The 57,671-nt window shown below is 62.1% G+C and carries 37 protein-coding genes and 1 pseudogene (2 of these 38 only partly in view); 22 read left to right on the forward strand and 16 right to left on the reverse strand.

Going from position 1 to position 57,671, the window contains the following annotated elements; genetic code table 11:
* The 3 genes in view from RBB42_RS00795 to RBB42_RS00805 are tightly spaced (at most 20 nt apart) and all read left to right on the forward strand, a layout consistent with a single transcriptional unit that may run on beyond the window.
* On the forward strand, positions 1-40 hold the end of the coding sequence (locus RBB42_RS00795) for a hypothetical protein (protein WP_305968686.1). 206 nt of this gene lie to the left of the window's left edge; only the last 40 of its 246 coding nucleotides appear in the window; its start codon lies off the left edge, out of view; it ends in the stop codon at positions 38-40.
* A gap of 20 nt (positions 41-60) precedes the next feature.
* A complete protein-coding gene (locus RBB42_RS00800; RefSeq protein ID WP_305968687.1) occupies positions 61-600 on the forward strand; it encodes an NADPH-dependent FMN reductase in 540 nt (179 codons plus the stop codon).
* Between the two features lies 1 nt (position 601).
* Entirely contained in the window at positions 602-847 is a 246-nt protein-coding gene (locus RBB42_RS00805; RefSeq protein WP_305968688.1) for a DUF2798 domain-containing protein, read from the forward strand.
* A gap of 103 nt (positions 848-950) precedes the next feature.
* Here RBB42_RS00805 and RBB42_RS00810 read toward each other — a convergent pair whose 3' ends face one another.
* Together RBB42_RS00810 and RBB42_RS00815 are read right to left on the reverse strand one after the other, a co-directional pair.
* Entirely contained in the window at positions 951-1,511 is a 561-nt protein-coding gene (locus RBB42_RS00810) for a HutD/Ves family protein (protein ID WP_305968689.1), read from the reverse strand.
* Positions 1,508-2,494: a membrane dipeptidase gene (locus RBB42_RS00815; RefSeq protein WP_305968690.1), complete on the reverse strand. Its 987-nt coding sequence runs from the start codon at positions 2,492-2,494 to the stop codon at positions 1,508-1,510. The genes RBB42_RS00810 and RBB42_RS00815 overlap by 4 nt, the downstream gene beginning before the upstream one ends.
* Before the next feature lie 100 nt (positions 2,495-2,594).
* On the opposite strand from RBB42_RS00815, the gene RBB42_RS00820 reads away from it, so the two are divergent.
* The 4 genes from RBB42_RS00820 (at position 2,595) to RBB42_RS00835 (ending at position 7,000) form a co-directional block, all read left to right on the forward strand.
* Positions 2,595-3,497, forward strand: a complete 903-nt coding sequence (locus RBB42_RS00820; protein ID WP_305968691.1) for a LysR family transcriptional regulator — start codon at positions 2,595-2,597, stop codon at positions 3,495-3,497.
* Between the two features lie 123 nt (positions 3,498-3,620).
* On the forward strand, positions 3,621-4,634 hold the full coding sequence (locus tag RBB42_RS00825; protein ID WP_305968692.1) for a TAXI family TRAP transporter solute-binding subunit: 1,014 nt from the start codon (positions 3,621-3,623) through the stop codon (positions 4,632-4,634).
* Between the two features lie 3 nt (positions 4,635-4,637).
* Positions 4,638-6,545 (forward strand): TRAP transporter permease, encoded by a 1,908-nt coding sequence (locus RBB42_RS00830; protein ID WP_305968693.1) that lies wholly within the window; start codon positions 4,638-4,640, stop codon positions 6,543-6,545.
* Complete coding sequence (locus RBB42_RS00835) at positions 6,542-7,000, forward strand: RidA family protein (RefSeq protein ID WP_305968694.1); 459 nt, start codon at positions 6,542-6,544, stop codon at positions 6,998-7,000. The genes RBB42_RS00830 and RBB42_RS00835 overlap by 4 nt, the downstream gene beginning before the upstream one ends.
* Positions 7,001-7,208: 208 nt before the next feature.
* Here RBB42_RS00835 and RBB42_RS00840 read toward each other — a convergent pair whose 3' ends face one another.
* Together RBB42_RS00840 and RBB42_RS00845 are read right to left on the reverse strand one after the other, a co-directional pair.
* Entirely contained in the window at positions 7,209-17,234 is a 10,026-nt protein-coding gene (locus RBB42_RS00840) for a Tc toxin subunit A-related protein (RefSeq protein ID WP_306043582.1), read from the reverse strand.
* Between the two features lie 42 nt (positions 17,235-17,276).
* Entirely contained in the window at positions 17,277-25,058 is a 7,782-nt protein-coding gene (locus RBB42_RS00845) for a SpvB/TcaC N-terminal domain-containing protein (protein ID WP_305968696.1), read from the reverse strand.
* A gap of 554 nt (positions 25,059-25,612) precedes the next feature.
* On the opposite strand from RBB42_RS00845, the gene RBB42_RS00850 reads away from it, so the two are divergent.
* Positions 25,613-25,759, forward strand: a complete 147-nt coding sequence (locus RBB42_RS00850; RefSeq protein ID WP_306043583.1) for a hypothetical protein — start codon at positions 25,613-25,615, stop codon at positions 25,757-25,759.
* Positions 25,760-26,349: 590 nt separating this feature from the next.
* On the opposite strand, the gene RBB42_RS00855 is transcribed toward RBB42_RS00850, so the two are convergent.
* From RBB42_RS00855 to RBB42_RS00885, 7 genes are read right to left on the reverse strand one after another with little or no spacing between them, the layout of a single operon-like run.
* Positions 26,350-27,726 carry a DUF3131 domain-containing protein gene (locus tag RBB42_RS00855; protein WP_305968697.1) on the reverse strand — a complete coding sequence of 459 codons (1,377 nt, stop codon included), beginning with the start codon at positions 27,724-27,726 and terminating at the stop codon, positions 26,350-26,352.
* Positions 27,723-29,555 carry a glycosyltransferase family 2 protein gene (locus RBB42_RS00860; RefSeq protein WP_305968698.1) on the reverse strand — a complete coding sequence of 611 codons (1,833 nt, stop codon included), beginning with the start codon at positions 29,553-29,555 and terminating at the stop codon, positions 27,723-27,725. Before RBB42_RS00860 ends, RBB42_RS00855 begins: the two co-directional genes overlap by 4 nt.
* A complete protein-coding gene (locus RBB42_RS00865; protein WP_305968699.1) occupies positions 29,552-30,691 on the reverse strand; it encodes an acyltransferase in 1,140 nt (379 codons plus the stop codon). The genes RBB42_RS00860 and RBB42_RS00865 overlap by 4 nt, the downstream gene beginning before the upstream one ends.
* Complete coding sequence (locus RBB42_RS00870; protein WP_305968700.1) at positions 30,688-32,427, reverse strand: DUF3131 domain-containing protein; 1,740 nt, start codon at positions 32,425-32,427, stop codon at positions 30,688-30,690. Before RBB42_RS00870 ends, RBB42_RS00865 begins: the two co-directional genes overlap by 4 nt.
* Positions 32,428-32,474: 47 nt before the next feature.
* Positions 32,475-32,888: an ATP-binding protein gene (locus RBB42_RS00875; protein ID WP_305968701.1), complete on the reverse strand. Its 414-nt coding sequence runs from the start codon at positions 32,886-32,888 to the stop codon at positions 32,475-32,477.
* On the reverse strand, positions 32,885-33,229 hold the full coding sequence (locus RBB42_RS00880) for an STAS domain-containing protein (protein ID WP_305968702.1): 345 nt from the start codon (positions 33,227-33,229) through the stop codon (positions 32,885-32,887). The genes RBB42_RS00875 and RBB42_RS00880 overlap by 4 nt, the downstream gene beginning before the upstream one ends.
* Before the next feature lie 4 nt (positions 33,230-33,233).
* Entirely contained in the window at positions 33,234-34,409 is a 1,176-nt protein-coding gene (locus tag RBB42_RS00885; protein ID WP_305968703.1) for a PP2C family protein-serine/threonine phosphatase, read from the reverse strand.
* 493 nt (positions 34,410-34,902) lie between these two features.
* On the opposite strand from RBB42_RS00885, the gene RBB42_RS00890 reads away from it, so the two are divergent.
* Both RBB42_RS00890 and RBB42_RS00895 read left to right on the forward strand, forming a co-directional pair.
* Positions 34,903-35,445: a heme NO-binding domain-containing protein gene (locus RBB42_RS00890; RefSeq protein ID WP_305968704.1), complete on the forward strand. Its 543-nt coding sequence runs from the start codon at positions 34,903-34,905 to the stop codon at positions 35,443-35,445.
* A gap of 4 nt (positions 35,446-35,449) precedes the next feature.
* Positions 35,450-37,204, forward strand: a complete 1,755-nt coding sequence (locus RBB42_RS00895; RefSeq protein WP_305968705.1) for an ATP-binding protein — start codon at positions 35,450-35,452, stop codon at positions 37,202-37,204.
* 56 nt (positions 37,205-37,260) lie between these two features.
* Here the strand turns inward: RBB42_RS00895 and RBB42_RS00900 are convergent, their stop codons facing one another.
* Positions 37,261-39,024 (reverse strand): hypothetical protein, encoded by a 1,764-nt coding sequence (locus RBB42_RS00900; RefSeq protein WP_305968706.1) that lies wholly within the window; start codon positions 39,022-39,024, stop codon positions 37,261-37,263.
* A gap of 352 nt (positions 39,025-39,376) precedes the next feature.
* Between RBB42_RS00900 and RBB42_RS00905 the strand changes: the two genes are divergently transcribed.
* Entirely contained in the window at positions 39,377-41,803 is a 2,427-nt protein-coding gene (locus tag RBB42_RS00905) for a calcium-binding protein (protein WP_305968707.1), read from the forward strand.
* 575 nt (positions 41,804-42,378) lie between these two features.
* The gene (locus RBB42_RS00910; protein WP_305968708.1) at positions 42,379-42,528 is read left to right on the forward strand and encodes a hypothetical protein; all 150 of its coding nucleotides are present in this window, start codon (positions 42,379-42,381) and stop codon (positions 42,526-42,528) included.
* Here RBB42_RS00910 and qhpG read toward each other — a convergent pair.
* Positions 42,474-43,760 carry a flavin-dependent monooxygenase QhpG gene (qhpG, locus tag RBB42_RS00915; protein ID WP_305968709.1) on the reverse strand — a complete coding sequence of 429 codons (1,287 nt, stop codon included), beginning with the start codon at positions 43,758-43,760 and terminating at the stop codon, positions 42,474-42,476. The genes RBB42_RS00910 and qhpG overlap by 55 nt on opposite strands.
* 165 nt (positions 43,761-43,925) lie before the next feature.
* On the opposite strand from qhpG, the gene peaA reads away from it, so the two are divergent.
* From peaA to qhpR, 7 genes are all read left to right on the forward strand, one after another.
* Complete coding sequence (gene peaA / locus RBB42_RS00920) at positions 43,926-45,494, forward strand: quinohemoprotein amine dehydrogenase subunit alpha (protein ID WP_305971783.1); 1,569 nt, start codon at positions 43,926-43,928, stop codon at positions 45,492-45,494.
* Positions 45,495-45,503: 9 nt separating this feature from the next.
* Complete coding sequence (peaB, locus tag RBB42_RS00925) at positions 45,504-46,985, forward strand: quinohemoprotein amine dehydrogenase maturation protein (RefSeq protein ID WP_305971784.1); 1,482 nt, start codon at positions 45,504-45,506, stop codon at positions 46,983-46,985.
* On the forward strand, positions 46,982-47,308 hold the full coding sequence (gene qhpC, locus RBB42_RS00930) for a quinohemoprotein amine dehydrogenase subunit gamma (protein ID WP_305971785.1): 327 nt from the start codon (positions 46,982-46,984) through the stop codon (positions 47,306-47,308). The genes peaB and qhpC overlap by 4 nt, the downstream gene beginning before the upstream one ends.
* A gap of 5 nt (positions 47,309-47,313) precedes the next feature.
* Positions 47,314-48,396: a quinohemoprotein amine dehydrogenase subunit beta gene (peaD, locus tag RBB42_RS00935; RefSeq protein ID WP_305971786.1), complete on the forward strand. Its 1,083-nt coding sequence runs from the start codon at positions 47,314-47,316 to the stop codon at positions 48,394-48,396.
* Positions 48,396-49,049, forward strand: a complete 654-nt coding sequence (gene qhpE / locus RBB42_RS00940) for a subtilisin-like serine protease QhpE (RefSeq protein ID WP_305971787.1) — start codon at positions 48,396-48,398, stop codon at positions 49,047-49,049. The genes peaD and qhpE overlap by 1 nt, the downstream gene beginning before the upstream one ends.
* On the forward strand, positions 49,046-50,755 hold the full coding sequence (locus RBB42_RS00945) for an ABC transporter transmembrane domain-containing protein (protein WP_305971788.1): 1,710 nt from the start codon (positions 49,046-49,048) through the stop codon (positions 50,753-50,755). Before qhpE ends, RBB42_RS00945 begins: the two co-directional genes overlap by 4 nt.
* A gap of 167 nt (positions 50,756-50,922) precedes the next feature.
* Entirely contained in the window at positions 50,923-51,852 is a 930-nt protein-coding gene (gene qhpR, locus RBB42_RS00950; protein ID WP_305971789.1) for an AraC-like transcriptional regulator QhpR, read from the forward strand.
* A gap of 336 nt (positions 51,853-52,188) precedes the next feature.
* On the opposite strand, the gene RBB42_RS00955 is transcribed toward qhpR, so the two are convergent.
* A complete protein-coding gene (locus RBB42_RS00955; RefSeq protein ID WP_305971790.1) occupies positions 52,189-52,524 on the reverse strand; it encodes a hypothetical protein in 336 nt (111 codons plus the stop codon).
* Positions 52,525-52,574: 50 nt separating this feature from the next.
* Between RBB42_RS00955 and RBB42_RS00960 the strand changes: the two are divergent.
* Positions 52,575-53,411: pseudogene (locus RBB42_RS00960) on the forward strand (IS5 family transposase).
* Between the two features lie 181 nt (positions 53,412-53,592).
* On the opposite strand, the gene RBB42_RS00965 reads toward RBB42_RS00960, so the two are convergent.
* Positions 53,593-54,462, reverse strand: coding sequence for a LysR substrate-binding domain-containing protein (locus RBB42_RS00965; protein WP_305971791.1), 870 nt, complete (start codon positions 54,460-54,462; stop codon positions 53,593-53,595).
* Positions 54,463-54,829: 367 nt separating this feature from the next.
* Here RBB42_RS00965 and asnB point away from each other — a divergent pair, with 367 nt between their 5' ends.
* Positions 54,830-56,350, forward strand: a complete 1,521-nt coding sequence (asnB, locus tag RBB42_RS00970) for an asparagine synthase (glutamine-hydrolyzing) (protein ID WP_305971793.1) — start codon at positions 54,830-54,832, stop codon at positions 56,348-56,350.
* A gap of 411 nt (positions 56,351-56,761) precedes the next feature.
* On the opposite strand, the gene hisI is transcribed toward asnB, so the two are convergent.
* Entirely contained in the window at positions 56,762-57,235 is a 474-nt protein-coding gene (gene hisI, locus RBB42_RS00975; RefSeq protein WP_306043584.1) for a phosphoribosyl-AMP cyclohydrolase, read from the reverse strand.
* An 80-nt stretch (positions 57,236-57,315) separates the two neighbouring features.
* Between hisI and RBB42_RS00980 the strand changes: the two genes are divergently transcribed.
* A protein-coding gene (locus RBB42_RS00980; RefSeq protein WP_306043368.1) for a CobW family GTP-binding protein crosses the window boundary here: on the forward strand, positions 57,316-57,671 show its start. It continues 778 nt past the right edge of the window; only the first 356 of its 1,134 coding nucleotides appear in the window; its start codon is at positions 57,316-57,318; the stop codon falls past the right edge of the window.

Below are 57,671 nucleotides of genomic sequence, written 5' to 3' on the forward strand. Positions count from 1 at the left end.
CGGATGCCGCCTCGACCGGGCCAAACAGTGGAACCTTTGAATACAGACGGGAGACCACCCATGAAAATCATCGCATTCGGTGCCAGCAACTCCAGAGAGTCCATCAACAAGGCGCTGGCGCATTTCACCGCAACACTTGTCCCGGGGGCCGAGGTCGAAGTCCTGGATCTGAGAGAGTACGAGCTGCCGATCTTCAGCGAAGATCTGGAGAAAGAGATCGGCCATCCCCCGGCGGCCAAGGCGTTCTTCGACAAGATCGGGACCGCTGACGGCGTGATTGTTTCCTTTGCCGAACACAATGGATCCTATTCCGCCGCCTACAAGAACCTCTTCGACTGGGCCAGTCGGATCGATCAGAAAGTATTCCAGGACAAGCCCACCGTCTTCCTTTCGACCTCTCCGGGTCCCGGTGGCGCGGCCAGCGTGCTGGCTTCGGCCAAAGGCTCTGCCCGGTTCTTTGGTGTGGACCTGAAGGCGGCCGTTTCCGTGCCCAGTTTCCATGAGGTGTTTGATACCGCGACAGGGCGCGTCACGGAGCGGAACGCCCTGAACGAGCTGACCGCCGCGGCAAAGGCCCTCGCCGTGCTGGAGGCTGCCTGACATGCGAAATCCTGAGCGCCTTCACCGGATCGTCGGATCGCTGGTCATGTCGTTGTTCATGTCCGCGGCGCTATCGGGGGTCTTCAGTTGGCTGGAGTTCGGCCTCTCCTGGAAATGGCTGCATGTCTGGGGATCGAGCATCCTGATTGCCCTGCCGATCGCCTTTTCGCTGGACATGCTGTTCGGAGGCGGACTGCGCGTGCTGGCGAGCACACTGGCAGACAAAGCCGCAGGTACATGGCCATGACAATGAAGGTCGGAAGGGGCGGGGATCCCTTCCGACCTTGTGTTCCGGCCCCATTCGGGCTGCGAACATCCTGCACGGGGCTGATTGGCCCTGTGGTCAAGGTTCAGGTGGGGTGCAGAACCACAGACAGCAGGGTTGCGGCTCCGGTGAGGAGCGTTCTCGCCGGGATGTCCATGGCCAGGGTCTTGGCATTGATCGAGAACCTTGGTGATGTGGCGATTGCACATCTTCCTACGACACAGAAAATCGCACTGGGCGCATTCTCTGACCTCACGCTGCCATTCAGCCGAATGACCGAGACCCGTCCCGCAAGACGCACAGGGTCAAAGAACAGGTTCAGGTAACGGACCGGGCCGTTCACCAGGCGCCCTTCGATTGGCCGGGTTCCGTCGATGCTGGTCGGGACGAGGGGGGCAATCTCGTGCCAGTCATCCGTGCCAGCTTTCGCGATCCTTGTGCCTCGGCCTTCGATTACTGTGCTGATCCGCGTCAGTCCGGGAAAGACCGAATACGGTCCATCCCGATCGACGATGGCCGTACTCAGTCGCCAGAACAGGGTGCCATCGCGCATCTCCGCGCAGATGTCGGAGGTGGTGCCGCCTCCGTTGCGCCATGCCATGTCCGTCCAATCCTCGGGACCGATGAACCGACATGCGTGGTTCATGTGTGAGGTCCGAAACTCTCGTCGTAGAACTGGAGCCAGTTTCCGCCGATAATACCGGACACGTCTTTGTCCGAGAAACCGACGCGGCGCAGGCCCGATTCAAGGTTGGAAAAGTCCCGGTTGTCCCGGAACCAGTCCGGTTGCGGCGGGAAGCCGGCGGCAGAGGCCGATCCTTCGCCATAGTCCATTTCGCGGGTCCAGCGACCCACGCGCATCCATTCCACCACGCTGTCCGGTTGATCCTGGCAGAGGTCGCTGCCGAATCCGATACGGTCAGGGCCCATCAGGTCTGCTGTGCGCGCCACCATCTCGCAGAAGTCCTCCAGTGTGCAGTCGCTGCCGTCCTTCAGGTGATGGGGATAGAGCGAAAAGCCCAGCATGCCGCCGCTTTGCGCCAACGCGCGCAGCACATCGTCGGACTTGTTGCGCTTGGCGGGGTGCCAGGCCGAGGGGTTGGCATGGGTGATCGCAATGGGCCGGTCCGAGATCTCGATCGCCTCCAGTGTCGAGCGGTCGGCGGAATGCGACATGTCCACCACCAGCCCGGTCCTGTTCATTTCCTTGATGACCTGCCGCCCCATCCGCGTGATGCCGGGGTCGTCGGCTTCGTAGCAACCCGTCGCAAGCAGTGACTGGTTGTTGTAGCTGAGCTGCATGAACCGCACGCCCAGGTCATGGAGGACCTCGACAAGTCCGATGTCGGCCTCGATGGGGGCAGGGGTCTGAAGGCCAAGGAAGATCGCGGTGCGTCCGGTTTCCCGGGCCCGTCGCACATCATCCCCGGTCCGTCCCTTGAAAATCATGTCCTTGTGCCGTTGAAAACGCAGGTTCCAGTCCGCGACATTCGCGGCCGTGGCGCGGAAATCCTCGTGGTAGGCAATTGTGACATGCACCGCGTCCAGACCGCCTTTGCGCATCTGGTCGAAGATTTTCGGAGACCAATTGGCGTATTGGAGGCAGTCGATCCGGTAAGTCTGGGGCATGGAACTCTCTAGTCTGCAAAGGTCATGCAACTATGGCGCGCCAGGGTGGCTTCAGTCACACTCAAATATTTGAACCCAACTTAAGAATCGTTGAAACACTATGGCCATCAAGATCGAAATGCTCCGCTGTTTTGTCGCCGTCGCGGAGCATGGCAACCTGAACGACGCGGCAAACCGGTTGGGGCGCACGCCATCGGCAGTGTCCATGTCGCTCAAGCAACTGACGGATCATCTGGGTGCGCCGCTGTTCGAAAGCGACCGCAAGAACCGCCTCACGACGCTGGGACAATTGGTCCTGACAGAGGCGCGCGCCGGGACAGCGCAATTCGACCGATGCATCGAGTCCATCGTGCAGATGACGCAGGCCCGCAGTGGAATTGTCAGGGTTGGAGCGGTTCCTTCGGTGACGACGGCGATCCTGCCGGACGTGGTGCAAAGTTTCGTGCACGATCGGCCGGACGTGGTGATCCAGGTGCGCGACATGGATTCCGGCACCGTTCAGCGAGAGGTCGAACTTGGCCGCATCGACATCGGCATCGGATCCGGCCGGGGCCCGACCGGTGCGCTGAGACGTGTCGTCCTGTTTTCGGAACCGTTCGGCGTGATCTGCGCGGTCGATCATCCTCTGGCCGCCTCCACGGCGCCTTTGTCCTGGGAGGATCTGGCCAGGGTCCCCGTCATCTCGAACGCTTCCGGGGACGTGATCGAAAATGCCGCCTTCCGGGCCATAGACGAGGCGGCAAACCTGCGAATCCGCAACACGGCTTCTGTTCTGGGCATGGTCCGGGCAGGTGTCGGTGTGACGGTTCTGCCGCGTCTCGCGATCGAAGGGCTGGGTCCCGGATTGGTCTTTGTCCCCTTGGCCGATCCGACAGCACGCCGACACGTCGAAATCATGACCCGTGCCCAGTCTGAAATGGTCCCGGTCGCAAGCGCCTTTGAAAAGGCGGTGATCGAAGGTATCGACCGCGCGAAGCGCGAAGAGAGGATCATTCCGAACTGACTTCAATGAATCTGAAGTTCGGGACATAAGTTTTTAATTGATTGAAGCTGCGCCTCCGCGTCTCCTGTGGCCAATACCTACGGCCGCACGGACGATGCCGTGCTTGTGATGATGGAGACCAAAATGACCGACACACTCACCCGCCGCAGATTGCTTGCCACGGCTGCCGCCGCGCTGCCTGTTGCCGCGATGCCGCGACTGTCTGTTGCCCAGGCGCCGGACTTCCTGACCATCGGGGGCGGTCCTTCGGGCGGTGTGTTTGGCATCGTCGGCACAGGTGTGGCCGACATCCTGTCCCGGGTCTTCCCCTCGTCGATCATCGATGTGCAGCCCGGCGGCTCTGGCCCGAACCTCCTGCGGGTGCGGGATGGCAAGGCGGATCTTGGCATCACCTCGGCAAACAATGCCCTGGACGCCTGGGAAGGCCGCGATCCGGCCACTCCGGACCGTCCGGTGCAAAACGCACGCGGGCTGATGAACATCATGCAGAGTGCCATCCAGATCTGGGTGGATGCCGACAGCGACATCCGCTCGCTCGACGATCTGCGTGGCAAGCAGGTCAGCGCCGGCCAGCCGGGACAGACCTCGTGGCTGGCCTTCGAAAACCTGCTGGCTGCCGCCGGCATGACCACGGACGATATCGAGGCAGATGGTGGCAAGCTGCACCCGCTCAGCTGGAGCGAGTCGCACGAGGCGCTGCGCAATGGCCAGCTGGACGCGGTGATGTGGCTTTCGCTCTGGCCGCATCCGACGGTCATGCAGAACGAAACCGTGCGCAAGATGCGTGCGCTGTCCTTCGACTCGGCGGTTCTGGACAAGTTCATGGCGGACAGCGGCGCCGGGTTCGAGCGCGTAACCTTGCCCGCAGGACTGTTCGAAGGGCAGGATGTTCCGGCCGATACGGTGGGGACCAACACCATCCTCTTCGCGTCTGCGGACATGCCGGACGACACGGCCTATGCCATCGTCAAGCAGCTTTGGGAAAACCTCGACGACTTCAAGGCAGTGCATTCGCTGCTTGGCAATATCTCCGAGGAGACGGTGGGCCGCGGCATGATCATCCCGCTGCATCCCGGCGCCAAGGCCTATTTCGAAGAGATGGGTATCCCTTACTCTGAATCGTCGCTGGGAGCCTGACACATGACGGAGGTCGCGGCAGAGCAGATTCAGGGGAAAGGCTACAGGAACGGTGCAGTCACCGCCCTGGCCCTGATCATGATTGCATTTCACCTTGCCGCGGCCTCGCCGTTCTGGCTGGCGCCGAACCTGGTATTGCGGGCCGCCCATGCCTTGATGGCGGTCATCGTGATACTGCTGCTGATGCCCGCTGCCCGACACAGGGCAGGGGTCATTGTCGATGTGATCCTCGGTGTGTTGGCAGTGGTTTCGCTTGGCTACGCGGTCCTGTTCGAACCGTCGATCGTGGTCCGGCCACCCTGGACACAAGAGGCCACGCCAGTCGAGTTGTTCGTCGCGCTCGGCGCCCTGGTTGTTGTCGTCGAAGCGACGCGGCGCGCCCTTGGCATGGCCATTGTCTGGCTCTGCCTGATCTTCATTGCCTACGCCTTTGTCGGGCCAGAGTTGAGGTTCGTGAGTTGGCTGCGTCCGCTGGCGCATGGCGGCGTCGGGCTGAGCGAATTCGTCGACCAGATGTACTTCAGCTTCGAGGGCATCTTCGGCACGGCCCTTGGCGTGTCGGCGGAATACATCTTTCTTTTCGTGATGTTCGGTGCCGTTCTTCAAGTCGCGGGGGGCGGTGACTTTTTCATCACCATCACCCGGGCCATGACCGGACAGACCCGGGGCGGCCCGGCCAAGATCGCCGTGGTGGCCAGTGGCCTCATGGGAATGATGTCCGGCAGTTCCGTGGCCAATGTCGCCACGACGGGATCTCTGACGATCCCCATGATGCTCAAGCTGGGGTATCCACGTCGCTTTGCAGGCGCGGTCGAGGCCATCGCCTCGACTGGGGGCCAGATAACGCCGCCGATCATGGGGGCCGCGGCCTTCCTCATGGCTGCGATCCTGGGAATTCCCTATCTCGAAGTGGTTGCCGCCGCTCTCTTGCCTGCCGTGCTGTTCTACGTCGCCTTGTTGCTGGCCGTGCACCTGGCGTCTCTCAAGCTGGACCTGCAGCCGCTGGCCAAGGCCGAGGCAGGCTCGACCCGTCGCGTGCTGGCCTCTGGCTGGACCTTCCTGATCCCGGTCGTCCTGCTGGTCACCCTGATGCTGCAGGGGTACTCGCCGGGATACAGCGCCTTTTTCGGGGTCTTGGCAGCGATTGCCGTTCCCTATTTGCGACCCTCAACCTTTATCGGCTGGCGGCAGTTGGTCGCCGGTGTGCGACTGGGTGTCGAAGGTGCGGCCGTGGTCGCCGTCGCCTGCGCCTCGGCGGGGATCATTGTCGGGATCGTCCAGATCTCGGGACTTGGGTTCAAGTTCAGCTCGGTGGTCACCGGCTTTGCCGGCGGGTCGCTGGATGTGGCGCTGGTCCTGGCGATGATCGCGGCCTTCATCTTTGGCATGGGGATGCCGACGACCGCGGCCTACATCGTGCAGGCCACGCTGGTCGCGCCCGCCCTGACGAAACTGGGGGCCGATCCTCTGGCCGCGCATATGTTCGTCTTCTATTACGCCGTTCTTGGCCAGATCACGCCACCGCTGGCCGTGGCCGCCTATGCGGCGGCGCCGATTGCCGGCGAAAAGGCCAGCCGGGTGGGTTGGACCGCCTTCCTGATCGGCCTGCCGATCTACATCGTGCCGTTCATGTTCGTCTCGAACACCGTCCTCCTGACGCCTGAGGGGTCGCTGGACCTGCTCTACACTCTGGGCCGCTCGGTCCTGGCTGTCGGCGCCCTGTCGGCGGTCGTGATCGGCTGGCTGTTCGGCGCGCGGCTGTCGCTGGTGGGACGGGCGGGGCTGGTCGGCACGGCGATCCTGATGGTGCACCCGGGCGGATGGACCTCGCTCACGGGGCTTGTTCTGCTGGCCGGTGTCTATGGCCTCCAGCGTCGCAGCCTGCATATGAAAGAAAGCGTTGCCCAATGAGTCAAGACCTCGTCCTGCCCGACCCAATCGGGACCGAGTACCAATATGTCATGGCGGCACGACACGGTCGTGTCATCCTGCTGGCCAGTCAGATCCCCAAGACCGACCCTCGGACAATCCATGCGGCAGGCCGGTGTGGAGAAGCGATCGACATGGAGACCGCCTGCGAAAGTGCGCGTCTTGCGGCAGGACAGGTTCTTGCCTGGCTGGCGCAGGAGCGTCTTCCCGACGAGGAGGTCGACCGCGTCCTACGCTTGCAGGTTTATGTTGCTGTCGGGGATGACGGTTTCGACATCTCCACCGTGGCCGATGCCGCATCCGAGAGGATCATTGCATCGCTGGGCCCGGCGGGGCGGCACCCGAGGACCGTGCTCGGCGTGAGTCGCCTGCCGCGAAACGCGCCGGTGATGCTGGAGGCGACGGTTGCTCTCAAATCCGCCGAGCCAAGCGCCTAATAGTCGGCTTTCCAGTGGCAGCCGCCTGCACTTGATGGATTGGCAGGATCACGCGCCGAAAGCGCGCCTGCGAACTTCGACGACAGCCGCAATGGTACTGACGCTGGCGTTTCGACCCTTCGTGCATGGGCGGGCGTGATTTCGGGATGTCTGGCAGCAGACCGGTTTCCAGAGCCGGGCTACCTCCAGGGCCAACCGCGCCACTTGGTCAAACCCGGCACCCGTTTTCCGGCACAGCTGTCGTCCAGTCGCAGGACGCCATGGCCTCGGTCGCGCTATAGGAAAACAGGAGCCATACGTTGCACAATCGGCGGATTTCCGGATGGAAGGAAAGCACACCCAGCGACGTGCCGTCACGGCCTGCGATCTCGACCGCATCAATGTCCAGCACGCCATGGAAGAAGCCGGGCCATGCTGCGTCGGCCACGCAATCGATCGTGAAAACGCCTTCCCGGCAGGTGTCCGGCTTGATCGTCTCGACAGCTTCGCCAGCAAAGAAAATCACGTCGTGATGCCGGCTTGGGTCGGCGCCCGGCGCTTCGAACAGGACCTGGATGCGGTTGACGAGGGGGCGGCGATTGCCGGTCAGGAACGGGAACATGCCGCGATCGAGGCGCAGGCCAAGATATTCGCCATCGCGGCTGGCCGGAATCCCGTGGCGCATCGGTGCCGGCATGGTGCGCCACAGGCCCGGCAGCTCACGCTTGGCGTCTATGAAACGCGTGCCCGATCCCGGCAGATGACGTTCTGCGCATGCCGCCGCCGCAGCCCGCAGCCGGTCACCGCCTTCATGTGCGGTGTACTGCATGTGGAGAACAAGATCGCTCAGGGTGTCTATGTCGAACCGGTTCGTTTCCGCTGGGAGTTCGATGCATAGCTTGCAGGCCGCGCCCTGGTACTCGAACGGCAGGTAACGCAGATCGTTGAGATCCAGGGTAAAAAGCCCGGCGTCGCTTTGTCCGGACGACGTGGCTATGGCCTCGGCGGCGCCGTGAAGGTGGACGATGCGCGGGTCGTCGGGCAGGGCTTCGTAGCCGGAGTTGCAGCCCGTGTCGTCGCAGCAGCGGTGGTCGGGGGCAAAGACTTCGGGGCTGACCCGGATACTCGACGCCAGTAGCGTTACCTTGCAATTGACGCCCTGATACGGCCCGACGATGCAGGGGAGGGTAACTGAAAGGCTGCGGATGCGGCGCAGGAAATGCCCGGGATTGTCGCAATCGAAAAGCCATTCGGGAAGCTCGATCACACAGCGACCGGTGGAGATCAGTTGCAGGAAGGCGGATGGAAAATGCTCCCGAAGGGAAATGTGCTTCATCAACTCGTAGGGGCGCCGGTCGCGATCCTCATAGGCTTTCTGCATGCGCGCCAAGGCAAGCGACAGGCGCTCGCCGTCCAGTAGTCGTTCATGCAGGGTGTCCGGCATGTCCATCGCGATGAAGCGGTCGGCAGACAGTTCACGCTCGAAATTGAAGGCGCGTTCCGCGTCCCATGCGCATTGAAGCGCGAGGTCGTGGCACTGGGCATAAAGTGCCGCGGTTTCCTTCTGAAGCCACAGGAACAGCTCGTGGCTCGTGAACTTGTCGCGCAGGTAATCCTCGACTTCGGCCGTGTTTGCCATGTTCTGGCGATGATTGTTCAGCTCGCGTAGCGCCGCGTCGCGACGGCGCTCGGCGGCCAGGATTTCCCGTTCGATCCGTGCGACGTCGATTTCGCTGAGAGCCCTGTTGTGTTCCCATTGGTCGGCGCGCCGCTCCCATCCGTCCTTGGTCAGACCCAGCGATGCGACGGTATTGACGATGTCGGCGGCCACGTTCACCACCGTTCCTGCGGAAGAGAAGATCATCGCCAGTTTCTTTCCCGGCGGCAGCGTCACGAAACTCATCAGTCCGACATTCGGATCGGGGATGAGGTTCATTGCCTGACCGATTGCCTCGACGACGTTCCCGGCTGAACGAAGACCTGTGGAGGTGCCGATCAACGGTTCGTATTGCGCTTCGCCCGAAAGCAATCCGGCGGCCAGGAGGCCCTGGTAGAATGTCAGGTTGGTTATCGCGTGTTCCTTGGCCAGAACCAACGCCTGCCGGTTCCAATCCGCGTCGCGATACTGGTTCTTGCGAATGTCGAGTGTGAGATCGGCAACCTGGCGCTGGTGCTTGGTGTTCAGGGACGACAGGTATTCCGCGTCACCCTGCTGATAGGCCTGCAAAAGCTGGCGACCCATGTTGGCGCATTCGGACGCGGCGCGGCGGGCCCTTTCGACAAGAACGCTGAAGCGGTGCGGGCTGCGTCGGCGGCACCAGAAAGCGGCGTCAAGACAGGCATCGCCCGAAATCTGCCAGCATTCCCGGCGCGGGTCATCGCCGAAGAAGGGCTGTTCGTCGTTCGGCCGGCCGGACTTGTGGCGACGTGAATCCAGGCACGCGTGGATTTGACCTTCGATATCCGCGGCCCGATTGTACAGACACATCAACCGAGGATTGAGTGGCGCACAGGCAAGCGTCACATCCCGGATCGGAGCGGCCGGAATGTCGTCCGGCTCCGTCACCACGGTCTTGGGCAAGTCGCCAAGGATGCGGCGCGCGGTTTCGGTCAGCGTCCGAGCCCTTTGATACGCCTCGGGCGCGTCCTTGCGGATGAGCGCCTGGGCCCAATCGAGCAGGATTTCTCCGTAGGTCATCATGATAAGCCGCCGTTCGGCACGCTGGTCCGATACGGGATCGCTTGCACAGCAACATTCGCCCGGATGGCTGGAGCGACGTGGCGGCAACACCGCCGGCACTGGAACAGGCGTATTCGGGGTGTCGTCGGGAGTATCATCCGGGATCGTCGGATCGGGATCGATCGGATCTGGCCTGTTTGGCCGGTCGCATTCGGCCCAAGTATTGTCTCCTTGGAGTGGCGGGAACTCTTGCTCGAGCCACCTCAGCGCTTCCTCATAGCGGCAGTGCGTGGACAGGTGCTGGGCGACCGCCAGAACCGTTGCGAAGGTGCGGTTGGGCAGGATTGGATCCCCGGGGCAGGTAAAGGCGAACCACGGGAAGGCGGGCAGGTCGCCCGGGATCGGGGGCGCGTCGGTCTGGGTCAGTTCGGGGAGGGGTATCGCATCGTCCGGAGCAAGATCGTACCGGAACCCCGGCGAGGGTGGCCCGGGAACTCCTACACGCTCCACCCCGCCGACCACGTCAAAAAAGAGCGAGTCGGCGATGCGTCCCCGGAAGGTCAGATCGGGTTGTCCAGCCGGAAGGTCCTGTTGCAACAGGACCCCTTCGCTTGATCGCCGAGGCGTTTGGAATTCGCCGTTGTGCACGCGGCACCAGTTGAGGCGTGCGATCTTGCGCGGCGTCCAGGCAAGGGCGGAGGGCAGGGCTTGCGGATCGCGCCAGACGGTATCGACAATCGGTGCTCCGGTGCCATCGACCGGCAGGCTGTCCCGATCGACATCGTCGCCGTCACCATCTGTGGCAGAGACCCATTCTGCGACTTGCTCGACGGGAAGGAACTCTTCTGAAACGTCCAACCAGAAATAGTATTCGTCCATGACGGGTGGATGGTCGCGGCCACAGTCTTTGCAACAGATCGTCGGGTCGGGTGTGGTACACTTCGGCGTGTAAGTGGCTGATGCATATGGCAGTCCGGCCGCGGCGATGCGCAGGAAGCGCGTGCCAAGGCGGACCGGGGCTTCGAACCACATGGGAAGGTCAGGCGTCCTTCCGGAACTGGCACCTGGGCCGCCCGCCGCGGCAGCGGCAGAGGTGTCGGAAAGAATGACGCCGTCATCCCCGCGAGAGGTGCCCGGAATGGGCGACAACCAATCAGGTCGGGCGTGACGATCGGGTGTTCCTTTCAGACCTATGCCCTGCCGCGGGGCTTCCAGCCGCTGCAGGGTCGCTGGTTCGCGCTTTTGCAACAAGGTCAGCGCAGTTGCCGGAGGCACATCCGGTTTGGACCAGTGGACGCCACCACCGGGTACGGGCAGTGTCAGATCGTTCCGGCGCAATTCGCTTTCCAGGAACCGGAAGGCCTCGGACCCTTTGACGACCGCCTCCTCACTCCAGCCGATCCAGTTCTCACGATAGATCTCACGGCGCTTGCAGGCTTGCCAGGTGCGGAAATCGGCAAAGTGGCGGTCCCAGGCGGATGCAAAAGCGGGGCCGGGTGTAAAGCCTGCTTCCAGCCCCAGTCGCGCCCTGTCGACAAACTGCTGCACCGCGCGGATCGCCTCGTCCACGCGGGAAAGTTTCTGACAAAGACCGGCGTCCACGTCCTGAAGAAACAGATCGGAGAGATCGCGCGCCCGCGTCGCGAAGCCACCCCAGGGAAGCGGCAGGCGGTTCATCGCCGTGAGATAGGCGACCAATGCGTCGCGACCACGTTCACGGAGGCCATCGTTCAGCGTTTCGATTTCCTTGTAGCGGCGCGGATCGCCGTTTTCGATCAGGCCGTCACGATAGAATTGGGCTAGGTTGGACAGGCCGCCCATATCGACCGGGTGCGCGGCCCAGAGATGGGGCTTGGCGACGTCGATATCCGCTTCGAGGAAGTCGTCGCGCAGGCGGTCGATCCACTTGTCGGCGTGCCAGACACGGATGGCCCAGCGGTCGTCGATCAGATCGCCGCTGTCGATTTCGAAGGTCAGTCCCGCCGCGAATGGATCGAAATAATCGAGGACAAGAGGAACTTGGCGAATGCCGACCCTGATATGGCGCAGCAATTGCGCCGGTTCGTCCACATGTGCTTCCGCCGCCTCGTGGAAGAGAAGGACCGGATGTGTTTCGTCGCCACCGGCGACATCGGCGCGCATGACACTGTAGTCGAACAATCGCTCCCACCAGTCGAAGAGCGCCGAACTGCGCTGGTGGCTGGGTGAAGCGCGCTGGTCGTCAACCGGGAGTGGCGGAAAGTAGTTGTCGAGCACCGGAAACAGGTTGAAGTCGAAATTGGCCCGGTGTGGCTGAAAACCGCCGCCCGGATCAAAATAGGACTGCCCGGCGAAGGCCTCGGGTTGTGACAGCATGTATCCCAACTCGGACTGTCCACTGTCGGCCACCGGGACGGCGCCCAGGGCAAACCGATCGGCAAAGAGCAGTGCCTTGAACGCGCGCTGGTAGGTCCGCCGCATCGAGCGCACGCTGACCACATGTCGCGCCGCAAGCACGCCGAAAACGCCCGGTTGGGTCGTGCCGGTATCGAGATCGGCATCCAGCCGCTCGCCGGTTCCGATGAAAAGCTTGTCATGCGGGATAACCTGCCAGTCGCTGCCAGAGTCCGGGCCGTCATATTTCAACTGAAAGCCGGTTTCCTGCGCGCAAATGTCTTCCGGACCGTCGAAGACAAGCGGTAACCGCTCAAACTCGATCTCGATTTCATAGAACCCGCGCTCCAGATGAATGGCCTTTGCACAATCCGGCGGCGCTTCTTCTTCCTCATGGCCGTGCGCAAGGAGGACCAGGGTTTTCTGACCCTGGCGCAGCATCACACGCCAGCGATGGAAGCGCTCCAGCGCCTCGAAATCGGGGAATTCGTTGCCTGGGCGTGGCGCGCCGGCGCGGAAGCCGTATTTCCCGCCTTCCTCGATCAAGAGCAGGCCGCGCCATGTCAGCGTGAACGGTTCGGCGCCGCCGACCGGCGTGCCGTCCTCATTGCCCATCGCATAGCCGTTTCGGATCGAAACGTAATCCAGTTGTTCCTGGGTCAACGCCGTGTTCATGGCCGGCAGGACAGTCGGAATGGGACCGTTGGTGGCATTCTCGGTTGAGCCGAACGCTTCGATGCCGCCCCGGGTTTCGCGCCACCGGATCAAAGGGGTGTCGCCGCGATATTCCGCGATTAGCCCGGTGCCGACGACACCGTGGAGGGCGTGAAAGGCGCCCCCGTTCGGTCGTGGCGTCCACTGCACTCCGGGAACCGCGCCGCTATCGTTCTCCCATGGGCCGGTTGCCGCGTTTTCGTCGGCCCAGAGATGCCGGAGGACAAGCAGGGCTGTTTCCGCGCCGTCCTTCTTGCGATCACCCGTCACACGCGAAATATGCGCGGCTAGATGATCGGCCAGGGCCAGGCTGCGCGCGTGGAAGCGTGCGAACGTGTTCTGGAACCATGCCCAGCGGTCTGCCGGGCTGGTGGTCTCTAGCAGCGAGAATTCTGTGTCAGTTTGGTTTTCAAAAAGAAACCCGAAGAACGCAAGAAGTGCGCGCGGCGCCATGTAGAGGGTGCTCACGGCGGCTTGTTCCGCTGCGGTCAATTGCCGGATACGGGCCAGCTTGGCGATTACTTCCGCATCGACAAGCGGAATTCCCGTCTCCAGCTCCTGCGATCCGGCGAGGTATCGAAAGGGACCTTCCGGCGTGTTCCACATGGCCTCGGATGTGGACCCGGCCGGCAGGTTGGCGCGCCATACGCGGTCGCCGGGGGCAACCGTCAGGCCTTCAGCTTCTAGGATGTCCGGAAAGAAGTGCGTCCCCAAAGCTGTCCATTCCGGCGTCCCGTCGGGCATGCCATAGGTCTCGCGCAGGGTCTTGCCCATTCTCGCCCATGTCCAGGTCGAGGCCTCCTGCGGATCGATTGTCACATGGCGCAGGACGTCGCGCAGGGCAAAGAGCGTATTTTCGTCCTCGTTGTCGGGAAGGTCGAAGGGCAGGTCGCGGGCTTCGTTGCGGGTTTGGGCAGGAAAGGGGTCACCGCCTTGAAGCTGCGGGTCGGCCATGAACAGGAACAGCAGATCCCCGACCTCGAATTTCGAGGCATAGATCTTGGCAAGGATCTCTGCCATGCGCAGCGTGTGACGAGGCGAGGCGTCCCATTCCCGCCCGGCGGTATCCGGGTCAAACCCCGCGAGTCTCGACACTGGGTCCATGTTGCTGCGCAGCAGCTTGATGAATTCCGGCGGGCGGCACGGGCAATGATAGGTGCCGATCGCATATTGCTGGATACGGTTCAGCAAGTGATCGAGCGCCCACTGCGCCTTGGTTGCACCGGGCGCCCAGAACGCAAGAAGATGAGTGCGGTTCGCGCCGACGGACCCCGCACCTGGCGGATCGTTTTTATCGACCAGGGCCAACCCAAAATCGTCGCGGAGCATCTGGAACGCAGCCAGTTGAGGGATGAACATCGCATTGGCGGTGTTCCCGTTGAATAGCGTCAATACGGTCGCGATGTCGGCAAGTTCGGCGAACGAGTAGCGAGCGTTCGGCATCTGGTTCAGACGCCGCCATAGCCGGATGAAGACGATCAGGCGCTTCAATGGACCGAAGAGGCCGGGATCGGAAGGAAATTCCAACCGATATTCTTCCAGACAGCAGGGCTCGCACTCTGGCAGGTCGTCTTGCCGACGATGTCGGACAACAATATCGACGAATCCCGATTGAACGAGTTCCCGGAACTCGCAGTAGCTGAGGCAAGTGCGTTCGAGGAAGACCGAGAGGATGACGACCTCTTCCATCCAGGTATCGGGATCGACACCGGGGAGGCCGGGAAAACCGTAGTGTTCGGGAAGAGCGGCAGGCCCAAGCTGTCCCGGACGATACAGGACGTCGTATTCTTCCTGTGTGATGCACAGATAGTCGAGCGCTAGTGGCAGTGGCACGGGATAGCGCCAGAGGTGGTTCTGAAAATCAGCAGGCACCGACCCCGGTGCATGTACAAACGAGTGTATCTCACGCGAGAAGGCCCGCATCGTTGCATATCGGCTGGTGCCCAGGGCCTTGAGCGTGCTGCGAGTCACGTCCAACGGTTGGTTGTAGGGAAGGGTGCAGGCTGAAAAATCCTCTGCCAGCGTTTCCCAGGCGGCTTGTTCCGCGGTCGGAATGGCGGGCGTCGAATGCTCGGGCAGGGCACAGAACAGCGTTTGTGCCGCGTGCGGTGTCGCACCTGCGGGCGGATTGGGATGCGTGTCCAGCGTATGACCGCCGAGTGTGTCCCGCTGTGTGTCGCGGATCGTACCCGGCGGAGATCCGGTAACCACGACATGTTCCAGCGTTTCGTTGACCATGTCGATCTGAGGAAGCGGAATGCAGGCATTGGAATGGCTCGCCGCTAGCTGGCCTATCGGACCGCGCCGCCCCGAAAGCGCCGCGCCAAGTGTGTTCGCGCCATCCGTAGCCGCCAGCGGATCATCGCATGTTGCAGCTTCGGTAACCTGGAGCATTTCCTTGAGGTAGGCGACCGGACCGAGCGGCGAGACATGCTTGGGGGGTATGCAATTCGTCAATGCACCCCAGGGATTTACAGGTGCAAACGGACCGATCGGATCAAGCGGTTCGGCCCCCGCTGCAGTCGCGTTCGCCAGGATGGTCGAGGCATGCGCGTGTGCTACGGTTCCGATCAATGCAGTGGTCAAAGCGTCCAGGTCGAAACCCGCGAAGTGGTCAGGCGTCACGAAACCTCGCGCCCAAAGGGCCTCGGCCACGGAAAAACGAAGCTCTTCCGGAGCGATGCCCGCCGTAAGCGCAAGCACCGATTGCAGGCATTCCAGCCAGGCGACGAACTCTGTGCGACCGGCGGGATCATCGGGAAAGAGACTGTCGAGCAGGGCACCGTTCGCCGCGGGATCGAAATTTTCGATATCACCGCCGAGGTTGGACAGAATATCGTCCCAGTTTTCACCGAGAAGCGGCAGGGTCCCCGGTTGCGCCGGGGTCGGCGCGGAAAGGGCAAGTGCCGCGTCAAAGAACTTTCGGAGGTTGCGCAGAAACGTGCGTGTCTGTTCGGCAATTGAACCGGGATGGGTAAATGGCGGCAGCAGCGACGGATCGCCTTGAAACAGGGCGAGCCACTGTTCGTCCGTGACGGCACGCAGCGCGGAAATCGTCGTGACGCCTCCATCCAGATCGTTGCGGATGGCAGCTACGAGGTTCGTGTGGTCGTGCGTGATCGCGCAGAGGACCATCAGGAATTGACCTCTCGTTCCGGCAGGGTCCAGCGCCGACCAGAATGTCCAAATCTCTTCATCCTGCTCGGCCAGCCAGCCGGCGATCAAAGCCGTTACATTCGCTTCGTCCCCGGCGGGGCATTCCGGCAACCCGTTCTCTCGTGCGCCTCCCAAGGCTGATAGGCGCCGTGCGGCCTGGTGCAGGTTTGTGCCGGGATCGAGCGCGACAATGCCGTTGTGCACGGCTTCTTGCAGTGTCGAGATCGTTCCGGTTTCGTTGCCGAAGATCACCATGCGGAAGCGCTGCTCGACCGTGACCTGTAAGGGCAGCGTCGCGGTCAGGGCATAAATGTAGGCGGCGGGCACCACGAAGGGCGCCGTTCCGGTGAGCCCGGTCAGCTTGATACGCGTTGACGCTGTCTCCGCATCGCCCGGTTCGGCCGGGATGGTCAGTGCCGCGCGGTCTCCTTCGGGACCTGTCAGGATGCTGTCGGCGATGGAAAGCGCCGCCGACATCGTGAAGACGAAATTGGCCAGACGCTCTGCCGTGGCATCGTTCCCGACCTGATAGGTCTTGAGATCGCCCTCGAACATGGCACGCGTGCGTTCGGGTCCATCCCCCTCGGCAAAAGGAAGGGTGTAGATCTGGTTGAGGGGGGCATCCGGCACGGGCAGTGGGCGGGCGGCACGGTCCCAGACGATTTCGGAGGCGATGTGCCGAGCCTGGATCGGGCTCAGGTTGTCGATTGCGTCGGTGTCGCCGGGGTCGTCGTCCATTACGTTCGTGACCGCGGCGAAAAGCTGATCGAAGTTTGGCGCGGTCCCGTCCTCGGGCACGTTCAGCGTGCCGCCGGTCTCCACTCCCGGGGCGGGCAGAAAGAGGTAAAGGCTGGCAGGGATAAGCTGAAAACCAAGCGGATCGCCGGGCAGATTTCCATTCGTCGTCGGGACGTTGAAATAGCGCCGCTTGTGGGTAATCGTCGCGCCGTTCCGCTCCATCGTGATCCTGAGGTCGACGGTTTCGTGCTCGGCGGCAGGCACACCGTCCGGCACTTCAATGACGGCGGTGCCGACCGCGAACATCGTGGGAACGGGGGCCAGTGGAAGACTGTCGGGATTGACACCGTCATGCTGGACAATGGTCGTGTTCGGGTCGTGCTCGAGAACGTCCGTATCGACGGGCGGGGTGGAAAGCGGCGTTGCCGGTGCGATGTATTCTGCCGTCCCCAGTTCCGACGCCGGGTTCTCGGCCGCGGGGTCGTCGAAAGAGGCGTCGAAGACCGTGATCTCGAGGTCTTCGAGGTAGTTAGTGAACGTCCCCGGCGTCACAGGCGTTTCGGAAAGAAGGCGAATTGCGATTATTCGGGGCATTGGTGCGTTCCATTTCGAGTTTGGCGCATAACCATGCGTTTATTACTGATTTGGTATTATCGGTGATATTGCCTCTCGGCCGTCTGGCTTATATTGTCGATAAGTGAATTCAGTACCGGTTTTATCGGCGAGTCCCTGCATCGCGTTTCGGCATCCGTCCGCGAAAGGGCAAGGTGGCTTTGGCCCGCGTAACTCGACATGAAGGCCTGGCTTGAGATTTATTCGGCTCGCGGCAATTTGTTCGGTATGACCGAGCTGGGCGCCTACCTGTTTGTTCCCAACGCCTTTGCGGCTCGCCTCAAACCAACGAGCCACCAAGTTGCCGGATGAGTCTGAAACAATAACTTCGAGGTAATGCCCCTTTGGACCTGCTGCTTGAGCGGCCTCTTCCAATGTCGCATAGGCGGGCCCAAGGTCGATGTCGGTTCTATGAATCTGTTTCGGAAGCCCATTATCGTCCAACTCGACGATCGGCTTGGCATCTCGACCGCCAGAGCCATTCGAGTTGCCGCCACGATCACCACGGGCTCTACTGTTCTTGCGCCGTCCGTGAGGACTACGTCGAATTCCTCCCTGACTACGACCATTTGGGCGGCCGTTTCCCAATCGTCCTCCTCTTGGTGCCGGCCTGGATGCGGGGCGGCCCGCGCCAAGAAAGATCAAACCAACGGAAGCTCCTGCACCAAGTCCCTCAAGGATTCCCTGCAAGCCTTCGAGTTTTCCTTCCGTAGTATTGGAAGTTAAGATCTTTCCAACGCCTTCGCCGAGAGCTGTTCCACCGTATTCCAGCCCCAATATTGCGTTAGGACCTATGGCGAGCGTTTGTCCGCCAACTTCGCCGACAGTTTTCGTCGTAGTGGCAGCAAGAACGGTGGTGCCCCTTACGAAAGACGCAGTCCTTGAAAAACCGGCGTCGTCAATAGCCGCAGCCAAGTCGTTCCCTTTGTCAGAGACCCAATCTCCGGCTGCATCGGTGCCTTCGCTGATTGCGCCCGTAATGACCTGCGAACCCTCCACGGCATTTGACCAGACAGCACCGACCGCTTCCGCGGGTTCAAAGGAGACATCGTCTGAAAACGGATTGCAGAGTATGCACCACTCGGAATCCGTCCCTCCGGTGTCCACTCGGTTCCGTGGATCGTTCCGGCAGTACCGATACAAATTCAATCCATCCACCATCCCCGCCGGATCGGCGCTGGTCCAACGCCCCAGCCAAGGCGCGTAGTACCTCAGCCCGTGCCTTTGCATCCCGGTTTCCGTGTCGCGCTCCTGGCCGGTATAGGCGCGGCGGGGGGCTTCGCCGTCGTTCGCCACCGACAGGAAAGTGCGTGCCCCGTAGGGCGAGAATTCCTGGATCGAGATCACTCGCGCGTTGTCATCGACCTCCAGCGCGACGCTGCCCTGGTGGTTCGCCAACTGAATGCGGATCTGCCGGCGCTCCTGTCCCGGTTCGTCGCCGGCAAGGCGTGTCTCGACTTCGGCAAAGCGCGCCGAACCATCGCTTACATGTAGGGTTTCGCGTACCAGCGGGTGTGTCCCGTAACGGCGGAAGATCTCGACACCGCCGGGCAGGTAAAGCCGCTCGTGTCTGCGGCGCCCCTCGGCATCGACGGTGACCTTGCGGATGCGCACGCCGGACCCGTCATAGACATACCATGTCCGGTCGCCATTCAAGGTGCGTTCGGTCATCCTCAGCATGTCGGCATGGTCCCACTCCATCGCCGCCAGGTGTGGCAGGCCCAGCATGTTGCCATGTGCGTCGTAGCCGCCGATGCGCTCGACCGTGTCCGCCGACAGATGTGTCGCGGTGAGGCGGTTGGAGGGAAACTCGGGATCGAGCTGCCCGGATTCGTCATAATCGTAGCGCCGGGTCCAGCTCGCCTCGGGCCGCGCCGGAACGCGGCGCCGCATCTGCAGGATATTGCCCGCTGCGTTGTATGTGTAGGTCTCGACATAGCGGGCCAGCGCCAGCCCGTCATTCGGGTGTGGCAGGGGCCGTCCCGGCGCGTCGGGTCCCGCACCGGCCTCTCCGCCGGTCTGGCCCAGATGCAAACGCCCGCTGGCGCGGACAAGTTGCCCCTTGGCGTCATGTTCGAAACTCTGATCGGCCCCGACGACGGTCCCGTCGAAAAAGCCCGTCCGTGCCGCGGCATCGACGATGTGCGAGAGGTGACCGACGGCGTCGTGCGTGTAGCGCATATCCTGCAGGACGCCGTCGGCGCGTTCGGATGTAAGCCGCACCAGCCGAAAGGTTTCCGGGTCGTACTCGTAGCGGCGGCGCACACCGTTGGCGTGGAGGACCGCGGTTCTCGCGCCACGCGCGTCGTAGGTGATATCGCTTACCCCGACTGCGGAGGGCGGATCTCTGTCCGGATCGAGGGGCTCTTCGGGTTTGTCGTGCCGATCGTGCCAGACGTGGATGGCGCGGACTTGTCCCAGTTGGTCAAAGCGCGGTTGGATCACATGATGAGGGCCACGACCTTCGGCATGTGGAGGGATGCTCAATATCGGTCGTGCGAGCGCGTCGAAGACGGCCTCGGTGACAAAGCGCGTGGGCTCCAGAGGGACGTCGCCTGACCAGTCCAGGAGGGTATCGAACGACTGCGCGATGCGTCTGACAGAACGCATCAGATTACCGTTGAAATCGAAGCGGTCCGCCGCGGTCACGCCGGACTGGTCGCGGGTCTCCACGACCTGCCCTCGGAGGTTCCGCGCTTCGGCATCGGCGATTTTCTCGCCGTGTGTCGTGGCGGCGATCTGCACCTCGGGTTCGCCACCTTTCGACATCCAGATCGCGACCGGACGACGCAACTGATCGAACTCGGTGCGCATTCGTCGGCCCATGTCGTCCCAGGTCAGGACCGGTTGGGCGGATGCATCGACGAGCACCCAGCGTCTGCCTGCCTCGTTCGATGCCTGTGCGATCTGCTGCCCGGCCATGTCGTAGGCATAGGTCATGGCGCGGCGCCCGAGGGTGTCACTGACGGTCAGCGGATGACCGGCAATATCCAGGGTTGCCGATGACCTTTCCTGCGTTTCGGTGACGATACCGTTCTCGTCACGCACCCGGTTGAGGGTCTGGCTGACAATGACCCGGCCCAGACTGTCGGTATGAGATATGACCGCCGTGCCGGAACAAATTTCCGAGCGGCGCGCCGCCTCCTGTGCCTCCGGTCCCTTGGCGCCATCGATGCGTGCGCCATACCATGTTGGCAGGTAGTCGGCGGGTGGCAATCGTTCGATGAACGGGCCGATATCGTTGTCTCGGGACGGGTCGGAGGTAAGGATGTTATCCCCTGCGTCCCATGCCTCCGCGCGCCAGGGTGTGGTGCGCACTTTGGTGAAAGTATGGTCGGGAAGGATCGTTGCGACCGCCCGCCCGAGAGGATCATACAGCATGATCGGACTGACGCCGTTGCGCGCGTCGAACTGATACTCGTGCGTGTCGGCAAAAAACGGTTCGAACTTGCGGACCGGAAAGCCCTTGTTGTTCTGCACGACCCAGCCGGAGCAGGTCCAGCGCCGGGTTTCCGTATTGTCACGAAGTGACTTGGTCTGGATCGCAGTCCCGAGGCCATCGAAGTGAACAAGCGTGGTTGTGATCCGACCGGGATCGGCGCCGTGATGTTCCCGGGTCAGCAAAAGCGCCGCTGACGGACGCGGAGCATCGCCGCCGGGAACCGGTCGCGGGTCGACGATCGAGCGCGTTGTCGCCGTGCCCAGCAACTCGGTCGCCATTCGGCCGTCCGGGGCATCGAACAGTGCCGAAAACTCGGCCTCCGTGAGATCAAGCTTGAGCGTTGTGTCCAGACGCTCACCTTCGTTGTCCTCGGGTTTGCCGCCCTTTGCCGCCGCGACGGGCAAACCAAGCGCGTCGAATGCCACCATCGAGACATTCCGGTTCTCATCGGAAAGGATGCCGGGTTGCAGGACACGATAGTCATGACCGCGTTCCATAATCGTGCCATCGGGCGCCCGTATGCCCACGGTTGCGCGGTTCCCAAGGGCGTCCTCGGCTTCTTCCGGCAAGAGATCGTAGCGGCAATAGCGCAAATGGCTTTCGGTCTCATGCGTCGCGCTGTGATGTGCGTCGCGGAGCCTGTGCGGCAGGAAGAAATGGCGTTCCGCGTAGGCCAATTCCTCCGCCGGGGTCTTGATCCCCTTTGGTGCGAGGAACATGCGGCCAGACGGCGTCCACCAGCCATCCTGCGGATCGCCGGGTAAACGTGTCATCCTGATCAAGTCCGTCGCGTCACCAATCGACGAGGCATCGATACGTTTGCCATAGGCGGCCCGGGCGATGCTGTCGGTCGTCGTGAGGTCAAAGGCTTCGTGGACCAAGCCACGCGTACCTTGCACGCCGACAGGAAGCGGACCGTCCAGATCGTCGCGCCGGAACAGGGTCCGCTGGCGCGAAAGAAGGCGGCGCGTGCATCCTTCCGCCGGAGCCATGTCAAAAGAAACATCGGCATCGCGGATGATCTTGAACCTGTCACCCGGTGCTGGCCGCGCGAAGTCGCTGGGCCGGAAGAAGCCAAAATCGCCGCTTGGCCGGTATCCTGTCAATTCGTAGGTCGTTGATTGCCACGTCGTCGGTAGGCGCCGCGTGTCGCTATCATCAATCTCGTTCGTTACGTCTATCTCGTTCAAGACGATTTTTGTTTCGGCCTGTGCAAGGCGCACATCCTGAGGCGAGGCCGGATCGGTGAAACGCCTTGGGTAACCGATCTGGACCGATTTCAGTGCCGTCCCGAAACGGTCGTGTTCCAGCGCGATGGAATGTGAAATCCGGGGGTCGAGCCGGGCGATCGCCCCGGGCCGGTCTGCATCCACAAGACGGTGGTCTTGGACATGGACGACCTGGCGATCATAGGCAAACGCAAGGGATTCTACGTCGAATACCAGGAATACGGCGCTAGGGTTCCTGCCCATCGGTTGCAGGCGCCGGACCTCCTGTCGGCGTTCGGCTACGGAGTAGGGCAGGGGTTCCCTGTCCGAGCCATCGAGTGCATAGACCTCCTCTCGCAGCACTGCTCCCCGCAGGGCGCGGCTGGCTTGCCGGGCCTCGTCATCGGTCAGATCGTCCGGAAGCGTGCCATCGGGAAGAAGTTGCGCCCTGATCTCTGTTTCGGTCAGCCCCGGTTCCCGGAAGTACGCGCCCCGGTCTCGACCGAACCGTCCGGCGAAATAGGCAGATAGCGGCCCGGCCTCCAGATGCGCGCCGGTGTGATGCCAACGCCGCGTCAGTACCGGCGGTGAATGCGAGGAAGCATCGATATTGGCCGCAGGCAATTCACTGTCGGATGTGAGGGCGCCAAGGCTTTCGGTATCGATCTGGTCGACCTGGGCGAAACCGCCGAACTCTCGTTCGTGTCCGTCGAAGTGGCCGTCGTGATAGGTGAAGCGCGTGCTAAACCGAGTGCGTGCCACGCGGTCGGTGACGGTCGAGCGGACCACGACATGAACCGGAAAGGGCAACTGCGTCTGCCAGGGGCGTCCATTGGCGCGATCTTCAAGGAAGAACCTTGTCGAAGGGGCGTACTCGACTTGGGTTTCCAGGCCGCGGTTGTTGCGAGAGGCGACCATCAGGTGCGGCTTGCCCGCGGCCATCAGGTCGATGTAGCGGATCGGGCCAAGTGCACCGCCTGTCAACGGGCTGGACCAGACAAGCGACGCGGTCCCCTTGCCCAGAACATCCGTCAGAGTAACGATAGCCGTCCGGTCGATCGGAAGGTCTTCGATGACCGCGGGCTTGCTCAGGCTGTTGCCCAACAGATTGAAATGGATGCGGACGGCGTCTGGCGATAGATAGAGGATATCCGTCGTGCCCGACCCATCGATATCGCCCAACAGAACGCGGCGGCTTTCGAAACGGTCCGGGCGATCGAACCAGGGCGTATTGGCAAGACGGATCTTCCGCCCGAACCGCCCGTAGCCAAGGTTCGGCCAGTAGACCACATCACCGTTTCGGATCCGCACAAGGTCCGAAAGCCCGTCGCCCGACATGTCGGCCAGGTGAAAACTTGCTTCGCCATCATTGAACACGAGGCGCGGGCCATCATTATCGTCGTACGGCTGGTGCGTTCGTCGCGCGTCGGCGTAACCCCTTTCGCCTTCTGACGCGTACCAGACAAAGGCATCGTCCTCCGTAATCAGTATGTCGGCCAAACCGTCGCCGGTCAGGTCGATGAAACGCAAGTTGGGGTCGTTGAAATCGATGTTCGGTATCCGGGCAAAAGGCCGGAAAGGCGCCCAGTTTTCCGTCTTCGTCCGCTCGTAGAAGCCGCGAACCGGGCCGTCCATCACAGCGACATCGAGTTGGCCGTCGCCCGAAAAGTCGACAAATGATGTCCGCGCCCTGCCTCCCTGGGCAAGTGAGGGCGCTGGCGAGACCTGTTTCACGGGCCCGAAATCGCCATCGCCCAAATTGGGTTTGAAGTACCAGATGCCACCAGAGCGGCTGAGGATGCCCGGCAGACCGTCGCCGTTCAGATCGAGCCACTGGTAATTTGTTCCCTCCACACCGCGTGGCAGGTTCTCCATTGCTCCGGGCGAAAGCCGTTCCACGGTCTTGGAGACAATCGCGCGTGAGTAGTCGAACTCCATTGGAGGGACTGCTCGTCTGAGGTACGTCGAGCCTGTGCTGCGCACGAAACCGTGCCGCGTGACCGAACGCAGGAAACTGCCATATCGCGAACTGCCCTGATGCGCGCGCGCTGCGGCACCGGTTTCGTCGGCATGCTCAAGGTCTGCGAAGTCGAATTCGGTCGAGGAAACAAGGCAAGGCGTTTCGCCCAATTCCTCGAAGTGGTGAAACATCAGTACGCGATGACAGCGTCGACGGGTCCGGATTTCAAAGCCCGATCGATAGGTGGAGTATGGATCCGGCCGGGCCGGCCATGGCTTTCGTGCCGCCCATGAAGCGTCGGCGTAGCGATGCTGTTCTTCTGCGGGACGGTCCGGGTCCGGGGGCAGGTCACGCAGGTGGTCTTCTCCATAGTCGAAGATGGCGCTGAAGAGCCAATCCCTCCGAGCGGAATCGGGATCGACGAGATTGGATACCCGGTTGCCCCACTGAATTGTCTTCAGGTATCGGCCCGCGCTGACACTCCGCCCGTTTTCGCCGGGTGCCTCGGTATCGACTCCGTTGTCGTCTTCGGGAACATAGGAATAGACGATGAGGTTGCCCTTGTCGTCGTAGCTTTCGGCGATCAACCATTCGAACGTGCGCCTGGGATCGGCGGGGTCGCTGATCCGGCTGGAGCTATCGACACCGAAGAGCGAGGTGACGTTGTTGCCGGTGATCGTGCGCCAATGCATCTCTCCGGTACCGCGGTGGATCCATGCCTCAATACGTGCAAAAGCGGCTTCGATGCGGGGGCGAAAGCGGACGACGTGATACGCGCCACGCATTGCATCGGCATCGTCCACCGGTACCAGATCTTCCGCGCCCGCCAGCACGAACACATCGTCGGTATTGTACTTGGGCAAGCCCCGGGACGTCTTCCGCCGGATCGATCCAGACGAGAGCGACCATCCGAAACCAAGAATGCCGTTGCCGGTCGAGGTCGAATAGGACGCGGACAGGTTCGGCCCGAAACCGCCGCGCCCCGGCGTGAGATCAAGCGGAATGGAGAGCGATCCCGCTCCCGTGGCCGGATTGGTAGAGAAAGCTTCGCCTAGCGGGCGAATGGCACCGCCACCTTTCGGCAATTCTATACCTGGCAGCTGAAGGCCTGAATTGCCCTGAGCCTGAGACCGATTACTGTTTTCTTCGCCGAAGGGACTGGACGGTACGCTGCCAAACTCTGGCGCGTCATCCATAATTCAATTTCCCATCAAGAGCTTTTTTAGAACAAACGACACATACGGTATCACCTACAATACAATCATAACACGAAATTTCGATTCGAGGCACCCTTCGCCAAATGCTGTTCTCCAGCATCCGAATGGGCCACGAAGGGAAAGGAGTGCGCCAACGCGACTTGCCGGGCTGTGCGGCAGAAGGCCTGACCAGCAGAGACTCCCTGCTTGGGCAGCGACGCGTTGTAACTGGACCGGTTTGTAGTGCAGTCGCGGACGGCTTGCCTATGTAAGTCGTGAAGCGGCTTGGGTTCGCGTGGCGAGTCTTTTGTCGCCAGAGATGTGCTACACCGCCATACTGATCGACGCGTTGCCTGCGATCACAACCCGGTTCTGAAGAGCTTTGCTAAGCGGTTTCGTATCGCCGGAGAAACGCACAAGGTGGTCATCACAGATGATCGCACGCAATCGCTACACGCATAACTGAGCAACCTTGGCTGCTATCATCTGCTTGAGAAATGCCGTTGCTAGTCGGATGGCCGACACAAAAACTCGTCCAGTGCGTCAATGGCCGCTTGGACCCCGAGCTCGCTGGCGTCGGGCCCCAGAACCTGGGCCAATGCCTGGCGTGTTTTCCGACCGGGCAGACCGTCGATTGGACCGGGGTCAGCACCTGCCTCGACCAGAAGAAGCTGAAGCGTTGTACCGTCATCCTCGCCTGAGACGGCAGCCAGACCGCATTGCACAGCAGCAGGATTTGGATCGGGACCAGGTTCCCGCGCTGGTCCGGTTGTGGGATTGGATGCAGGTGTCGGATCGGGATCGGTCGGCTCCACAATGGGCGTTCCGCCTGTCGGGGCCAAGGCCCAGCCATCCGTCTGCGGGGCAATCAGCGGTGGCGCGGGAGGAACGACCTCTGCCATTGTCACCCGATCCGGATTGACGAAACACTGTCCCAGCACCTCGGCGAGTTGCAGTGCCGCCTCTGGTGGCGATCCGTCAATTGTTTCGGTGCAGGTCGCTGCCTCAAGATCGCATTGCACAAAGATTGACCATTCCGGTTCCGCTGCACCATCCTGCAGGCTCGCCTCGCCATTGGCGTAGAGTACATATCGATCCCCATTGATCCGCCCTTCTTGCCAAAGCCCGGGAAACCGCGGCGACGGAACATCGGCGTGTCGGGTTTGAACACCTGTCGCCCCGGGGAATTGCCTATCGAATGCGGCGCCAACGCAGGGTTCGGCAATCGCTTGCCCGGCCCAGACGGGAGCGGCCACCACGCAGGCGGCCCGGAGATGTCGACCGAGTTGCATCATTGATCCGCTCGGGCCAGCGGGCCGTGCACCCGGAACGCCAGAGCCGCCAGCACGACGGCATTGGTGTTCGTGGTATACGACCCATTTGTAGACCCATCAGCTTCGTACAGGCCTTCGGGCCAGCCGCGTTCCGGATCCCCAAGGGCTGCCAGCGCCGTGACCAGTTCGCGTGTGTATTCGGTACCGAACAGAGCGTCCCAGGCGAAGGCGGTCTTCACGGTAACGGTGCGCTTGCTGTCCAGTCTTTCGCCGCTGAATGTCATGACCGCCCAGGGCGCTCCGCCCCCCCAGATTGTCGAGTAGATGAAATAGGGCGCCTCATCGAGATGCGACTCGCTCACCGCCGTCAGTTGTCCGGTTTCCCGCCAGCGTGCTTCCTGTGCCAAGTAGATGGCGCTGGCAAACCGGTGCGAACGTGCGTCGAACCCGAATTCCAACCCGTCAAAGACGTAGGGTTCGGACACCGTGAAGGCCGGGGTCACGTTCCGGTGAAGGCGATCGTCCACCGGAATGGGCTGTCCGGCCACTTCTTTCACCATCAGGTTCGCCTCGGCGTCATAGGCGTTTATGGCGTCGAACCCGTAAAGCATCATCGCCTTGGCCGCGTACTGACCGTAGCCGACCCGCCCCTCCTGATCCCGGCGCAAGCCGTTCTCACCTATGTTGCCGCCAATGAGCTGCCCGTCTTCGATCATCTGATCGAGGTCCCAGTGATCCATGACGGCGGCCACCTTCGGGGCCAGATCCGGGTAACTGTTTTCCGCATGGCTCATGGCGGCGACCATGCGGGCGATGTCCAGCGCGGACCAGCCAAGGCCGCGTTCGACCGGTTTGTTGGTGTAATCCACCAGTTCGGCGGTCTGCACGTTGTAGGCCTTGTTCGGCAGGATGTCGTCGAACAGTCGGATCGTTGCCAGGGTGTCCAGCGCGCGGCCAAGGCGCATTTCGGCCTCGGACGAGTCGATCAAACCCAGCAGATCGGCCGAAATGACTGCCACGAAATAAGAGCCTGTCTCCCACATGGTGGTTGATGGGTATTGATCGGCAGAGTTGACCAGCCCGGTTTCGGGGTTGGTGTTGTTCTCGAAATAGGTCCAGGCGATGCGCGCATGCGACAGATCCCCGGTTCTGCTGGCCCCTGTCACCGCCAGTGGCAGGGGGTCGATCTTGTCGAATGCCTCGATCGGGGCTGGCGCATCAAGCGGCACCGAGAATTCCGCAGGTTGCGCCCGCGGGGAAGACGGCTTGGCGACGACGGGTGGGTCAGAGGGCATGTGCTCTTCCAAGGAAATGACAAGGGCAAGGCCACACCCCAGCGCCACCAGAAAGATGATATGGCTGCGAGCGTTTATCAGGTTCTCACGAAAACTCATACCGCTTGATCCTTATCGGGTTCGGGTGGTTGCCACATGGCCGCCGCAATAATGCCTGCCATGGCAAAACAATTGTTCAATCCCCAAAGCATGTTTGCAACGACGCCGCTTGCCGAATGGTTGGTCGTACCCAGCCAGAGCGCGCCAGCGCCCCAGACCATCCCGGCCAGCGTCAGGACGACGACGGCGATCTGCGGACGGACAAGTCCGAGAAAGTTCCCGGCCTGGCGGACCTTTGGCGTTACCTTGAAAGAGATCTTCTCGCCACGTGCCACGGTCATAATGGCCTTCAGGCCCAAGGGGAAAAACGAAAGGTAGCTGGACTTGGCCGCGTACCCGGCGATACCCCAAGTGCCAACCATGATCGCCAGTTCCAATGTCACAAGAAACGGGATCAAGTGCAGGAAGAACTCTGCCGAATAGGCCGACACCGGCGATATGCCGGTGAACAGGTAGACCACCGGTGCAAACAGAAAGACGATGTTCCACAACGGTGCGAGGTAGGAATAGAAGGTCGTGCCATACATCAACCGCTGGCCCAGGGTCAGGCCCTTGCGGAAGATCGGATTGTCGTTGACCAGGATGTCTAGGCTGCCGCCCGCGTATTTAAAGCGCTGGACCGTCCATGTTACCAGATCCTGAGGCGACAGCATTTTGCTTTCGACAATCGGATGCATCTTGGACTTCCATCCGCGCTCCCGGTCAGAGTGCAAGACGATGGACGTGTAGATGTCTTCGGAGACGTGGAACCGGTACGGCGTCAGCACTTCGTCGGCGGCGGCTTCGGTCTTGATTGCCTCCATGAGGTCGGGGGCGATGTCGCGCTCCTTGGACGACACCGTGACGACCTCTTCGACGGCCCAGGTGCGTTCCTCGACCTTTTTGCCGAAACTGCGCAGGGCCGCCTCCATCACCGCCTCTCGACGGTGAATGGAACCCGCGCCACAGCAGAAAGAAGCGTTCACCCAGTTCCGCCTGCGCTGGATGATGTCATAGAACATCTTGGGATCGTTGACGAAGGGATCATCGCCATAGGTCACCGGCCCGATCACCTTTTCGATTCCGCGCCCCAACAGACGCCCCGGTGCGCCCAGAAAATTGGCCAGCCGCGCGGGCAGGCGCTCACCCTCGGGAAGGTCATAGAACCATTGCGGCGTCTGCACCCAGGCCATTTTCGGGTCGCGGAAGTAGCCCAGTGTATGTTCCAGCAGTGTGGGGAAGGGGCGCGTGTCGGCGTCACAGATCACCAGGAAATCGCCGTGCGTTTCCTCCATCGCGTTGCGAAGGTTGCCGGCCTTGAAGCCTTCGTTCGTGGTGCGGGTGATATAGTTGGCGCCTTCGGATTCGGTGACGGCGCGCATTTCGGGCCGCCGGCCGTCGTCCAGAATGTGGATGCGCACGTCGATGGGATGCGGATAGGTCATCCGCTTGGCGTCCTGTATGCCTAAGCGCACCAATTCGGGGTCTTCGTTGTAGGTGGCAAACATCACGTCGACGACGATCAGCCGGTCGCCTTCGGGATGGTTCGGGTCTACGTCCCGTAGCAGGGCAGGCGGCTCTTCGAGTTTGACCGGTTCATCCTTCCATAGGTTGAACGCAAACAGCAACATCCCGAAGTAAGCGCAGGTTTCAGCCAGGGCCAGGGGCACGGCAAACCACATCGCATCGGGGTTCAACGATCCTGTCCATCGCCACCAGATGTACCAGCCCCCAACGACAAGCGCGACAATGACAAGGAATTGCCACAACGCCTCTCTCCACGGGTCATAAACCAGCGGAGGCGGCGGAGTCCGGTGCTCGAATTTCAGGAAATAGTCGTCTTCGATCATGCGCCTGCTTTCGCCTTGCGCGCCTCCCACGGGGTCGGACCCAGCCCGATGGTCCACGCAAGAAGGCCGATTTTTGAGATGCCCAGTGCAACGAGGAAAGACCCCGGCAGCGCCACTGCGTATCGCAGGACGACGATGGCCGTCGGCGACATGGCGTCGGACAGGCCCGATGTGAACAGGGCGATGTCATAGAGGTCGATCACGGCAGGGTGCACCAGGTAGACCCCGAAGGTGTATTTCGCCAGCTTTGACCATCGCGACGACCAATCAAGATACTGCCCGCCGATAAAGATCAGGAAGATACAGATCGGCATCAGGAAGTGTCCGTAGAAATCCCAGCCGGTGCGGATACCCCAGTTTCCAGTCTCATAGGCCACTGCGAAGAACGGTATCGTCGCGACATAGGCGAGTGCCGCAAAGTAGAACCCGCCCCTCCGCAAGAGGCGGCTTTCTCCGCGCGGGATTCCGTCTTTCCACAGACCGTAGATGGCAAAGGCCGCGAGCCCGTATCCGACATAGCCGAAAATCTTCAGCGCTCTCAGGATGTAATCGCGGATCTCGGGCTCCAGCCCCAGGCCCCAGACCCAGCCCTGGGTGTTGTTCATGATGCCCAGCGTAAGGAACAGCGTCATGCCCAGCACCGGATACCGCGTGGCGCCGCGCATCAGAGGATAGAACAGGAACAGCGCAAACAGCGTCGGCAGGAAGTGCATGTGATACTGCACCTTGCCCAGCAGGAAATAGCCGAACCAGTTCTGAACCTCGGTCACCTGCGTCCAGATGTAATCGGTGTAGTTGAACGCCTCGGCCTTTAGCAGGCGGAAGAAGGCGTAGAACACAACCCAGAACGCAAAGGGAACCAGAAGGCGCTTTGCCTGCGTCCCGATGGCCGCGCTATAACTTGGCAGTTTTCGATCCACCCGCATTGCCATCAGGAACAGCGAGAAGAAGAAGAACATCTCCGAGCCGGAAAATTCGCCGATAGAGCGCAGGAATACGGGAATCAAACGTTCCGACGGTTCGGCATCGGCAAAGGGTTTGCCGGCGAAGTCCGTCGTCGAGTGAATGAGCACGACGCCCATCGCAGCGAAAACGCGATTGGCGTCGAACCAGACGAGACGAGACTTTCCGCTCATGGGTTGGTCGCTGCTGCAGGGGCGACACAGGACTTCGGCAAGACGCGGCGCGGCTTTGGTGCCGGCAGGTTGTGTTTCTCGGGCCGGCAGTCGGTTGCGGCGGTTTCTCCTGCCGTCGGGACCGGACGGCAATACAGGAATTCGTCCAGCGGGATCACGGGGGCGATCTCCACGCCTTCGCAATTGCAGCAGTTCACGACTTCTTCCATCAGGCGCGGATGACACTTGTTGTCGCGCAAGTCGGTGCCGGCGAAGGATGTGTTCCAGAATTGGGTGTTGGTCGAAACCTGCTGCAGGATCGGGCCTTGGACCTTGTACAGTAGGGCTGCCAGGATGATCCCGTTGTTGTTGGCCGACTGAAGAGGGATAAACCCGTTTCCGTTTTCGTACAGGCCCTCGTAGAAACCGACATCCGGTTCGTACAGATCGGCGACGCTTTCGAACAGCAGGTCGGTGTAATCCGTATCCCACAGCGCCCACATCCCGATCGCCGCTTTGGCGGCAATCGCCGCACGATCCGGCTGATACTCGCCCGTTGGATCCAGGGTGTTCCAGGCATAGCCATCGGCAAAGATCGAATCGTAGACGAAGTAGGGTTTGCCGTTCACCTGGTGTTCGGAACGCGCTGTAATGATGCCGGTCTGCTCGTAACGGCGCTGCTGCACTAGATAGATCCGGTTGGCGAATTCCGCCCGCCATCCATGTGAGGCGGTCAGGCCGTCGTTGCTGCGATCTGTGGGCATATCCCAACCAAGTTCCAACCCATCAAGGATATAACCCTCGGTCAGGACATAGTTCTGGTTCTTGAAGACACGCGGATCGCGTCCGTCGTGGGGGACCTTGACGTCGTAGATCGTCGTATAGGCCAGAGGTTCGGGCGACAGGGCGCGCGACACGTCAAAGCCCCAAAGCGCAAAGCCCTTGGCGGCGTATTCCTCGTATCCCAACCGGCCTTCCTGCACGTAGCGGGTCTTGCCGTCGCCCTGGGTGAACGAACCGAACATGCGGCCATCCTCGTTCACCAGGTTGCAGAAATTCCAGCGCATGGGGACGTTGTCGACACTGTTGGCAAGATGTGGGTGGCGTTCTTTGAGGATGCGCAGCCAGACCAGCATTCGACCGATGTCCAGCGCCGACATGCCAACCTCTCCCGGTTCGTTGGCATAGTTCACCTTGGCCCCGGTCTTGGTGTTGTACACCTTGTTCGGGGCCTCACCCCGGTACAGGTCAAGGTTGCGCAGCGTGTTGATCAGCTTTGTGGCGCGGGTATCGAATTCGCGCTTGTCGATGACACAAAGCTCGTAGGCGGCAACCAGTGCACTGATGTAGGACGCCGTGTCCCAAAGGGTTGTCGACGGATAGGACCCTACCGCGTTCACCAGGCCGGTTTCAGGCTGAAACCGCTTTTCAAAGTAGGACCACGCCGTGCGTGCCATCTTGGCTTCGCGCTCTGTCAAAGGCCCGCTGCGGCCAAAGTGCGCCTTCGACATGTTGCCCGGGCCGCGATTGCATTCCGCCGCGGGCTCGGCACCGTCGAAATTGATGATCAGCGGAGATTCCGAGGTGATCGTGACGCTGTTGTACTTGGCGCCGTTGACAGTCACGTTGTCGATCGTCACGGTTTTCGATCCCGAAGGCTTGGGGTCATCCTGCGCATGGACACCGTTGGGCGCGAGCAGGGCAAAACAGACCGATACACCGGCTGCGGCAGTCATGGTGAGGGTCTTGATCTTCATCAGCGTGCTCCGATCTCGATCTGCGGATACTCGATACGTTCTAGCGGTCATGTTCCCACCTGAAAGCCAAGCAATAGACGGTTTTTTCGCGCGACCGGCCCATAGTCCACCCGATCTGCACATTCCATGATCAGGCCCAGACCGCGACCGGATTCGGCCCATGCGTCGACCTGCGACAAGACATTCCCGTGCTGACGCAGGTCAAACGCCGGGGCGCCTACCGGATCGAACACCTCGACCACGACCTCATGCTGGGTAGTGGTCAAGTGTATCTGGATCGGAATGTCCTTGTTGGAGGTCTCTGCATGCAGGACCAGATTGGTCAGGGCCTCGCTCAGGCAGATGCCGAAACGGGATTGCGCGACACCATCAAGCCGTCCTTCCACCTGTCGACCGAGGGCGACAACCATGGGGTCGACCGCCTCCAGATCATTGGACATATGGAAGGTCTGCACGGTCATGACTTTTCGTTGAGACCTTGGATGGCCGCTGCTTCGTCCCTGTACAAGGTAAACACCCGGTCCATCCGGCAGATTCTGAACATCTGCTCGACGTCCGAGGACAAGCCGCAGACGACCAGATCGCCGCGATGACCGATCTTCTTCAGCACCCCGGTCAGTGCCCCAAGACCGGAAGAGTCGATGAAATTCGTGGCGCTGAAGTCGATCACGATCCGGTTTGCCCCCGCATCCACGAGCGCGACGACTTCTTCCTTGAAGGTCTTGGCATGTATGGCCGTCAGGCGTTCTACACCCGGTCTGATAACGGTGACATCGTTGCCATGGGTATTGGAGTGGATCATCTGTTCATTTCCTCGTCAGAACCAGCACGGTCAAATCGTCTTCGAGCGCTGCGCCTCCGCGCCAGTCATGCAATGCCTCTACTATACGTTCCGGCAATTCGTGCGTATCCGCATTGCGGTTTTGGTGGATGGTCTGCCGGAGGCGTTCAGCTCCGAACGGGTTTTGCTGGGGATTGTCCGCCTCTTGCGCAGCATCGGAACAGATCACCAAAGTTCCACCCTGTTCAAAGCTCATCGTGTTGTTTTCATATTCGACATCAGGAAACATTCCCACCGGAAACCCCCCGTCTCCGACGGCTTGCGCGATTTCATTCGATGCGATGTAAAAGGGTGACGGGTAAGCGGCCTGGCAATAGTCCAAGCGACCCGTGTCGTTGTCGAGAACGCCGCAGAACATGGTGAAATAATCATCGTTTTCCGAAACACTGAAGCGTTTGTTCAGATCAAAGACCAAAGCCGCGGGATTTGGCGAATTGCCATCCGCCATCACCATATTCGTGAAATACTCGCGCGTGATCAGGTGGCCGATCGCGACCGACAGCAATGAGGCATGGATCCCATGTCCGGAAACATCCACGGCGTAGAAGCCGACCCGCTTGCCGTCGAGCGGAAAACAACCGAACATGTCGCCCGAAACCACGGCGGACGGCACGAAAGCCGATGCGATATGCGTTCCGAATATGTCCTCGTGCAGCTCGGGCAGCAGCTGCCGCTGCGCATTGGCCGCGGTCTTGAGATCGGTCTGAATCCGGTCGTTGGCTTCTTTCAGGATCCTGTGCTGTTCCGCCAGTTCACGCGCGTGATGGATAAGGCGCGACGCCGCACGCAACCGTGCCTGCAGCGCGGCCGTGTCGCGGCCCTTGCTTAGAAAATCGTCGGCCCCGGCCTCAAGCGCATCAGAGCGTATCTTTTCGTCAGCACTGCCGGTGATCAGGATGATGTGCACATAGTGGCCAAGGTCGAGTTCCCGCAACCGTTTGGTCAGTTCGATGCCGTCGATGACCGGCATTCGGAAATCGCTGATGACGATCTGTGCGCCCGTCTGCTGGACCAACTCCAAAGCGACCTTTCCGTTTTCGGCCGTAGAGCATTTGTAGCCAAGATTTTCGATGACCTTGGCGAGAAAAGCCCGCTGGATCAGGTTGTCTTCGGCAACTATGACTTCGAGTGGTTGGGTCATCGGAGCAAGGTTGGGCATTCAAGGGCTGTTCGGATTGAAGGTGCCGGACAGTGGCGCGCGTGGCGTCGGCAAATCCCCGCACAGGAAGGCGTGAGCGTTGGAGAAGCGTTGTGCTGCCACGATTCGACTGACCTTGTTTGACGGTAAGATTGCTATGCCGCGTATTGATATCATTTTGATAACGTGCTCCGGTCGATCCGAGAATGCCCCCGGATGGGTCTTCAGCGGCGCAAGTGTCCCGACGCCTTCTCATTCGGATAGATGACCAATCCCGATGCCCCGTGCAACGGGGAAAGGGAAGTCGACTTCGCCATTTGGAGCCTTGGGCCAACTCGCTATATTGGCGTCGGCGTGGCGCGCTAATATGTTCGGCTTTGCCCCGCGGCACGACTGAGGCTGCAGACAGGCCATCATCGCGCTGCACGACTGCGCGGCGACGGGACAGAACTCAGGCCGCCTTTGCGATCTGAACACTAAGGAAAGGTCATCGCTGATGAAGGGCGTGATTTTCGTTGAGTTGGTCAAGATGGCCGAACAGGCTTTTGGCGAAGACACAGTGGACATGGTCATAGAAAAGGCCGATCTTGAGAACGGCGGCGCCTTTACGACCGTGGGCAACTACCCCTGTTCCGAGCTGGTCAAGATGGTCGTGGCGTTCAGCAACCACTCTGGCCTCAGCGCCGAGGCCCTGCAAATCCAGTTCGGGCACTGGATGATGGATTTCTTTGCCGAGCATTATCCCGAGTTCTTCGTGGACCGGACATCCGCGTTTTCGCTGCTGGAGGCGGTGGATAGGGAAATTCACGTCGAGGTGAAAAAATTGTACCCCGATGCTGAACTGCCGCGGTTCGAAACGGAACGACATGGCGAGAACCGCATGGAAATGGTGTACTCATCGCCCAGGCCGTTGGACGCCTTCTGCCAGGGGTTGATCGAGGCGTGCCTGAAACGTTTCGGAGAAGAAGGGGAGATTCAGCGCGTTGCGCACCCCGGCAATCCCAACGTCATGACTTTCGATATCAAGTTGCACGCCTGAACAGATGACGGATACCCCAGACGATCGCGTTTCGCGCGCCCGCTACGAGCGGGCTTTGAAAGCCCAGGCCGAGGCCGAGGCCCTGCTGGAGCAGAAAAGCCGAGACCTGTTTCTGGCAAACCAGAAACTGTCCGAATATTCCGCCGACCTTGAACAGGCGGTGCTGGAACGCACGGCGGAACTGCGCAGCGCACTTGAGAAGGCCGAGGCCGCCTCGACGGCACGCAGCCGGTTCCTTGCGACCATGAGCCATGAGATCCGGACGCCGTTGGGTGGTCTGCTGGGCATGATCGACCTGTTGTCGATGGATGAGGAAGATCCGAAAAAGCTCGAACTGCTGAATTTCGCCAAGACCGCCGGCGTGGGTCTGGGCCGGATCGTCAACGATGTGCTCGATTTCTCCAAGATGGAGGCCGGTGTTTTCCTGTTCGAGGAAGAGAACGTGGACATCCGGGCGCTGATCGAAAGCATCCGGATACTGGTGGCGTCGCATGAGCATGGCGCGAACCGCAGGATCTTTGCGCGGATCGACGACAGCGTGCCCACGCTTTTCCTGGGGGACGCGACACGTATCCGGCAGGTGATCTCGAACCTGGTAAACAATGCGCTGCGCTTTTCGACGGATGGGCCGATCATCGTACGGGCAACCGCGCGCGATCACCCCGAGGGTGCCTTGCTGCGGGTCGAAGTCGAAGATTTCGGCGTCGGCATCCCCGAGTCCGAGGTCGAAAACCTGTTCAAGGACTTCACCCAGATTTCCAACCCGTTGACCGCCGCGGCGCAGGGCACCGGCTTGGGTCTCGCGATTTCCAAAAGGATCATCAAGGGCATCGGTGGCACGATTTCTGTGACCACGACCGAAGGCGAAGGATCGACATTCTGGTTCGAGATCCCGGTGCGGGTAGTCGTAAGACCCGAAGCCCGGGGGCAGAATGATCCTCTGCCGGAAGCCTACGACAAGACCGGGGACATCACCGGCAAGAAGGTCCTCATTGCCGAGGACAATATCATCAACCAGAAACTCCTGCTCACCTATCTCGACCGAATGGGACTGAAGGCGGATCTTGCCGAGAACGGGCGGATCGCGCTCGAGAAATTCGCCCCGGGCAAATACGATCTGGTGCTGATGGACGTCGCGATGCCGGAAATGGACGGGCTGGAAGCAACCCGTCGGATCCGCGACAAGTGGTCGGACGCGCAGATCCCGCCGATCATGGCGCTGACCGCGCATGTCATGGACGCGATCGAGGAAGAGGCCAAGTTGGTCGGTATCGACAGGATCCTTTCCAAGCCAATTCCTTTTGAGGATCTGAAAAGCGCGATCGAAGTCGCCATGTTCCCCGGGGTTCCGAATGCGTCCTTGACCAATGCGCCCGTTACGCAGCCCAAGAGCCGACCAGAAGCAGACACCAGGGAAGCGCGGAGCCTTGTCGACCTGTTGTCGCCCGACGTGCATGAACGGCTGGTCGACGTTTTTGGCCTGGAGGGGCTGTCGGATTTCGCAGGTAAATTCGTCAAGGATTCAAGCTCGCGGATCGAGGCCCTGCTTGCCGCCGAACGGGCTGGCGACCACGAAGAGGTCAGCGAACAGGCGCATTCGCTCAAGGGCGCCGCGATGGCTTTCGGGTTCAGTGACATGGTCGAATGGGCGAGGCAGATCGAAACCGGGGAAACCCACCTGAACGATGAAACGGTCGAGCAGACGGCAGCCAAGTTCAAAGCGAAGCTGGACGACCTGGATGCTTTGTTGAGCGGGTAAGGGGCGGTCAGGCATAGGCCTTTCGATCCAAGCGCGGATCGAACGGGAGCCCGGTTTCAGAACTTGAACTTGTAGGTGAGCGACAGGCTGCCGCCGGTTATTCCCGGTCCCGGCGCGTCGCCCTTGTTCCAGGGCCACCGGTTGTTGCTGTAATTGTTGTACGACAAAATCCAGTCATCGTTGAAACGATAGCTGGCCGTATAGCTGTAGTCCGGTTGATAAGTGCCTTGCTCTCCCGGTTTGTAGAAATATGCCGTGCCACTGACGCGCAGCTTGTCCGTGACGGCGTATCCGCAGGACAGGTTCAGGCTTTCCTTGAGCGGTTGCGGCAGACCAAGGCTGGCAGTACAGGGGATTTTCTTGTCGTTCGGCAGTGTCAACGCGGGCAACTTGTAACTGGCCCGGAGCTTGCCGCGGAACAGGTCGGCCACCGGACTGCCACCGCTCGTGAACCGGGCGGAATAATTGCTGTACCCAAGGCTCAATTTCTCGGTCACGCGATAGGTGAACGCATATGTATAGTCCGGATCCCAGGGCTTCTGATCCTTGGGGTTCGTGTAGGCGAGCAGTGCGCCCCGGAACGACAGTTTGTCGGTCAGTCGGGCACTGCAGCCCAGGCTGACACGCGGTTTTGCGTTCCCACGGCTATCCTCGTCCGGGTTGAGATGCGCCAGAGACGTCGAGCCGGTCAGCGAGCAGTTGATGTTGAACCGCTCGATGAAGTCCTTCGGTTTTGTCAGGGCGGCAGGTGTCGGAGGAGGTGCCGGTGATGCAGCCCTGTTGGCGCCCGGCGCTTGGGACTGCGGCGCCGATGCGGACAACGGTGATGCCGGTTGTGCCCTTGGCACGTCCTCGGCGGGTTGCAGCGGGCCGGTAGGTTCGGCGCATGCAAAGGGAACAAAAGGCTCCTGCTCTGCGCAGACCGGGGCCACTTCCGGCAACGGTCCGCCCGAAGGCGCCGCTGTCGAGGCGGGGGCAACAAGATCGCCGGTGTCCGCTCCTCCAGCCGGGTCGACCGGTTGCACCCCTTCCGGAAGATCGGCGGGCCCCTCGGGAATAGGCGGTGCCTTGGCCGTGGTTTCCAAAACCGTTTCATCGACAACCGCTTCGAGGTCTGGTTCCGGCGGTGGTGGCGGCGGCGGTGGTGCCGTCCCGGCAAGGATCCACGCTGCCAGGTAACGCGCGGCCGCATCCAAGTTGAGGTCGGAGGGCATCGCAGGGCGTTCACCGGCGCCGACATCCACGGTGAGAACCCGACCATCCTCAAATCGCACGTCACAACCAACAGCGGCCTCGCAGTCCAGCTGGGCGGCAAGCCTGCGTTTTTCGCCCTGGCTCAGGATCTTGGCCGATCCGTCCGGGAATATGGCATATGTCCATTGACCGATTTCGCCCCGCTGGTGACGCGGCCAATACAGGGCGCTCGGCAAGTCCAGCACGATTTCCCGAGCGCCGGGGGTTGCTGGCTCTGCGGTATTCACAAACGCCGGGCGCGACGAGAAAGACATTTGCGATGGTTCCAAGTCATCCCCACCGCTGGGCGATGCGTGGATACAGGCAATCAGGGTTGCAATGACACGTGGGGGCAGGTTGCCAAGGCGTTTCACCTGCATGCGCCTTGCCCGATCGCGCGTGTCTGTCCGGGGCGGTCTTGTCATCATGTCCGTGCCCGCAGAAAACTCGCTACATTTTGGTTTGTGCTCTTGCTTCGGGGCTGACTCGGCGCGCCCTGTTCTAAGCGGGTAACATACCGCACGCGGAATCGCCGTCCAAGTCTCCGCGATCACGTTTTTCCCCGTCAGATGCAGGCGCGCCGCCATCACGAACACAGGTTGGCAAATCTCGCCGGTCCCAGGGCAGAGAAAACGCAAACATGGTCCGACAACCACCAACCGTCTGAAATCAACAATCCGACAAACCCCGACACTGGCTTGGGACCCGTTCCTTGGTTTGGTCGAACAGGTCATGGCCGCAGATTCCAGCTGTGCCGCATAGCCCATTTCGGCGATCCGAGGACACGAGGCGAGGACACCTATCCGTTTGTCCCTTTTTTGATCCGCCCGCGAAATGGCGGCAGTTCTGGGCCTGTGACATCAGGAGGGCAGCAAACGTCACCCATTTTTCGTGCGACGCACCAAGCAGTTCGCGCCAAGGCCTGAAGAGGATAAACCATTGTCGACCATACTGAGCCAGACGGTTTTTGAGACCCTGGGCACCGTGCATGACGACCAGATCGCAAACGTTAATGGCGCCGAAACGTCGAGCGAGGCCGTAGACCGTGTGAACGGTCTGCAAGGCAATGACGTCATCGCGACAGGCGGCGGCAGCGATCTTGCAGCCGGTGACATGGTCGGCGACGAATGGCAGTTCATCGACGGGCGCTGGGTTTATGACGCGGCGGCCGTGGTGGTCAGTGCCTGGGGCTCCATACACAGTTTTGACGACCTGATCGAAACCGGCGCAGGAGACGACGTCCTGCTGGGCAACTGGGGCAATGACACCCTGCGTGCCGGTCTTGGCAATGACCTTTTGAACGCGGGTTGGGGCGCGGACGACCTGTTTGGTGGGCTGGGTGACGACACCCTGAACCTGGAAGAGGGCAACGACTACGCAGAGGGCGGCCTTGGTGCCGACCTCATCAATGGCGGTGCGGGAGACGACACGATCCTTGGCGATGACCACGGCCTGAACCTGCTGGACAATGGCGCTGCGCCAGTGGCGCTGGAGGCACTTGCCGGCCAGGGCGGTTGGAGCTTTTCCGACGATGAAGGGATAGACCGGATCGCGCAGTCTGCGGCGACAGTCACCGGTGAAACCTACACCATTTCCTTTGAACTTGCGACAAACCTGGCTGGCGGTTTTTCCGCGGCCGAGGTCGAGGTGCTTTGGAATGGCGAAGTCGTCGAAATGGTCCGGACCAGTTCGGCGGCCTATACCACTTATGAAATCGACGTCGTCAGCACTGGGGCCGAGGGCGAACTGAGTTTTCGCGCGGTCGAACCGGTTGACGCCGTGACCTACGACCATTCAGGCGCGATCGTTTCCTACGACAAGTCCATGACGATCGCGGGCGCCGAGACCACGGTTGCGGCCTTTGCCCCGGGCCAGAGCGCCCTATACCAGGTGATTGACGGTCATCTTCACGTCTTCGACACCCAGACGGGCGCGTACACGGCCGTGGGCAACGCACCGGGCTTCAAGATCAATGCCGTCGGCTTCAACATCGAGGATGACCTGATCTATGGGGTGGCCAAGTCCGCCGGGACGGACACGCTCGGCCAGGCGGTGAGCAGTTCCGACATCGTGATGATCGATGCGGACGGGGCGACCTATCGCATCGGTGAAGGGTTCTACGGCGATTACGTCGGCGACTTTGATGACCAGGGCAACCTCTGGACCTTCCACACTTCGCTGGATCGCATCAGCGTTGTCGATGTCGACAACCTGGATGCCAATGGCAATCCGCAGATCACCTACTACCATTTTGACGCCTCCATGTTCACCGACCGGACCTATGACCTGGCCTTCAACGCGGCCGAGCAGGCGTTCTATGCGGTGATTTCCCCAAAAGCGAACGGCGCCGACGGCAAGGTCGTCAAGATCGACATGTCCGAGGTTGCTGATGGTGGAACGCCGATTGTCAGCGAAATCGCCATCACCGGCACGCTTTATGGCGAGGACATGGTGTCCAGCATGGCCCGCGGTGCCTATGGCGCGGTCTTCTTCGATGGCGACGGCAACCTGTACTACGGCTTGAACCGCGGTGACCACGATCTGGTCAGCAGCACTGCCAACACCGGCGCCATCTTCCGCGTGAACATGGATTGGGACCGGGGGCAGGCCTATGCCGAGTTCATGTCCAAGGCACCCGCGACCGGGTCCAACGACGGTGCGGTTGATCCCCGGTCTTCGGACGCCTTCGTGACGGTCGATGCGGACTCCGCGGTTCTCCTGCGAGAGCCCAGCCTGACCTTGGTCGAAGGGAGCAACGACACCCTGAACGGAGGCGAAGGCGATGACATCATCTCTGGCAACGCGGGTGACGACCAAATCAATGGTGGGGTGGGCAACGACCAGCTTTTCGGTGACGAAGGCAACGACAACATGCTCGGCGCCGATGGCAACGACGTCATGGCCGGTGGAGAGGGCAACGACAGCCTGCAAGGCCAGTCCGGAAGCGACGTGCTTTCGGGCGAAGAAGGCCAGGATTACATGAATGGCGGCACCGGCTCGGACGCATTGAACGGGGGCGTTGGCATCGACAAGCTGGTGGGGGGCACCGGCGCCGACACCATCGAAGGCGGCGCAGGCAACGATCACTTGTGGGGTGGCAACTGGTCCGTGGACGGCGAAGCGGACACCTTTGTCTTTGCCAGCGGCTCCGGCAAGGATTTCGTCCACGACTTCGAAGCCGAGCATGACGTTCTGGACCTAACGGGATACGATACCGATCTGGCGACGGTTCTTGGGGCAGCGCAGGATCAGGGCTGGGCGACCATCATCGATTTGTCCAAGCTGGATGGTGGTGAAGCTGGCGACAAGCTGATCTTGAAGTCGGTCGACTTGGCTGACCTCGGGGAAGATAACTTCATATTCTGATCTGTCCGCGGAAATTGTGCGGGGCCGCCATTCGCGGCCTCGTCTCCTTTTGCAAATCTCTTGCGTTCCCTCTTGGTGTGTTGACCCCATCGGTGGCCCATGCCGTCTTTGATTGACCGGGCCGCGACCTCCGTTCGAGGGGCCAAGGTAATGGCGCGCCGGGCGTTTGCGCGCAGCTTTGACGGCGGTCTTTTTTGCGGAATGGCGGAACAGGTCGCGATGGAGCGCCCGACCTTCCTCGTAGACCTCTTGTGCGACGAGGGCGTGGTGGCCGTTGAGGTGAGGCCTCATCCTTTCTTCAAGGAAGTTCCGGCGCAATTCGCGATAAATCGTCGAAGGCGCGCACGCCCAACCGATCCGCGAGTTCCGGGGTCGGCATCTTTGCATCACGCCATTTCGACGTTCCTCGAAAGTCAGATGAGGGGAGCAGCGGTCCTTTAACGACCTTCATGCAAGCTGCTGACTCCATAAAGGGTTTTCACTGAGTTTGTGATTTCTCCATTTCGGGCGAAGGCGCATGGCGGCAGGAGGCGTCGCTCTTGCTGGCCAAGGCCTGGTTTGGGCAACTGCCGGAAATGGTGCATGAGGTCGGGCGCGTGACGCTGGCCGCGCCGTCGACATTCGTGGCCGCTGACGTCCGTACGCATTTCCTGCCGCAGCTACTCAGGGTCTATGCCGAGATCGACCCCGGTGTGCGGCGGGTCGAGGTGGGGCCGATGGCATAAGGGGCCAACCGGTCATAGAGGGCGGCGGCATGGGGGCCATGGTCCGCGATCAGTTGGTTGCGGGGCTGGCCGGCGCAGATCGCGCGCCAGAAGGCCGCGGCGGGGATCTGGCCGAACCATCCGACGCCTTCGGTTTCCTGCGGGGTGTACAGCAGGTCCATTTCCGCGATCAGGCCATTGCGCAGCGCCATGCCGCGGCGGATTTCTGGCTGGTCCACGCGGGTATGCGCGGGCAGGTCGTCGGGAAAGCCCGCGCGGGCGGTCCAAAACGGCTGATCGGCAAAGCGCGTCTCCAGCCGCAGGAAATCGCGCCCGATGCGGGCATTGCGCAGATAGGTGTCGCGCGCGCGCTCTTGCAGGTAGCGGCGGCAGAGCGCGTCGGACCCCGGTTGCGCCGTCAGGGTGCGCCGCGCGGCGGCGGCCGACAGCGCGCTGGAAACCGCCCAGAACAGCCCGTGGCCCGACAGCGGATCCATCGCGGCCAGCGCATCGCCCACGGGCAGGCAGGTCAGGTCATGTATCGGCGCGGGCAGCAGCGGGGCCGAGGCACGGGCCAATAGCGGCCTCTGCAGGGTGAACCCTGTTGTCCCGGCGCCGTTCAGCGCCTGTGACAGCCGGTCCTCCATCGGGTCGGGGCTGCGGGCGTCGGTGGTCAGCTGCGCCCAGGTGCGGCCATCGGGCAGCGCCGCCCGCCAGAGCCAGCCCTGGGGCAGGGCGGTGATGTCGAAACCAGGCGGGCCGGGGCGGTCCTGCCGATACCAGCCACAGATCGACAGGGTGGAAAAGGGCAGGGGGGTGCGCTCGGCCCGTCGGGCCTGCCGTCCGCGCGCGTCGATGATCCAGCGCGCGGTCAGGCTTTGGCCGTCCTGTAGTGTCACCTGCTTGTCTGACAGTTGCGCCGCGCCGGTCAGCATTTGCGCGCCTGCCTCCCGCGCCGCCGCGCGCAGGTGCGCGTCGAAACGGTCCCGGTCGACGGCGTGTTCGGTGTTCACCGATTGCGGCTGGTTGGCCCAGTCGACGCGGCGCGTGAACGGCCCGAGGGTGGTGCCGCCGTCGCCGATCCCGGTGGCGTGCAGCCAACGGCGCAGCCGTGGGCTCAGCCCCTCGATCCGGCCTGAGGGTTTTACGGGGTCGATCAGCAGAACGCGCAAGCCATCCCGCGCCGCCAGCCAGGCGGACACGGCCCCCGCCGGGCCGCCGCCCAGCACGATCATATCCGGATTGCCTGTCATGTGATCACTCAACCGGCGCGGCCTGCGCCTCGTCCTGACATTTCCGGCCAAAAACGCGCGGTGGCCGGAAATGTCAGGACGGGTCGCCCGGTCTTTCGTCAGCCTGTCCAGATCACAGCCACATCGACGGCACACGGCCTGTCGATCCGCCGGAGGACCACACGAATGACATCCAGAACGCGTTTTGCCCTGTCCGTCACCACCGCCTGTGTCGCGCTGGGGACCGGGGCGGCCACGCCCGTCTTTGCCCAGTCCGGGGCCCAGACCGGCGAGGAGATTTTTGCGAATGTATGCTCTGCCTGCCACGTGACAAGAGAGGACGGGACGATCGAGCGCATCGACGCGGTGCGCAAGACGCCCGAGGCCTGGGACATGACGGTGGTCCGGATGATGCGCAACCACGGCGTCGCGCTGAGCGCGGACGACCGCCGCAGCATCGTGGCCTACCTGTCCGACACGCGGGGCCTGTCGATCGCGGAAACCGAGGGTTGGCGCTATATCCTTGAGAAAGAGCCGGTGGCCAGCGATGCCGGGCCGGATCAGTTGATGACCGAAACCTGCGGGCGCTGCCACTCTTACGCACGGGTCGCGCTGCAACGGCGCACGGCAGAGGATTGGGACCACCTGATCCACTTCCACCTGGGACAGTTCCCCTCGCTGGAATATCAGGCGCTGGCGCGGGACCGCGATTGGTGGGGCATCGCCAATGAGCAGATCATTCCCTACCTCGCCGAGGCCTATCCCTTGGGCGACACGCCCGAAGCCTTTGCCGGTGATCTGTCGGGCAGCTACGTCGTGGCGGGGCATGAGCCGGGGCGCGGGGATTACTCCGGGACGCTGGATCTGACCGCCGCCGAGGGTGGCTATGACGTCAGCTTGACCTTGGATTATGCCGATGGATCAGAGACCTATACCGGCAGCGGCATCGTCTACGGTGCCGGTGAATGGCGCGCGACGCTGACATCCGGGGACGTGATGATCCGGCAGGTGATGGCGCTGAAGGACGGCGCGCTGTCAGGGCGCTGGTTCGTGGCGGATCAGGACCCGGTGGGCGGACGGCTGACCGCGCTGTCCACCGAGGCCGCGCCGCAGATCCTGTCCATGAGCCCGGCCTCAGTCCCCGTGGGCAAGGCCACGGAGGTCACGCTGATCGGCAGCGGGCTGGGCGGCGATCCGGTGTTGCCCGAGGGCGTGACAGCGGAAATCGTCGAAAGCGGGCCGAACAAGGTGGTGCTGTCTGTCATGGCCTCGGCCGAGGGCGCGCTGGCCATCGGCCTGGGTGATCTGACCGCGCCTGCCGATCTGGTGGCCCATGACGGTGTGGATCGCATCACCATCGTGCCAGAGGTGGCGATGGCGCGCATCGGTGGCAACGGCGGCCCGATCCCCAAGGTCCCGGCGCAGTTCGAGGCGATGGGATGGGCCGATGGCCCGGACGGAGAGCCGGGTACCGACGACGACCTGCCGCTTGGCGTGGTCAAGGTCAACTGGGCCGTGGACAACTGGGACGCGGCCGCCGCCGCCATCGAGGATGCGAAATACGCAGGCAGCATCGACCAGACGGGCCTGTTCATGCCCGCGGGCGCGGGGCCGAATCCCGAACGCTTCATGGGCACCAACAACACCGGCAACCTGAAGGTCATCGCCACCTATGACGGTGGTGCCACCCCCCTGACCGCCGAGGCGCATCTGTACGCAACCGTGCAGCGCTTTGTCGACACCCCGATCCGCTGAGGAGGCATCATGGGAGAACTGACCCTTATCAAGCACAATGCGCACCGGGTCGACGTGGATGGCCACGCGATGCTGATGCATGTGCCCAGCTCGTCGCTGTTCGAACTCGATCCCGTGTCGCAGGACGTCTACGACCTGTTTCAGCGGACCCCGGCGGTGGACGCCGAGGCGATGCGCACGTCGCTGGGCGCGCGGCACACCCCGTCCGACCTGTCGGACTGCGTCCAAAGCTTTCTGGATCTCGACATCCTGCGCGACGCGGCAGAACCGGAAGTGCCGCGTCAGATCGTCAAGGTCGAGGAAATTCCCCTGTCCACGATCATCCTGAACGTGAACACCGGCTGCAACCTGGCCTGTACCTATTGCTACAAGGAGGATCTGACCGTTCCGTCCAAGGGCGAGAAGATGGGGTTCGAAACCGCGCGACAGAGTTTCGAAATGCTGCTGAAGCAAGCGCATGACCGGGACCGCGTGAACGTAGTGTTCTTTGGCGGTGAGCCGCTGTCCAACATGCCGCTGATCCGCGCGGTGGTGGACTATGCGGTGCCGCGCGCCGCCGAAGAGGGCAAGGTGGTGGATTTCAGCCTGACCACCAACGCGACCCTGCTGACCGAGGAACTGGTGGACTGGTTCAACGCGCACCGCTTTGCCCTGACCGTGTCGATGGACGGGCCCAAGGCGCTCCACGACAAGAACCGCAAGACCGTGGGCGGCAAGGGCACCTATGACGTGGTCGAACGCAAGGTGCGGATGCTGCTGGAGCGCTACACCGCGCGGCCCGTGGGCGTGCGCGTGACGCTGACGCGCGGCGTGACGGATGTGATCGGCATCCATGACCACCTGAAGAACGATCTTGGCTTTGCCGAGGTCGGCTTTGGCCCCGCCACCTCCGGCCCGATCGCGGTGTTCAACCTGGACGACGGCGCGTTGAAACGCGTGTTCGACGACATGAAGGAACTTGGCCGCCGCTATACCGACGCTGCCTGCCGGGGCGAGAACATCGGCTTTTCCAACATGCATCAGTTGCTGACCGACATCGCGCAAGGCACGAAAAAGGCAGTGCCCTGTGGCGCGGGCCTTGGGATGCTGGCGGTGGACAAGGAAGGCGACCTGCACCTGTGTCACCGCTTTGTCGGGTCGGATGAGCCGACCTATGGCAACGTGGACACCGGCATCGACGTGCCGAAACTGGCGGATTTCATCGAAACCGCGCAGGATCGGTCGAACTTTGGCTGCAAGACCTGCCGCATCCGGTCGATCTGTGCGGGGGGCTGTTACCACGAAAGCTATGCCCGGCAGGGCGATGCCTTTGCCCCGGTCTACCACTACTGCGACCTGATGCGCGACTGGGTGGATTTCGGCATCGAATCCTACGTCCGCATCATGCAGGCCAACCCCGATTTCTTCCGCTCGCAACTGGAGCCGCGCCTGTCGAATCCCGGCCTCGCGCGTGCCCAAGCCACCGATACCGTTCAGGAGATTGCCCAATGAAACATCTCACCCCCGCAAATTCCAAGGCCAAGGCCTTTGTCGAGGCGCAGGCCGAGGGCCGCGAAGAGGAAGTCGTGGCGATGAACAGCCTCGTGGGCTGCACCACCTCTTTTGACCCAGGTTGGGAGGTCGACGCCTTTGGCGCGGTGTCCAACCTGTGTCAGCCGATGGAGGCGGACCTGTATGGCTGCGCCGATCCCTGCTGGTGGCCCGCGCAGGTGGCCGACACGCTGAACACCTACCCGGACTGGAGCACGGGCGCCGACAACGTTGGCGAGGACTGGCGCAACCTGCAATCCGTCTTCCCCGAGCCGAAAGGATAAGCCCGATGCTGACGAAACTCCCCCTTTTGTGTGTTGCGGCCAGCCTGCTGATGTCGGCGCCGGTCGCGGCCAAGGACTACATCCTTGCGCCCGCACGGCCTGACAAGCTGGTGATCGTGGATGCCGAGGCGATGGCCGTCGACAAGGTCATCACGCTGGAAAACGCCGGACCGACGCCGATGATCCCGGTCATCGATGCGGCGGGCGAATTCGCCTATGTCACGGTGAACAAGTCCGAAAGCATCGTGAAGGTGAACCTGCTGACCGGTGAGACCGTGGCCCGGCGCGACCTCAGCACGCCGACCGAACAGGTCAAGACCATGTTCGGCATGGACCTGTCCCCGGATGGTTCGATGCTGGCGGTGTTCGAGACGCCGATGAAAAAGCACCTGTCGCATTTCGAGGTGCTGCCGACGCGCATGTCGCTGATCGATACCGGTACCTTGGAGACGCTGAAAACCTTCGAGGTGCCGCGCCAGATCACGGTTGTTATGTTCTCGACCGATGGCAGCAAGGTCTACGGCCTGGGCCGGTCGATGCATGTCTTTGACGTGGCCAAGGGAGAGCATGTGGACGACTACCCGATACAGGACTGGAAGACCGACGCGGGCTATTACCCCTCTGACGTGCTGGACGCGTGGAGCCAGTTCGAAACCTCGGACATGCTGGTGACGCCCTTCTACACCGCGCGCAGCGACATGAGCCTGGACGATCCCGAGGCCTATCGCACCGGGTTGCTGACCATGGACCTGCGCAGCGGCGAGATGGAGATGCGGGACGTGCGCACGCTGGACGTGTTCTATTTCTCGACCGCCGCGAACCCGGACCGGACTCGCGCCTATGGGGCCTATAACGTGCTGGAAAGCTTTGACCTTGAAACCGGCGAGCCGCTGAAGCGGGTGCCGCTGCCGCACAGCTATTATTCGGTCAATGTGTCGTCCGATGGCCAGACCGTCTGGCTGGGCGGGGCGCTGTCGGACCTTGCGGCCTATGACGCCGAGACGCTGGAGAAGAAGGGGCAGGTGGACATGCCGGGCGGTGCTGCCATGTCGCTGGCCAGCATCCGGATCTTCCAGCGCGACGAGTGATGGTGCGGGTTGGCATCATCGACAGTGGCCCCGCCGATCTGCGCGGGGCCGACGCTATGGCGTTTGACGCCGATGGCCGGGCGGTGGCCGCCCGGCCGGATCGTCTGGGCCACGGCACGGCGGTGGCCGCCATGATCGCGCGGGCCTGTCCGCAGGCGGCGCTGCGCCATGCGCAGGTCTTCGATGATCGCGCGGTGACCTCTGCGCTGCGGGTGGCGGCGGCGCTGGATTGGCTTGTCGGGGCAGGGGACGTGGATGTCGTGGGCCTCAGCCTTGGGCTGGCCGCGGACCGGGCGGTGCTGGCGCAGGCGGTGGCGCGGGCGGTCTCCGCCGGGGTCATTCTGGTGGCCGCGCATCCGGCGCAGGGGGCATCGCCCTTTCCCGCCGGCTATCCCGGTGTCATCGCCGCCACGGGCGATGCACGCTGCACCTGGGATCAGGTCTCACACCTGCGCGGCAGGCTGTTCGGGACTTGGTGCAATTCGCCGGAACAGGGCGGGCAGGGAATGGCGGGGGCCAGCCTTGGCGCGGCGCGGCTGACCGGCCATGTGGCGGCGCTGGTGTCTGCGGGGCACGCTAGGGACACGGGCGCGATCATGGCGACATTGGCGAAGCGGGCCGCTTACGTGGGCCGCGAAAGGCGTTGCGCATGAGCTTTCGCGCCCGCCTCGCCCGGATGATGATCGTCCGCGTCTTTCACGGCGCCGACTGGTTGCAGCCGGTCATGGCGCGCGCCTTGCCGGGGGCGGGCTTTGTGCTGGTCCTGTCGCTGGTGGCGGCGGCGGCGGGGCTGGCCGCGCCGATGATCACCAAGGCGGTGATCGATCAGGGCATCATGGGCGGCGACATGGGTGCGCTGCTGTTCTGGGCGGCGGTCAGTTTCGCGGTGGGGTTGGCGGTGGTCGGGCTGGGCATCTTCAACGGGATGCAGCACCTGCGCGCCTCGATGCGGATGCTGGGCGATCTGCGGATGACGGTGCTGGGTGCTGCGCTGCACCGCAACCCGGCGATGCCGCCGGTGACGGTGGGCGAAATCCAGACCCGGATCGACGGCGACACCGCCGAGATCCAGAAATTCCTGTTCGATTCCGTGCTGGTCGCGGTCACCGCGCTGTTCCGGCTGGCGGGGGGCACGGTGCTGATGTTGCTGCTGGACTGGCGGCTGGCGCTGTTGCCGCTGCTGGCCGCGCCGTTTGAGCTGTGGTTCCTGACATGGGCGCGCCCCGGCACGCAGGCGCGGGCCGAGGCGGTGCGCGCCGAACGCGGCGGGCTGAACGGGCAGTTGGCAGAGACCTTCATGCAGCTCGGCGGCTTGCGCGCGCTGGGTGCGCTGACCACGCGGGCCGAGGGCTTTGGCACGCAACAGGGCGCACTGTTCGACGCGCAGGCGCGGCAAAGGCTGTGGACCGAAGGTGTGGGCGCGGTCAGCCAGCTCTTGACGGCGGTGATGCGGTCGGCGGTCCTGTTGGTGGGTGGCTGGCTGGTCATTCGCGGAGACTGGCAGATCGGGTCGCTGGTGGCCTTCCTGGCCTATGCGACGATGATGTCGGGACCGCTGCGCAACCTGCTGGGCCTGTACCACGCGCAGGCGCGGGCGCGGGTGGCGCTGAAGCGGCTGGAAGATGTCGTGGGCGACGGTATGGACCCCGAGGCGGGCGCACAATGTCCGGCCCGCTTTGACCGGCTGGCGTTCGAGGGCGCGCGCGGGCAGGGGGGGCAACATGCGCCGTTGAGTGCCGATCTGGAGGCCGGGCAATGGGTGCTGGTCGACGGGCGCTCGGGCATCGGAAAATCTCGCCTTCTGTCCGCCCTGATCGGGGAAACGCCGCTGGCCGAGGGGCGGATCACGATCGACGGCATAGAGGTCGCCGGGTTCAGCCTGACCAGCCGCCGCCGGGCGGTGTCCTTCGTGCCGCAAAGGCCCTGCCTGATCCGCGGCACCCTGCGCGACAACCTGCTGTTGGGCAATGACACCCCCGAGGAGACCGCGCTGTGGCGGGTGCTGGATCTGGTCGATCTGGCGGACTGGGCGCGGGGGCTGAACGGGCTGGAGACGGATTTGCAGGAAACCGGGGCCAACCTGTCGGGTGGGATCCAACAGCGGATCACGCTGGCCCGCGCGCTTCTGCGACCTGCGCAGGTCCATGTTTTTGACGAGAGCTTTTCCGAGATCGATGCCCAGACCTGCGCCCGAATCCTGTCCGGCCTGCGGGTGCATCTGCCCGGCGCGCTGTGCCTGTTCACCGCCCACGCGGGGCCGGTGCGCGCGCAGCACTTTGACCGAATCATCGCGCTGGAGGGCGAGACGACGCAGGCACCAGGCCCAGAATCGCGGGCGCGGCTGGTGCGGGCAGGGTGATCCGCCGCTTGCCGCTTAATTGGGCAGGTCCACTTGACCCTGCACTTTCAGGGGGTTGCCCGATGGATCGGACGACGATGCAGAGCGCGGGCAATTTCCGTGCCGATTGGCAAAATGTGATAGTGTGAAAGTTCTATGAACGGCGCAGCAACACTTGGAGCCACGTCATGGAGACGTCAGTCATATCCTCGACCATTGCCCGGTCTGTCTTTGACGGGCTGACCCCGGCTGTCGGGGCGGATGTGCCGCTGTCGTTCTTTGTCACCGGGCTGGAACGGCAACGCGCGCAGCCGGGGGCGGGGCAATCGGCCTGGAGCCTGGGTGAGCAACTGCCTCTGGAGGCGCTAGGGGTGCTGGGCGATGCCATCCTGCGGGCGCCCACGCTGGGATCGGCGTTGCGCTGTTTCGTGCATGGCATCCCGCTGGTGCAAAGCAACACGGCGCTGTCGATGGAAGTTGCCGAGGACCGGGTGCGCGTGGGCTATCGCATCCTCGACCCCGATATCTGGCCCCGGCGGGCGGATGCGGAACTGACTTTGGCGATGATCCACGGGGTTTGCATGCGGTTCGGCATGGACCGTCATACGCTGCTGGACGTCGGGTTCGAGCACGGGGCGGATGACGGCACGCAGTCGATCTCACGTTACAACCGTACCGATACCCTCTGTGACGAGAGCGAGAATTACCTCGTCTTTCCGGTGCGTTGCCTGTCACTGACGCGGCCCGATGCATTGGGAGACGGGGGGGCGCCGGACCAGCAGCTGAGCAGCCATTTGCGCCACCTGCCGGTGTCGCGCCGGGTGCGCCAGCAGATCCTGCAACGGATCGGGCAGGGCTCCATCGGGCAGGCGGAAATCGCCTGCGAGTTGGGCATGTCCGAACGCAGCCTGCGACGCACGCTGGCAGCCGAGGAAACCTGTTACCACGACATCCGCGACGAATGCCGTCGGTCGATGGCGCTGGCGCTGTTGAAACGGTCCGAACTGTCGCTCAGCGATGTGGCCTTTTCGCTGGGCTATTCCGACCAGACGGCCTTTTCCCGCGCCTTTTCGCGCTGGTTCGGCGAACCGCCCAGCCGCCATTCCGTCGCCGGTTAGGCGAAGCGGCAGCTTCGTCACGTCATCAAGGGTCAGCACAACCGGGGGCGCCTTGGTCGGTAACACATTGGGCGCGCCCTGTCTGGTGTCGGCTTACTGGTCAGGGCAGATAGCCAAGCGCGGTCAGCATCGCCAGTTCATCAGCGCGGCACCCGGTGACCAGTGCGAGGCGCAAGCGGTCACCTTCGCGTGTCCCCCTTTGTACATGGGCAAAGAGCTGGCCAATCTCTTCGGCGTCGAACGAGGATCAGGTGGGCAGGTCAGGCTCCGGGGCGCGTGGCGTGCTAGACTTGAAGATCCTCGGCGACATGTACCGGCGTTGACCGAAAGCCCATGTCACCTGTCTGTGAGGTGGGGCACGTTCTTGGCGACGACCTTGTACCATGTGTCCGGTGATCCACGATTGGAGGTCTGTGAGGGGAGGTGGTCAATTATGAACTTGAGGGCGAGGGCAGGCGTCACATGCTCAAGACACGCGATCACAGAGTCATCTTGCAGGAACCCGCGCAGATGCCGGATCGCGGTGTGGAGATTGTTGACCGTGGTCGTCTGCAGCGGCCTGAAGCCTCGCACGTTTCCCGGTACCCGTTCGTCGATGGATTGTGAGACCGTCATGGTGATCAGGCAGCCTTTGCCTGGCGCGACGCGGTTGAAGTTAGTGTCAGGACCCATTGATTTCAGGTCCGTTGAGTGATTCACGGCTCTGAAAACGGAGCGGTGACATGTCTGATCTCTTCTGGTTGAGCGACGCGCAGATGGCGCGCCTTGAGCCCTACTTCCCGAAGTCCCAGGGCAAACCCCGCGTCGACGACCGGCGTGTGTTGAGCGGGATTATCTTCATCAATCGCAATGGATTACGGTGGCGAGATGCCCCTGCTGCCCATGGGTCTCACAAGACGTTATACAACCGTTGGAAGCGGTGGAGTGACAAGGGTGTCTTCGCCCGGATGATGGCCGGTCTGGCCGCCGAGCACGGCGAAAAGAAGACCGTGATGATCGACGTGAGCAGGCGAACGCCATGCGTTCGAGTGAGCCTGCGCAAGTATCTCAAGGCCCACCGAACAGCGACCAGCATGGGCGTGAAAAAGGGGGGCGTGGACGCCTGATCGGCCGCACCAAGGGCGGCATGAATACGAAGCTGCACGCCATCTGCGACAGCCAGGGACGGCCCCTGAACCTGTTCGTCACGGCGGGTCAGGTCAGCGACTATATCGGCGCACGAGCGCTGCTGAGCAGCCTGCCGGATGTCGACTGGCTGCTTGGGGGATCGCGGCTACGATGCCGACTGGTTCCGCGAAACGTTGAAAGACAAAGGAATACGCGCCTGCATCTCTGGTCGGAAGCCACGGAAGAAGACCGTCAAATACGACAAGCGCCGATACAAACGACGCAACCGCCCCTCTCGTGACATTGCCATGCAATGCACTGCCGGGCAGCGATGCGAGATCATGTTCGGCAGGCTCAAGGATTGGCGGCGTGTAGCAACACGATACGACCGCTGTCCGAAGGTCTTCCTCTCAGCCATCGCTCTCGACGCAACCGTCATCTATTGGCTATGAGTCCTGACCCTAACGTCCGTCCATCGCAGCTTTGCCACTGCGGACCTTCGAGCATCGCGCAACTCACCCTCACGTCAGTTGACCGACTCGCGGACAAAGTGCCAATTCGCTGGACTTTCGTGGATGTCTTTTGAGGCCAGACCACGAAACCGGTTTCTTTTAAGGCATGCGCGTCTGACGGTCAGATCTGCCCGACTTCCGTTCTGAACCAATCGCCGAAAGCCAGTAGCCTCGGGTCGGGGAACTCCGTGTCCGGATAGACCAGCCAGATGCCCCTGCCGGTCGAGACGGGCGTTTCGTTCAGACGCACCAGGTGTCCCGCCGCGACATCGGCGGCAGTCAAGCGCCTGTCGGCGAGCGCCACGCCATGGCCGGAAAAGGCCAGATCGACGACCCGAGCACGGCTGCCGTAGCCGATCATCTGCTTGGGCGCCGCGCCTTCGTACCCCATCATCTCGAACCAGGAGGACCAATCGTCTTTCTGCCCATCTATGTAGCCAAGCGTCAGCTGCGCGATCTCGGCGGCTGAAAGCGGCAAGTCGCGGCCCGACACCACGGTTGGAGCCGCCACCGGCAGCAGTTGGTCGTCCTGCATGCTGATTGTCGTCAGACCCGGCCAGTTGCCCTCACCATAACGCAACCCGCCGTCCAGGTCGCTCTTGGCAAAGTCGTTCGGGGAGACGCTTATTTCCGGCTCGACCCGGATCTCGGGGTAGAGCGCATGGAATCGCGAAAGGCGCGGCAGGACGATCCTGTTGCCGTAAAACGGGGTGACGCCGATGCGCAGGGTGCCGGACATCGGATTGCCCTGAAGGTCCATCGCCGCGTTCTCGATGGTATCGAAGGCCTGAGCGAGACGTGCGGCAAACCGCTTGGCGGCATCGGTCGGTTGCACCGTCCGGCCCCGGCGGCGGAAGAGGCTCAGTCCCAAATTGTCTTCCAAGGTCTTGATCTGATGACTCACGGCCGCATTGGTCACATGCAATTCCTCGGCGGCGCGCTTGAAACTTTCGTGGCGGGCCGCCGCTTCGAAGGTACGCAGGGCAGTCATGGGGGGCAGTCGGCGGGTCATAGATGCTTGGTTAAATGAAACTCATCCACAGAGAAAGATCGTTTCATTTTTCTTTACCGCGTTGAGCCGCTAATTGTCCTTCAGACCGACAAACAACGACTGGATACCAGCGATGGCACAGGAAAAGACTCGGGCACCAGGCGAGTTGGAGCTTTGCATGATGGCGCAAGGTTGGGCCCCCGCCGATCTGCAGCGCGAGATCGCGGATGTCCGGCTGAGGGCCTCTTTCGCTTGGCCATCGCCCGCGCCCCTGATCCGGCGTCTCTACGCCTGCCTGGTCTATCCCCATACGCGCCACACTCCGCAACCGTCGAGCGTGTAACGCCAGATTTCGAAAGGATTTCCCATGTGCGGTTTCGTCTGCCTTTGGAACATTGATGACAAAGCGCTTGCCAAGCGGATGATCGAAAAGATCGCGCATCGCGGACCTGACGAAGTCCAAGTCTCCGCCTTGCCCGGTGCGCCCGTGACAATGGCGCATTGCCGTTTGTCGATCATCGGCCCGGAGGATGGCGCGCAACCGATACGCCAGACGGGCGACATGTTGGTTGCCAATGGCGAGATCTATAATCATGCGGACCTGCGCGCGATCCTCGGAGAGGCGGCGTTTGAAACGGCCTCTGACAGCGAGACGATCCTGCACCTTTTCCGCTCTGGCAAGACCCGCTGGATTGACCGCCTGGACGGTATGTTTGCCTTTGTGCTGGCCACCAAAGACCGGATCATCGCCGCCCGCGACCCGCTTGGCATCAAGCCGCTATACGTTGCGCATCTGAAGAACGGAGTCATCTTTGCGTCAGAACTGAAGGCTTTCGACGGCATTCCGGTGGCCGGCATCGAGGCCATTCCGCCGGGTCATCTTTTCGACAGCCGCGACGGCTGGCGGCAATGGTACCGCACTCCTCAGGGCGCCGCGACGGCGGAACCCGGCTTCGACATCGGACGCGCCTCGCGTGAACTGCGTCTGGTTCTGGAGGCCGCGGTCGCCAAGTGGATGGTGGCCGATGTCGAGGTCGGCAGCTTTCTGTCTGGCGGTCTGGACAGTTCGATCATTGCGGCCATCGCGCAGAAGGTTCGGATCGCGCAGGGGCTTGGTCCGCTCAAGACCTTTGCCGTCGGCACCGAAGGCAGCCCGGACCTGCTTGCCGCGCGTGCTGTTGCCGATCATATCGGTGCCGATCACCAAGAGGCGGTCTTTACCGCGCAGGACGTGATCGATGCCCTGCCGCATGTCATCTATCATCTTGAGTCCGCGGACGTGGACCTGGTGCGCTCGGCGCTGCCCACTCTGTTTGCCGCGCGGCTTGCAAGGGCGCAGGTCAAGGCTGTACTGACCGGCGAAGGCGCCGACGAACTGTTCGCGGGTTATACCTATCACCATGCCTACGCCGACGATCCCCGCGCGCTCGCCGATGAACTCACGCGCAGCCTTGGCACCATGCACAACATCAACCTTCAACGCGTGGACAGAGTGACCATGTCCGAAAGCCTGGAAGCACGCACGCCATTCCTCGACCGCGACCTCATCGACTTCGCACAGTCCATCCCGGCGGAGCTGAAGATGCGGCATACGGACCCCGACGCCCGCGACGCGACTGGCTCGACGACCGAGAAATGGATCCTGCGCAAGGCCTGCGAAGATTTTTTGCCCGCCGGTCTCGTCTGGCGAAAGAAGGCGCAGTTCGACGAAGGCTCGGGCACCGTGGACGCATTGGGCGCCGCGCTGGAAAGCCTGATCGTCGGTCCGGTGACGCGGCAATCGGAGGGGGGCCTCTACGAACGTATCCTGCGCGACGCCTATGCTGACCCCGAACGCATCCTCGCCGCCGCTGGCACATGGGAGGCCGACAGGGTTCACGCAGAATAGCTGACGGTGCACTTGCGACAGAGGCAGCGCGACGTCAAATTCATGGAAATCTCTGCCTGAAACTGAGCGTGACAATAGCTCATGCCTCGCTCCGAACCGAAATCGGACATTAGATCAACACGCAGAGATCACACCTTCGGCTCGGAGCGGACTTTTGGCAGCACAGAGGCTAGGACGAGCCGCCATGGCAAGATGGACCGCCGCTTCCAACGCACAGCGGACCATCGCCAAGATAATCATCTCTGTGGCGCAACTTTCCCCGAACCGGCCTTTCGCAACTGGCGCGGATGTGTGGCGGTCTCACCGATGGTCGGGCCGTCCTGGACGATTGCGCAGCAAAGCGATGGATTCGAACAGGTATTCCGACATTCTCCGGTGACTTTCCCCGGGGCGCGCTGCATTCGTTGGAGGTCAGAGCTGTGTCGGGTTGGGGGCATCGCCGTAGACACTCTCAGGATCAAAGGTCCTTTGGTCTTCGAGAAATGCCAAGGGTTGGCCAGCATAGGGCCCGACGGACACCTCTCGGTAGAAACAGGACCGGTAGCCCACGTGGCAGGACGCGCCCGACCCAGCGACCGCGACCCGAAGCCATATAGCATCCTGATCATCATCGATCCTTGATTCGACAACTTTTTGAATGAGACCGGACGTGGCGCCCTTGTGCCAAAGCACCTGCCTTGCCCGGCTGAAATAGTGTGCCTCGCCGGTCTGGAGGGTCAACCGTAGTGCCTCATCGGTCATCCAGCCCAGCATCAGAACCTCACCGGTTTCGGCGTCCGAGGTGATGCTGGGCAATAGACCGTTCTCATCGAATTTCGGCGCGAGATCCGTTCCCTCCTCAACCTGCTCGACCGAGATTCGTGGTTTGAATTCGAGTTGTGTCATCGTCGCCTCTTGCGTTTAGTTATGTTATAACATAGCGATCTGTCGCGCAGTACCCCGGAAATGTAAAGAAGGAGGAGATGATGGAATTTGAGGACACCCGCGTTCCGGTGACTCTCCTCACCGGTTTTCTTGGTGCGGGCAAGACAACGCTTCTGAACCGCCTGATCCGCGATCCCGAGGCCGGGCGCGTTGCCGTGATCATGAACGAATTCGGGGATGTGGGGCTGGATCACGACCTGATCGAAGAAGCCACCGAAGAAACCATCCTGATGCAGTCGGGGTGCCTGTGCTGCACGATCCGGGGGGATCTGCTGAAAACCCTCGGCAAGCTGATTGCGCGGCGCGACCGGGGCGATCTGGCTTTCGACCGCGTGGTCATCGAAACAACGGGAATCGCCGATCCGGGCCCGATCCTGCACAGCTTGATCGTGGATAG

It is taken from the genome of Mameliella sp. MMSF_3455 (assembly GCF_030733205.1).
Classification (GTDB): Bacteria; Pseudomonadota; Alphaproteobacteria; order Rhodobacterales; family Rhodobacteraceae; genus Antarctobacter.

Excerpts from the sequence above, each read along its gene's own strand:
- RBB42_RS00800 (WP_305968687.1), top strand. The coding sequence starts at position 61 with ATGAAAATCATCGCATTCGGTGCCAGCAACTCCAGAGAGTCCATCAAC.
- RBB42_RS00805 (WP_305968688.1), top strand. The coding sequence starts at position 602 with ATGCGAAATCCTGAGCGCCTTCACCGGATCGTCGGATCGCTGGTCATG.
- RBB42_RS00810 (WP_305968689.1), bottom strand. The coding sequence starts at position 1,511 with ATGAACCACGCATGTCGGTTCATCGGTCCCGAGGATTGGACGGACATG.
- RBB42_RS00815 (WP_305968690.1), bottom strand. The coding sequence starts at position 2,494 with ATGCCCCAGACTTACCGGATCGACTGCCTCCAATACGCCAATTGGTCT.
- RBB42_RS00820 (WP_305968691.1), top strand. The coding sequence starts at position 2,595 with ATGGCCATCAAGATCGAAATGCTCCGCTGTTTTGTCGCCGTCGCGGAG.
- RBB42_RS00825 (WP_305968692.1), top strand. The coding sequence starts at position 3,621 with ATGACCGACACACTCACCCGCCGCAGATTGCTTGCCACGGCTGCCGCC.
- RBB42_RS00830 (WP_305968693.1), top strand. The coding sequence starts at position 4,638 with ATGACGGAGGTCGCGGCAGAGCAGATTCAGGGGAAAGGCTACAGGAAC.
- RBB42_RS00835 (WP_305968694.1), top strand. The coding sequence starts at position 6,542 with ATGAGTCAAGACCTCGTCCTGCCCGACCCAATCGGGACCGAGTACCAA.
- RBB42_RS00840 (WP_306043582.1), bottom strand. The coding sequence starts at position 17,234 with ATGCCCCGAATAATCGCAATTCGCCTTCTTTCCGAAACGCCTGTGACG.
- RBB42_RS00845 (WP_305968696.1), bottom strand. The coding sequence starts at position 25,058 with ATGGATGACGCGCCAGAGTTTGGCAGCGTACCGTCCAGTCCCTTCGGC.
- RBB42_RS00855 (WP_305968697.1), bottom strand. The coding sequence starts at position 27,726 with ATGAGTTTTCGTGAGAACCTGATAAACGCTCGCAGCCATATCATCTTT.
- RBB42_RS00860 (WP_305968698.1), bottom strand. The coding sequence starts at position 29,555 with ATGATCGAAGACGACTATTTCCTGAAATTCGAGCACCGGACTCCGCCG.
- RBB42_RS00865 (WP_305968699.1), bottom strand. The coding sequence starts at position 30,691 with ATGAGCGGAAAGTCTCGTCTCGTCTGGTTCGACGCCAATCGCGTTTTC.
- RBB42_RS00870 (WP_305968700.1), bottom strand. The coding sequence starts at position 32,427 with ATGAAGATCAAGACCCTCACCATGACTGCCGCAGCCGGTGTATCGGTC.
- RBB42_RS00875 (WP_305968701.1), bottom strand. The coding sequence starts at position 32,888 with ATGACCGTGCAGACCTTCCATATGTCCAATGATCTGGAGGCGGTCGAC.
- RBB42_RS00880 (WP_305968702.1), bottom strand. The coding sequence starts at position 33,229 with ATGATCCACTCCAATACCCATGGCAACGATGTCACCGTTATCAGACCG.
- RBB42_RS00885 (WP_305968703.1), bottom strand. The coding sequence starts at position 34,409 with ATGACCCAACCACTCGAAGTCATAGTTGCCGAAGACAACCTGATCCAG.
- RBB42_RS00890 (WP_305968704.1), top strand. The coding sequence starts at position 34,903 with ATGAAGGGCGTGATTTTCGTTGAGTTGGTCAAGATGGCCGAACAGGCT.
- RBB42_RS00895 (WP_305968705.1), top strand. The coding sequence starts at position 35,450 with ATGACGGATACCCCAGACGATCGCGTTTCGCGCGCCCGCTACGAGCGG.
- RBB42_RS00900 (WP_305968706.1), bottom strand. The coding sequence starts at position 39,024 with ATGGCGGCGCGCCTGCATCTGACGGGGAAAAACGTGATCGCGGAGACT.
- RBB42_RS00910 (WP_305968708.1), top strand. The coding sequence starts at position 42,379 with ATGGTGCATGAGGTCGGGCGCGTGACGCTGGCCGCGCCGTCGACATTC.
- qhpG (WP_305968709.1), bottom strand. The coding sequence starts at position 43,760 with ATGACAGGCAATCCGGATATGATCGTGCTGGGCGGCGGCCCGGCGGGG.
- peaA (WP_305971783.1), top strand. The coding sequence starts at position 43,926 with ATGACATCCAGAACGCGTTTTGCCCTGTCCGTCACCACCGCCTGTGTC.
- peaB (WP_305971784.1), top strand. The coding sequence starts at position 45,504 with ATGGGAGAACTGACCCTTATCAAGCACAATGCGCACCGGGTCGACGTG.
- qhpC (WP_305971785.1), top strand. The coding sequence starts at position 46,982 with ATGAAACATCTCACCCCCGCAAATTCCAAGGCCAAGGCCTTTGTCGAG.
- peaD (WP_305971786.1), top strand. The coding sequence starts at position 47,314 with ATGCTGACGAAACTCCCCCTTTTGTGTGTTGCGGCCAGCCTGCTGATG.
- qhpE (WP_305971787.1), top strand. The coding sequence starts at position 48,396 with ATGGTGCGGGTTGGCATCATCGACAGTGGCCCCGCCGATCTGCGCGGG.
- RBB42_RS00945 (WP_305971788.1), top strand. The coding sequence starts at position 49,046 with ATGAGCTTTCGCGCCCGCCTCGCCCGGATGATGATCGTCCGCGTCTTT.
- qhpR (WP_305971789.1), top strand. The coding sequence starts at position 50,923 with ATGGAGACGTCAGTCATATCCTCGACCATTGCCCGGTCTGTCTTTGAC.
- RBB42_RS00955 (WP_305971790.1), bottom strand. The coding sequence starts at position 52,524 with ATGGGTCCTGACACTAACTTCAACCGCGTCGCGCCAGGCAAAGGCTGC.
- RBB42_RS00965 (WP_305971791.1), bottom strand. The coding sequence starts at position 54,462 with ATGACTGCCCTGCGTACCTTCGAAGCGGCGGCCCGCCACGAAAGTTTC.
- asnB (WP_305971793.1), top strand. The coding sequence starts at position 54,830 with ATGTGCGGTTTCGTCTGCCTTTGGAACATTGATGACAAAGCGCTTGCC.
- hisI (WP_306043584.1), bottom strand. The coding sequence starts at position 57,235 with ATGACACAACTCGAATTCAAACCACGAATCTCGGTCGAGCAGGTTGAG.